The sequence below is a fragment of the Allobosea sp. FBZP-16 genome, from assembly GCF_002831785.1.
In the GTDB taxonomy this organism is placed as follows: domain Bacteria; phylum Pseudomonadota; class Alphaproteobacteria; order Rhizobiales; family Beijerinckiaceae; genus Allobosea; species Allobosea lupini.
The window spans coordinates 1-56122 of record NZ_LNCQ01000043.1; the positions used below are offsets into that span (position 1 = coordinate 1).

A 56122-nucleotide genomic window follows, 5' to 3' on the forward strand; every position below is an offset into this window, starting at 1 on the left:
CGTCGCCGGCGCCGCCGAGCCCGGACCCGCGGTGTCGCCTCCAGCCCGCTCGCGTTGCCGGCGCTGTCCCTGTCCTTGGCCCTGACCCGGCTCCCGCGTGCCGCGCCGGCCCGGCATGGCGGCTGGTGGCTGGGCCGCTTCCTCCGGCGTCGAGACGCGCACTCTCGCCTTGTCGGTCAAGCGCGCGAAGCCGGTGGTGACCAGCTTCGCCGGCGGCTCGATACCCGCGGTGATGACCGCCGTCGTCTCGTCCTGCTGGCCCACGGTGACAGCCACCTGCCGCACCGTCTCGTCCTCGTTGACGGCGAAGACATAGGCACCGTTCGGGCCGCGCTGGATCGCGGCGGTCGGCGCGACCACGACATGCCTGAGCACGTCGACGAAGACGCGGACATTGACGAACTGGCCGGGCCAGAGCTGGAGCCGCTCGTTCGGGAAGCGCGCCTTGACCTTGATCGTGCCGGTGGTCTGGTCGACGACGTTGTCGATGACCTCGATGGTGCCCTTGTCGATGATCGTCGTGCCATCCGAGTCCAGCGCGTCGACCTCGACCGGGCCGCGCGCCACTGCGGCGCTCACCGCGCGCAATTGCTGCTGCGGCAGGTTGAAGATCATGGCGATCGGCCTGAGCTGGGTGATGACCACGAGGCCGTTCGAATCGGAGGCGCGGACGATGTTGCCCTGGTCGACCTGCCGGATGCCGAGCCGGCCGTCGATCGGCGCGCGGATCGTGGTGTAGTCGAGATAGGCCTTGGCGTTGTCGATCGCGCCCTGGTCGGAGCGGACCAACGCCTCGAGCTGCGCCACCGTGGCGCGCTGGGTGTCGGCCTGCTGGCGCGAGCCGTAATCGGTCTGGGCGAGCTTGGCGTAGCGCTCGAGGTCGGCGCGGGCATTGGCGAGCTGCGCCTCGTCCTGCGCCTTCTTGGCCATCGCCTGGTCGTATTGCGCCTGATAGGTCGTGGGATCGATCTTGGCCAGAACATCGCCCTTGCGGACATCCTGCCCGTCCTTGAAGGCGATCTCGATCAGCCTTCCATCGACCTGCGTGCGCACGGCCACGGTGTTCAGCGCCTGGATCGTCCCGACCGCATCGGCCGTGACCGGCACGTCGCCATAGCGCGCCGGGGTCGCGATCACCGGGATCGGCCCTTCATTGTTGCCGAAGCGGGCGCGCCGGCCACCGCGACCGGCCCCTTGCTGGCCGGCCGCGACGCTGTCCTCGCCGCCGGGCATCCAGCCGCCATTGTAGCTGTGCCAGCCCCAGGCCGCGGCGCCGAGCAGCACGAGAAGGATCAGAAGACGCTTCATTCCGCCGCCTCGGTCGCGATGATGGCAGTGCGGCGGTCGGCCTCGGTCCAGCCGCCGCCCAGCGCCTTGAACAGGTCGACATAGGCACTCAGCTTCTGGAGCCTGGTCTGCGAAAGCTGGTCCTGCGCCTGGAACAGCGTCTGCTGCGTGTTCAGCAGCGTCACGATGTCGATCGTGCCTTCGCGCAGCCGCTGCTCGGTGATGGCATAGGCACGCCTTGCAGACGCCACGACTTCCCCCTGCAGCCGCTCGTGACGGGTGTTTTCCTGGATCGCGATCAGCGCGTTCTCGACATCCGCGAAGGCGCTGACGATGGTCTTGCGATAGGTCGCGATCAGTTCGTCGGCCGTGCCGCGTTCGAGCTCGACCCGGGCGCGCAGATTGCCGCCGTCGAGAATGGGCTGGACGAGGCCCGCTGCCGCAGAAGCGAAAGCCGCATCGGGCCGCAGCAGGTTCTTCAATAGCGCGCTTTCGAGCCCGCCTTGGCCGGTCAGCTGGATGCTCGGATACAGCGCCGCGCGGGCGGCATGCAGCGTCGCTTCCTGTGAGGTCAGGCGCGCCTCGGCCTCGGCGATGTCGGGCCGGCGCTGCAGCAATTGCGAAGGCAGACCGGCCCGCACCATCGGCACGGTGAGCGCGTTCAGGCTGCCGCCCTTGATCGTGACTGCGGCCGGCGTCTCGCCGATGAGCACGGCGAGCGTGACCCTGGCCTGGCGCAGTGAGAGTTCGAGGGCGGGCACGGAGGCCTTCTGTTGCGCCACCACGCTTTCCTGCTGCGCGATGTCGAGCTGGGTGGCGGTGCCGACGGAAAGGCGGGCCTGGATCACCTTGAGGGTCCGCTCGGCCACCGCGATGTTCTCGCGGGCGATACGCAGGCGGTCCTGTGCCGCCAGTACCTGGAAATAGGTGGTGGTCACGCTGGCGACGGCGGTGAGCGCCACGACGTCGCGGTCGAAGCGCGTCGCCTCGGCGGCGAAGCGTCCGGCGTCGGCGGTCGCTCGGTTCTTGCCCCAGAAATCGAGCTCGTAGCTCGCCGACAGGCCGAGGCTGAACTGGTTGCCGACGCTCTCGCTGAACGGTCCGCGTTTGGAGCCGAGCGTACCCGGCCGGAGGCTGCGCGAGGCGTCGGCCGAGCCGCTGAGCGTCGGATAGAGCGTCGCCGCCCCGATGCGCGACTGCGCATCGGCCTGCCGGATGCGTGTCATGGCGATGGCGATGTCGAAATTCGCGCCGGATGCCCGTTCGACCAGGCGATTGAGTTCGCTCGAGCGGAACAGGCGCGGCCAATCGGGCGAGACGGCAGACGCGCTGCTGCGGTCGCCAGCGGCATAGCTGCGTGTCACCGCGACGCCGAGCTCGGGGCGCAGGTCGGCCGGCAGGCAACCGGCGAGACCAAGGGTGATGGCCGCCGCGGATGAGAGACGGAAGAGCGAATGTGCGACCGCGTGTCCCGCAAGATCACGCCTGTAGCCCGGCATCATGCCGCTCTTCTCCAGCCTCGATTCGAAGGACCGCGGAACACGACGCGACAGACCCGCTTCTAGAGCGGCCGGTGGAGGAGAGAAAGTGAATTTCTGTCCATGAATCGGGACGCCCCGGAGCGCAGTCGGCTTCGTTGGCGGCAGCGGACACTCTCGACTCGCCTGAGTTTATCCGCTCGGCCGGGGCCTGTGGGCCCCTCTGGCACGATTCCTGATTGAGGAGCGCCTGATCATAACACAGGGAACGTCTGCAAGGCATGGTGCCCAATCTGCGGATCCTCATCGTCGATGCGAACCAGGTCAGGGCCGCGATCATCGAGGAAGGCCTGCGGGAAGCGGGCTATCAGCAGCTCGTCCGCCTCTCCGCGACGACCGGCCTCGTCGCCGCCATCGAGACTCACGATCCCGATGTCGTGGTGATCGATCTCGAGGATCCGAGCCGCGACGCCCTGGCCGACATGTTCCTGGTCAGCCGGCACGTCCGCCGGCCGATCACCATGTTCGTCGACCAGTCCGACTCGGCCTCGATCGAGGCGGCGGTCGAGGCCGGCGTCTCCGCCTATATCGTCGACGGGCTGAAGAAGGAGCGGATGCAGCCGATCCTGCAGACCTGCATCAGCCGCTTCAATGCGTTCCGCAAGCTGCGCGAGGAGCTCGACGAAGCCCGCTCGCAGCTGGAGGACCGTAAGACGATCGATCGTGCCAAGGGCATCGTCATGCGGCTGAAGGGCCTCTCCGAGGACGAGGCCTACGCGCTCATGCGCCGCACCGCGATGAACGAGAAACGCAAGCTCGTCGACATCGCCCGCTCCCTCATCACTGCCGCGGAGATGCTGAAATGACGACGCTGCACCTGCGAGTCGGCTTCATGCCGCTGGTCGATTGCGCGCTCGTCGTCCTGGCCAAGGACGAGGGTTTTGCCGAGGCCGAGGGGCTGAATCTCGAACTGGTCCGCGAGGTTTCGTGGTCGAATCTGCGCGACAAGCTGAACGTGCGCCTGTTCGATGCCGCCCATATGCTCGGCCCGGCCGCCATCGCCGCGACCCTCGGGATCGGTGGCGTCAAGGCCCCGATGGCAGCGCCGCTGGCGCTCAATCGCGATGGCGCCGCGATCACCCTCTCGTTGCGGCGCTTCGAGGAGCTCGCACGCCTGGCCGACGGGGATCTGGCCGACACGACGGTCTCAGGCCATGCGCTCGCCGCCATGGTCGCGCGCCGCAAGGCGGCCGGCCTGCCGCCGCTCACTTTGGCTGCGGTCTTCGGCTTCTCGACGCATGTCTACCTGCTTGGGGAATGGCTCGAGAAGGGTGGACTCAGGCTTGGCGAGGACATCCGGCTGGAGATCGTACCCCCTCCGCAGACCGTCGAGGCGCTCGCCAGCGGGCGGATCGACGGCTTCTGCGCGGGGGCGCCCTGGAATTCGGCGGCGGTGGCGGCCGGCGTCGGCGCAATGGTCCATGCCAGCGTCGATCTCAGGCGCAACTGCCACGACAAGGTTCTGGCCTGGCGCGCCGACGACGTGCAGAAGCGCCCGGCGGCCGTCTCCAAGCTCGGCGCCGCGATCCTGAAGGCCAGCGCCTGGGCCTGCCGCCCCGAGAATGTCTCGCGCACGGCGCATCACCTGTCTGCGCCGGACCGGCTCGCGCTGCCGGTTGAGCTGATCGAGCGCATTCTGCAAGGCGAGCTGATCCAGGGCGCCGGCCGGCCGGCGCGCCGGATCGAGCACTTCATCCGTTTCGACCAGGAGGCCCTGCGCCCTGACCCTGGTGATGCCGACTGGGTTCTCGCCGGCATGGCGCGCGCCGGGCAGGTCATGGCGACACCACAGATGCGCGACGCCGCATGCGACGTCCTTCTGCCTGCCGCTTTTGACAGCATCCTAGGGGCAGTCAAAATTTAGCCTATTATTTAAGCAGATGCGTGGCGATTGTGCGCCGCAACAAATCCGCCTTCGCGCGGCACCTGCGCCTCACCACCGGTAAACGATAGCAATTCGAGGCTAGGCCCGCCGCGAAGCGGTTGGCTCGATCCTTGTATGAAGGAAGGCGATGCGGCCAACGCTGCCCGCGCCATCCCCGATCCGGAAGACACAGCAACGTCGCTGTCGAAATGCGCCCGTCCAGGCGTCTTTCGCGCGGCGTTTTTTGCGTTTCGGGGCTGGTTTCAAGCGGGCGACAGCTCAGCAACCGAGAGGCGATCGATGACGCACAGCTCCAAGACCCCGGCCAGGACGGCGGTAGCTCCGCAGACAGGCACGAGCCGCCGCGACTTCCTGAATCTGTCCGGCACGGCCGCGCTGCTCGCGGCGGCGAAAACCGCCCTGCCTTCAGGCGCTTTCGCGCAAGGCGCCGGTCCCGAGGTCAAGGGAACCCGCCTCGGCTACATCGCCCTGACCGACGCCTCGCCGCTGATCATCGCCAAGGAGAAGGGCCTCTTCGCCAAGCATGGCCTGCCCGACATGGACATCGCCAAGCAGGCCTCCTGGGGCGCGACGCGCGACAACATGGCGCTCGGCTTCAAGAACAGCGGCATCGACGGCGGCCACATCCTGCGGCCGAAGACGCATCTCTACTCGACCGGCAAGGTCATGCAGAACGGCCAGCCGCTGCCGATGTACACGCTGCTCAACCTCAACGAGGACGGGCAGGCGATCTCGGTCTCCAACGAGTACAAGGACCTCAATGTCCAGAAGGACGCCTCGCCGCTGAAGCAGGCCTTCGAGCGCAAGAAGGCTGCCGGCAAGGAACTGACCGCCGCCATGACCTTCCCGGGCGGCACGCACGACCTCTGGATCCGCTACTGGCTCGCCGCCGGCGGCATCGACCCCGATACCGACATCAAGGTCATCGTCGTGCCGCCGCCGCAGATGGTGGCGAACATGAAGGTCGGCACCATGGACTGCTTCTGCGTCGGCGAGCCCTGGAACGAGCAGCTCGTCAACCAGAACATCGGCTACAGCGCGCTGACCACCGGCGAGCTCTGGTTCCGTCACCCCGAGAAGATCCTCGGCATGCGCGCCGATTTCGTCGATGCCAATCCTAAGGCGACCCAGGCCATCCTGATGGCCGTGATGGAAGCCCAGATCTGGGCCGACAAGATGGAGAACCGCCAGGAGCTCGCCGAGATCGTCGGCAAGCGGCAATGGTTCAACGTCCCCACCGGCGACATCAACAAGCGCCTGCTCGGCGACATCAATTACGGCAATGGCCGCGAGGCGAAGGGCACCAATCTCTACATGAAGTTCTGGGGGGAAGGCGGCTCGACCTCCTATCCCTGGAAGAGCCTCGACACCTGGTTCGTCACCGAGAACATCCGCTGGGGCAAGTTCGAACCGACCATCGACATCAAAGCCCTCGTCGACAAGACCAACCGCGCCGATCTCTGGCGCGAGGCGGCGAAGACGCTCGGCGTCGCCGGCGCGCCGACTGCCGACTCGCGGGGCGTCGAGACCTTCTTCGACGGTATGAAGTTCGATCCTGCGGCGCCGCTGGACTATCTCAAGGCCCTGAAGATCAAGCGGGTCGCCTGACGCATGGCCGAGCCCCTGATCATCGTCGGCAATGGCATGGCCGCGACGCGGCTGGCTGACGAGCTCAGCCGGCAGGCGCTCGGACGCTATGCGGTCGCGGTCATCGGGGACGAGCCGCGGCTGGCTTACAATCGGGTGCTGCTCTCGCCGCTGCTGGCGGGCGAGATCGGCGAGCCGGAGATCGAGCTGAAGCCCGCCGCCTGGTGGCAAGCGCGCGGCGTCTCGATGGTCTACGGCAAGCCGGTCACGGGCATCGACCGGGCGACGAAGAGCGTGACCTTGGCCGACGGCCTCGTCCTGCCTTACGGCAAGCTCGTGCTCGCGACCGGCTCGCGCCCGCTGATGCCGCCGGTGCCTGGGCTGGAACTGCCTGGCGTCGCCAGCTTCCGCGATGTCGCCGATGTCGCGCTGTTCCGCAGCGTGGCCGCGACCGGCGCGCGCGTCGTGGTGATCGGCGGCGGCCTGCTTGGGCTGGAAGCGGCCTACGGGCTCGCCAGGATCGGCGGCAAGGTCACGGTCCTGCATCTCGCTGACCGGTTGATGGAACGCCAGCTCGACCGCGAGGGAGCAGGCCTGCTTGCCGGTGAGATCGCGGCTCGTGACATCGACATCCGCCTGAACTGCACAGCTGAGCGCTTTGTCGGCAAGGAGCGGGTTGAGGCGGTCGAGCTGACCGATGGCAGCGTAATCCCGGCTGACCTCGTTGTCGTCGCCATCGGGGTGCGCCCGCGTGTCGATCTCGCCGTCGCCGCAGGGCTCGACGTCAATCGCGGCATCGATGTCGACGACGGCCTTGCCAGCAGCGATCCCTGCATCTTCGCGATCGGCGAATGTGCCGAGCATCGCGGCCTGGTCTATGGTCTGGTCGAGCCCGCCTATGAACAGGCGCGTGTGCTGGCCGCGCGACTTGCCGGTGCGAGCGACCGCTATAACGGTTCGCTGCTGGCGACCAATCTCAAGGTCAGTGGGGTCAGCGTTTTCTCGGCAGGCTCGGTCGAGCCGGGAGAGGACGACGAAGTTCTGCTGCTGCGCGATCCGGCCGCCGGCATCTACCGCAAGTTCGTGCTGCGCGCGGGCAGGCTAGCCGGCTGCGTCCTCGTCGGCGACACCAGTGGCGCGCTGTTCTATCTCGGGCTGATCCGCTCGGGCCAGGACATCAGCGCGATCCGTGCCGACCTGCCCTTCGGCGAGGGCTATTGCATCGGGATGGCTGCGTGATGCGCCACGACGCTCCCCTCGCTCCGGCCGTGACCTGCACGACCTGCCCGTATTGCGGAGTCGGCTGTGGCGTGAAGGCGACGCCGGACGGGCTGGGCGGCGCCTCCATTACCGGAGACGCGGATCATCCGGCCAATCGCGGGCGGCTCTGCTCCAAGGGCTCCGCGCTCGGCGAGACGCTCGGGCTCGGCAGCCGTGTGCTGTACCCGCTGAAGCGCAACGCCGCCGGCAGCTATGACAGGGTCAGCTGGGACGAGGCGCTCGATGCCGTTGCGGCCGGTCTGCAGGCCATCGCGGCCGGGCATGGTCCCGAGGCGATTGCCTTCTATCTCTCCGGCCAGCTTCTGACCGAGGACTACTACGTCGCCAACAAGCTGGCGAAGGGCTTCATCGGCTCGCCCCATGTCGACACCAATTCGCGGCTCTGCATGTCGTCGACGGTCGCGGCCCAGCGCCGGGTCTTCGGCTCGGACACGGTGCCCGGCGCCTATGAGGATTTCGACAGCGCCGATCTGATCGTCCTCGTCGGCTCGAACACGGCCTGGTGCCATCCGGTCCTGTTCCGGCGGATGCAGGACAATCGCCGGGAACGCGCCGCGCGCATTGTGGTCCTCGATCCGCGGGTCACCGCGACCGCGGAAGACGCCAATATGGTGCTGGCGCTGAAGCCCGGCTCCGACGCCGCGTTGTTCGCAGGTCTGCTAGTCCACCTCGCCGATCGCGGCCTCGTCGACCGGACCTATGTCGCGCGCCATGTCGACGGCTTTGACGCGGCGCTCGCCAATGCGCGGGACATTGCGCCAGATATCACCGCGGTGTCCGTCGCCACCGGCCTGAAGCCTGAGGATATCGCAGCCTTCTACGAGCTCTGGGCGAGCACGCCGCATGTCGTGACGGCCTGGAGCCAGGGCGTCAACCAGTCGGCGCAAGGGACCGACAAGGTCGCCGCTATCCTGAATTGTCATCTGGCTACCGGCCGGATCGGGCGGCCCGGCTGCGGCCCGTTCTCCCTGACCGGCCAGCCCAACGCCATGGGCGGGCGCGAGGTCGGCGGCCTCGCCAACATGCTCGCCGCCCATATGGGGTATGGCGCAGACGAGATCGATCGCGTCCGGCGCTTCTGGCGGGCGCCCCACATCGTCCGCCACGAGGGCCTCAAAGCCGTCCAGATGCTCGATGCGGTCGCCGAGCGCCGCATCCGCGCGATGTGGGTGATGGCGACCAACCCCGCCGTCTCTCTTCCGAATGCGGACAAGGTACGCGCCGCGCTCGCCGGGCTCGATCTGTTCGTCGTCTCTGAGAACGTGCTCTCCAACGACACGCTCGCGGCCAGGCCGCATTACATCCTGCCGGCCGCCGCCTGGGGCGAGAAGGACGGTACCGTCACCAACTCCGAACGCCGCATCTCGCGCCAGCGCGCCTTCCTGTCGCTGCCGGGCGAGGTGAGGCCCGACTGGTGGATCATCTGCGAAGTCGCCAGGCGCCTCGGTTTCGGCGAGGCCTTCACCTATGCCGGACCGCACGAGATCTACGCCGAGCACGCCGCGCTCTCTGCCTTCGAGAACGACGGCACCCGAGATTTCGACATCGGCGGCCATGCCGGTCTCGGCAAGGCCGGCTACGACGGGCTGACGCCGGTGCAATGGCCGGTCCCCGCCCATCGGCCACAGGGCATTGCACGGCTCTTCGGAGACGGAAGCTTCTTTGGACCCGGGCGCCGCGCGCAGATGCGCCCCCTCGCCGCACCGAAGCTCGCCTCCGAGGCCGACGAAGCCTTCCCGCTGCTGCTCAACACCGGCCGCGTGCGCGATCATTGGCATACGATGACCCGGACCGGCCTCAGCCCCCGGCTCAGCGCGCATATCGCCGAGCCCTCAATCTCTCTGCACTCCTCCGAGATCACGCGCTTCGGGCTGGTCGAGGGCGGTTTCGCCCGCCTCGCCAGCGCCCAGGGCAGCGCCGTGCTCAAGGTCGTTGCCGATGACGGCGTTTCTCCCGGGGACCTGTTCGCGCCGATCCACTGGTCGGACGAGACGGCCTCGGCGGCGCGGATCGGAGCTCTGACGCAGCCGCTTTGCGATCCCTTCTCCGGGCAACCTGAAATGAAGGCGACGCCCGTCGCCATCAGGCCCGTCGCCTATCGCTTCGAAGGCTTCGTCCTCTCGCGGCAGCCTTTTGCCCTGCCAGCCGGCAGCTGGTGGTCGCGGCTTGCGGTGCAAGGCGGCGAGGGCCGGCTCTTCGCCACCGACGCTTCGGTCGATGCGATCGCGGCCCTGATGCGCGAGCGTTTCGGCGCCGAGGAGTTGACCGAACTGATCGACCGTGACGGCGGTGGCTATCGCTGCGCCGTCCTCCGGGAAGGCCGGCTGCTGGCCGTGATCTTCCTTGCTCCCGCGGGTCGTGCGCCGCTCTGGGACACGGTCAAGACCGTCTTCGCCGATCCGGCAGCGGCCGTGCCAAGCCGGCTTGCCCTCCTGGCGGGGCGCAATCCCGGCGGGTCCGATCCCGGACCGACCATCTGCGCCTGCTTCGGCGTCGGCCTGAACGCGATCCGGGCCGCCTTCGTGGCCGGTGCCGCGACGGCCGAGGAGATCGGCCTTCAACTCAAGGCGGGAACCAATTGCGGCTCCTGCCTCCCCGAAATCCGCCGCATCGGCGCGCAGGCACGCGCGATCGAAGCGGCATGACTGACAGCTCGGTCAGAGGAGAGACTGGAACATGGGTCAGCCTGTCTTGAAAGACGCGATCGCCGGCGCGGCGATCGTTTCCCTCAAGGGAAAGCCGTCAGAGGTCCTGCCCCTGCCGGCCGGCCCCTCGAAGTCCGTCGCGGCCAGACTCGCGCCCCTGGCGAAGGGTGCGCTCGTCAACATGGTGCCGCCGCTGATCACCATCGCGCTGATCCTGCTGTTCTGGCAGATCGCCGCGTCCGGTCCGCAATCCTCGCTGCCGCCGCCGACCAGGATCTGGGAAGAGGCCAAGGACCTGATCACCGAGCCGTTCTACTGGGCGGGCTCGCAAGATATCGGGCTGGGCTGGCGCATCCTGGTCTCGCTTCAGCGCGTCGCGATCGGCTTCAGCCTGGCGGCGATCGTCGGCGTGCTGCTCGGCACTCTGGTCGGCCAGTCGGTCTGGGCGACGCGTGGGCTCGACCCGGTCTTCCAGGTGCTGCGCACGGTGCCGCCGCTCGCCTGGCTGCCGCTCTCGCTCGCCGCCTTCCGCGACAGCCAGCCCTCGGCGATCTTCGTGATCTTCATCACCGCGATCTGGCCGGTCATCATCAACACGGCCGTCGGCATCCGCAACATCCCGCAGGACTATCGCAACGTCGCCAAGGTGCTGCGGCTGAACCAGGTCGAGTTCTTCTACAAGATCATGGTGCCCTCGGCGGCGCCCTACATCTTCACCGGCCTGCGCATCGGCGTCGGCCTGTCATGGCTCGCCATCGTCGCCGCCGAGATGCTGACCGGCGGCGTCGGCATCGGCTTCTTCATCTGGGATGCGTGGAACTCGTCCCGCCTCTCCGACATCATCGTGGCGCTGGTCTATATCGGCGTGGTCGGCTTCCTGCTCGATCGCCTCGTCGCCCTCATCGGCCATGTCGTCACCCGCGGCACCGCGACCAACTGAGGGGCGAAACGATGAGCTATCTGAAGATCGACCACGTCGACAAACGCTTCCAGCGTGGCGCCGCCACTACGGAAGTGCTCAAGGACATCAGCCTCGTCATCGACAAGGGCGAGTTCGTCTCGATCATCGGCCATTCCGGCTGCGGCAAGTCGACCCTGCTCAACATCATCGCCGGGCTCACCCCCGCGACGAGCGGCGGCATCCTGCTCGAAGGCAAGGAGGTCAACGCGCCGGGGCCGGATCGGGCCGTGGTCTTCCAGAACCACTCGCTGCTGCCCTGGCTCACCGTCTACGACAATGTCGCGCTCGCCGTGAACAAGGTCTTTGGCGGCAAGAAGAGCAAGGCCGAGCGGCATGACTGGATCATGCACAATCTCGACCTCGTCCAGATGGGCCATGCCAAGGACAAGCGGCCGGGCGAGATCTCGGGCGGCATGAAACAGCGCGTCGGTATCGCCCGCGGCCTGGCGATGGAACCCAAGATCCTGCTGCTCGACGAGCCCTTTGGTGCGCTCGACGCGCTGACCCGCGCCCATCTGCAGGACTCGGTGATGCAGATCCATGCCGCGCTCGGCAACACCATGATCATGATCACCCACGACGTCGACGAGGCCGTGCTGCTCTCCGACCGGATCGTGATGCTGACCAACGGCCCCTCGGCCCGCATCGGCGAGGTGCTCGACGTGCGGCTCACCCGCCCGCGCAAGCGGCTGGAGCTGGTCACCGACCGCACCTACATCGCCGCGCGCGAGTCGGTGCTGAAATTCCTCTACGAGCGGCATCGCTTCGTCGAGGCGGCGTGACGGCCCCGGTCATGAGCGACGATTTCACCCCCGATCAGAAGCGCTACCTCGAAGGCTTCGTCAGCGGCATGCAGTCGGCCCGCACGGCGCGCGGCCTCGGCCCGCTCGGCGGCGCGCCGGGCGGCGCTCCGGCCAAGCCCGCTGGTCCCGACAGGGAGCATATCGAGGCGCAGGCCAGGACGGTCGCCGCCGGCGGCAAGCTCGTCGATCAGGAGAAGTGGAAAGCCGCCGAGCATCCGTTCGACGCCTATGCCCGTTTCAAGGATCAGGCCGCGTCGGGCACCTATCCCAAGCCGGAGGACAATTTCCGCTGGCGCTATCACGGCCTGTTCTATGTGGCACCGGCGCAGAACAGCTATATGTGCCGGCTGCGCATTCCCAACGGCATCCTCAAGGCCTGGCAGTTCGAAGGGGTCGCCGACATCGCCGAACGCCTCGGCGGCGGCTACAGCCACGTCACCACCCGCGCGAACCTCCAGATCCGCGAGATCACCGCCGAAAACGCCCCGCAGCTGCTCGAGGGCCTGGCCGATCTCGGCCTGACGGCGAAAGGCTCCGGCGCCGACAATATCCGCAATGTCACGGGATCGGCGACCGCCGGCATCGATCCGCTCGAACTCCTCGACACCCGCCCGCATGCCCGTGCCTGGCACCACCACATCCTGAACGACCGCTCGCTCTATGGGCTGCCGCGCAAGTTCAACGTCGCCTTCGACGGCGCCGGCTCGATCGCGACGCTGGAGGACACCAACGATATCGGCTTCCAGGCCATCGAGGTCATCGAGGGAGCAGCGTTCGAAGGGCAGCCGGTCGAGCCCGGCATCTGGTATCGTCTCGCGCTCGGCGGCATCACCGGCCACAAGGATCTCGCTCGCGATACCGGCGTGATCGTCGCTCCGTCCGACGCGATCGCGGTCGCCGATGCGATCGTTCGGGTCTTCATCGCCAATGGCGACCGCACCGATCGCAACAAGTCGCGGCTCAAATACGTGCTCGATGCCTGGGGCTTCGACAAGTTCCTCGCCGCCGTCGAGGAGAAGCTCCGCCGGCGGCTGGCCCGGCTCGACGGCGCCTTCGTCAGGCCGCGGCCGGTCTATGATCGCCTCGCCCATATCGGCGTGCACAGGCAGGTTCAGCCGGGCCTCAACTGGATCGGCGTGGCGCTGCCGGTCGGCAAGCTCACAGTCGCGCAGATGCGGACCATCGCGGAGATCGCGCAGCAATGCGGCGACGGCGATATCCGCTTGACCGTCTGGCAGAACCTGCTCATCTCCGGCGTGCCGGATGCAGGGATCGACGATGTCATTGCCAACCTGAAGGCGACCGGCCTCTCGGCCGAAACCTCGATACTGCGCGCCGGACTGATCGCCTGCACCGGCGCGACCGGCTGCAAGTTCGCCGCCGCCCACACCAAGGAGGATGCGCTCGCCATCGCCGCCCATTGCGAGCCGCGCATCACCCTGGACCAGCCGGTCAACATCCACCTCACCGGCTGCCATCATTCCTGCGCCCAGCACTATATCGGCGATCTCGGCCTGATCGGCGCCAAGGTGCCGGTCAACGAGGAGGGCGACACCGTCCCCGGCTACGACCTGCTGGTCGGCGGCGGCTACGGTGTCGATGGCGGCATGGCCCGGCCGTTCCGCGAGAAGGTCAAGGCGGAAGAAGCGCCGGCTCTGGTCGAGGCGGTCCTGCGCACCTGGCAGGTCCATCGCGCCGCGCCCGACGAGAGCTTCGTCGCCTTCGCCCGCCGCCACGAGATCGCGGCGCTGCAGGCATTGGTCGCTGAGACGGGGGAAGCGGCATGACCGTGCAGACGCCGAACCCGATCGTCCAGGTCCTGCCGGAGACCGCGCCGTTCAGCGAGGAGCAGCGCTCCTGGCTGAATGGCTTCTTTGCCGGTCTGCTCTCGCTCGACAATGCCGGAGTGACCGCTTTGTCTCCGGCGGAGAACGCCGCGGTGATGGGCGAGGCCGACGACGGCGCCCCCTGGCACGATCCCGCCATGGCGATCGCCGACCGCATGCAGCTCGCCGAAGGCAAGCCGCTGCCCCGCAAGCTCTTCGCCGCCATGGCGCAGCAGGATTGCGGGCAATGCGGCTATGTCTGCGAGACCTATTCCGCCGCCATCGCCTCAGGCACCGAGGGACGGCTCAATCTCTGCGCGCCCGGGGGCAAGGACACCCTGCGCCAGCTCAAGGCGCTGATGGAAGCACCGGGCGCCACCGCCCCCGCTGCGCCCGCCGAGGCCGCGCCCGCCGTCGATCTCGGCCCACTTGGCCGCTGCCGCGAGAACCCTGCGCTCGCGACCTTCCTGTCGCGGCGCAAACTCAATGGCGAGGGTTCCGAGAAGGAGACCTGGCATGTCGAGTTCGACCTCGCCGAATGCGGTCTCGATTATGTCGTCGGCGACGCCTTCGGTATCGTCGCGCAGAACGACCCACGCCTGGTCGATGCGGTGATCGCGCTGCTCGGCGCGCGGCCCGACGCCGAGATCGGCGGCAAGAGCCTACGCGACAAGCTCCTGGCCGACTGCGCGCTCGGGCCAGCGCCGGATGCCCTGTTCCAGCTGATCTCCTATGTGACCGGCGGCGAGACACGGCAGAAGGCCAGGCGCCTTGCCGCCGGCGAGGATCCCGACGGCGACCTCGACCGACTCGACGTGCTCGGCGCGCTGCACAAATTCTCCTCGGCGCGGCTCTCGCCCGAGGCTTTCGTCGAGGCGCTCGACCCGCTGCAGCCGCGGCTCTATTCGATCTCGTCCTCCTTCAATGCCACGCCGGGACGCATCTCGCTGACGGTCGACACGGTCCGCTACAAGATCGGCAGCCGCCCACGCTGGGGCGTCGCCTCGACCTTTCTCGCCGAGCGTGTCGCCCCCGGCGACAAGGTGGCGGTCTATGTCCAGCGCGCCCATGGCTTCGGGCTGCCGGCCGATCCCCAGACGCCGATCATCATGTGCGGCCCCGGCACCGGGATCGCGCCCTTCCGCGCCTTCCTGCACGATCGGCAGGCGACGAGGGCAACTGGCCGCAACTGGCTGTTCTTCGGCCATCAGCGCCGGGCCTGCGACTTCTTCTACGAGGACGAGCTGCAGGCGATGAAGGAGTCCGGCTTCCTCACCAACCTGACGCTCGCCTGGTCGCGCGACGGCGACAAGGTCTATGTCCAGGACCGGATGCGCGAACGCGGCGGCGAACTCTGGGCCTGGCTCGAGCAGGGTGCGCATTTCTACATCTGCGGCGATGCCAAGCGGATGGCCAGGGATGTCGAGCGCGCGCTCGTCGATATCGTCACCGAACATGGCGGGCGATCCAGCGAGGAGGCAATCGCCTATGTCGCCGCTTTGCGTAAGGCAGGGCGCTATCAAGCGGATGTCTACTAGAGTCGTTTCGAGTGAGGGCGGCCAGACCCGCGAGAAGCAGGACGATGGGGCCTCCGAGGTCCTAGAGGTCGGATCGAAGCGGATCGAGCCCCGCTCGGGAAGCCTGCGGCGGTCCGTCAAGCGCGGTTTCCGCGACGCTCACCGCACGCGCTCCTGCTCGCCACCCGGCGGCTTCGCATGGGCGGCGATCTGGGAGCCAGCCGCGCTCAGGATCTGGCGCGGCAGCGTCTCGTCGTTGACCGTCCGCGACAGCAGGACGGCTACGAGCGTCATCGACAGCTTCGCCAGAAGAGCATCACGATCTTCTTCCGTGGACGGACTTGCGGTCATCTCGAGGTTCGCGCAGATGAGACGAGTTCCACTTCGCTGCAACGGCCCAGAACCGCAGGAATTTCCCGCCGAACGGACCTCAGATCAGGCCAGCATGAGCGGCCGGGCTTCGATCGGCCAAATCCGCTAAGCCGCGGCGGCGCTCAGATGGCCGACTTTTCATCGATATCGGCCAGCAGCGGATGCTATCCCTTCCTTGAAAGCGGCCTCCAGGAGCGCCCGAAGCGTCTGGGCTCACAGGGGCGAGGCCGGTGACGCCAGGCTGCTTTTCGCTCGGGCGATTTTTGAGGCGAGCAACGAAATCTTTTGCATCGAAGCATGCCATGGTTTTAGGTGATTAACATCTCGTTAACCGTAGGGGCGTAATCTTTCCATCACGAAGCATTAATTCGCCAATCCTGTATGAGGAATTGGGCCATGGCAAGAATAAGCCTCTTGTCTGTGCTTTTGATATGTACATTCGCCTCTGTCGGCGCCAAGGCGGCGACTGCTACCGGGAATTTCCAAGTTCAGATCAATATCCAAGCGAATTGCATTGTTGCTAGCGCTTCGGATCTGAATTTCGGCAATGTCGGCATCTTGTCCGCGAATATTGATTCGACAAGCACGGTCAGCGTGCAATGCACCACGTCGACTCCCTACACGATCGGCTTCAACCAGGGTGTCAACGGAGGCTCGGTCACGACCCGGCAGATGGCGGGGGCAGGCGGGCTGATCAACTACTCGCTTTTCCGCGACGCCGGCCGCACCCAGAACTGGGGCTCGACGGCGGGCAGCGACACCATTGCGGGCGTCGGCAACGGGGCGGTCCAGAATTACACGGTCTACGGCCGAGTGCCTGCACAGACCACGCCCGCGCCCGCACTCTACACCGACACCATCACGGTGACTGTTACCTACTGACGATGGCCAGAGCACTGGCCTGCTGACGATCGCCTCATGAGGCAACCGAGAGGTTTGACGACGCTGCTTGCGCGGCGCCGATCGCCTCCGCTTTGCCAGGACCGGAAGGAGGGCGGGATGAGAAGCGCGGCAATCGGCACGGCCCTCGCGGCCCTGGTCACCGGAATGGCGGATGCGGCGTCGCTGCAGGTGACCCCCGTGCTGCTGGACCTTGCGGTCCCGGCGAAGGTAGCAACGATCACCTTGCGCAATACCGATGCCGAACCGATTACGGCGCAGATCCGGGTTTTTCGCTGGACCCAGCGAGGCGGAGCAGAACGGCTCGAGCCGACGGACGAGGTCGTCGCCAGCCCGCCCGTCGTGCAGTTGCGCGCCCGCCAGGACTACATGGTGCGTGTCGTCCGGGTGACCGGCGGCCCGGTCGGTGGCGAGGCGGCCTTTCGGCTGGTCGTGGACGAGTTGCCCAAACCGAACCGAACGCCAGGAACCGTTGCGCTGGTCCTGCGCCATGTCATCCCCGTCTTCTTCACGGACCGCTCCGCATCGCCGGCATCGGTGACGTGGTCGGCGAGCCAACACGGAAAAAGCCTGGCGATCGGCGCGGCGAACAGCGGGGGGCGTCGGGTCAGGCTTGCCGCCGTGACGGTTCGCGACGGCGCCGGGAAAGTGGTCGCGGCCAACAAGGGGCTGCTCGGCTATTCCCTCGGCCACTCCGCGATGCAGTGGGTTCTCCCCTCCCAACCGGGAGCGAAACCAGGCGCTCACTTGACGATCTCCGGGCTGACGGAGGCGGGTTCATTCAATGCAACGCTGCCGATGTCAGCGGGCCGGTAAGGTCATGGTGCTGGCGCTGGCGCTTGGATCAGCGTGGTGGACGGCTGTGCCGGTCCGTGGAGAAGACGCTCGGGGCCGCAGCTTGCACCTGGACGTTCTTCTCAACGGTCAGTCGATCGGGCTGATCGGCACATTCCGGCAGAACCAGCACGGCGAGATCCTGGCGGCCCGCAAGGAGCTCGAGGAGCTCGGGATCAGGGTTCCGGCGAGCTTCAAGGTCGAGGACGAGGTTGCGCTCGGCGCGATCCCGGGCGTGAGCTTCAATTACGACGAACCCGCGCAACGCATCGACATCAAGCTGCCGCCCGATGGCCGCCTGCCCAAGACCTACGACATGCAGCCCCGCACCATACCCGGACCGGCACCGGAACGCAGCAGCATCGGCGCAGTGCTCAATTACACCCTGTTCGGAACGTCGGAGGACAAGCAATTCCGCAGCTTCTGGCGCTATCCCACGCTGTCGGCGACGCTCGATGCCCGGTTCTTCAGCCCTGTCGGCGTTTTCTCGCAGACCGGCATGCTCAGCGACCAATCGCTGGCCGGCGGCGGGACGGAAGCGCTTCGCCTCGAGACAAGCTGGACGTATTCGGACCCCGACAACCTGGTGAGCTACCGCACTGGCGATCTGATCTCGAGCGGTCTCGCCTGGACCCGGCCGGTTCGCCTCGGCGGCTTGCAGGTGCAACGCAATTTCGGGCTGCGTCCGGATCTGATCACGCTTCCGCTTCCCGGCGTCACCGGCTCGGCGGCGGTTCCCTCGACGGTCGACATCTTCGTGAACGGAACGAAGACGATCTCGCAGGACGTTGGCAGCGGGCCGTTCCGCCTCACCAACATTCCGATTCTCACGGGCAACGGCAATGCCAGCGTCGTGGTTCGGGACGCCTCGGGCCGCCAGAGCGAGTCGAGCCTGCCCTTCGTGGTGTCCAGCAATCTGCTGCGGCCCGGCCTCTTCGACTTCTCTGCGGAAATCGGCCTGCCGCGCCTGCAATACGGGCTGCGCTCCAGCATCTACGACGAGGGTATCGCGGGCTCGGCGAGCGGGCGCTACGGCATCACCGACACGATGACGGTCGTGGCTCATACCGAAGGGGCACGCGGCCTTGGCATGGGGAGCCTCGGTGGGGTCTTCGGGCTCGGTCGATATGGCGTGCTGACAGCGGCCGGCGCGGGGAGCTGGCGGGACGGGCAACTCGGCGGCCAATCCTATGTCTCTTTCGAGACCCAGCTCTGGGGTGTCTCCCTGATGGCCGCATCCCAAAGAACCTTCGGAGCCTACAGGGATCTCGCCTCCGTCAGCGGGGCTCAGTTCGCCAACGGCTATGGCAACGACGCCGCCTCGGCAGCCTCCACGGCAGAGACCGCGACGAACTGGGAGCGGCGGCTCCTGCCACCGCGCGCCCTCGACAGGGCGTCGGTCAGCCTGCCGATACCGGCACTGGGAGGGGCCATCAGCCTCGGCGTTGCCCATGTGAAGCCGGCGCTCGGCCGTGCCAACCGGATCGTCAATGTCAGCTATACGCGCCCGCTTTGGGCCGGAGGATCCTTCTACGCGACCGCCTATACGGATTTGGCGGATCGCGGCTCCGCAGGCGTGTTTGCCGGGCTGTCATTTCCGTTCGGCACCAACATCACCTCCTCCGCCGGCGCCAATCGCGTCGGATCGGCATGGTCCCTGGCGGGCGACGTCTACAGGCCCGTCGATCAGGAGATCGGCAGCGTGGGCTGGCGCATACGCAACGTCGAGGGGCAGGACGGACAGAGGCGCCGCTCGGCTTCGATCGCCTATCGCGGAAGCGCCGGGCTGCTCGAGGCGGGCGTCGCACAAGGCGTGTCGGGGTTCTCGGGCACGGTGCAACTCGACGGGGCGATCGCGATGGCCGGAGGTAGCATCTTCGCCGCCAACCGGATCGACGACGCCTTCGCCGTGGCGAAGGTCGGCGCGCCCGATGTGGATGTGCTCTTCGAGAGCAGGGTGGTCGCGCGCACCAACGCATCCGGCAACGCGCTCGTTCCTGGCTTGCGATCCTACCAGCCGAACAAGCTCTCGATCGATCCGCGCGGCCTCCCGATCGACGCCCTCTCGGAAACCACGGTCGAGGTGCGGGCGCCCTCCGATCGTGCCGCTGTGGTCGTCGACTTCGGTGTCAGGTCGACCGGCAACTCGGCCATCGTCATCCTTCAGGATGCGGCTGGCCGGCCAATCCGGGTCGGGGCAACCGGTGCCCTTCAGCCGGGGCTCAAAGGCACCAGCGCGGCAGGCCCGGAATTCGTCGTCGGCTATGACGGCCGTGCGTTCATCGAGAATCTTGCGGCCGACAACGAGGTCCTCGTCAAGCTGGAGGCGGGGAGCTGCAAGGCCCGCTTCTCCTTTGTCCCGCGTGCCGATACGCAAGTCTCGATCGGACCGGTGCAATGCCTATAGGCTCCCGCATTCTGGCGCTCTGCCTGTGGGGCGTGCTGATCGCGGCTGGCAGCCTGCTGGCGAGCCCGCCGGCCGCCGCGCAATCCTGCTCGCTGAGCATCACGCCCCTGGTTTTCGGTGATGTCGATGTCACCGCCAATGCCCAGGTGAACGGAACGGCCACTGCGACGGTCTCGTGCACGGGGTCGGCGCTCCTGCCCGTCGGAATCTGCATCGAGCTCGGGCCCGGGAGCGGCGGCGGCGCCAGCGCAGCGAACCGGACCCTGACGAACGGCGCCAACCAGTTGCACTACGGCCTGTTCTCCGATGCGGCAGCCAGCGTCCCGTGGGGATCGGGAGCCTGGCCTGCGGGCGGGGCTTCGGCGGTCGGCTTCAACCTGACCTTGTCCGTGTCCGGCACCGGCAGCCGGAGCGTCACCATCTATGGCCGTGTCTACAGCGGCCAGGCGACCGCGGCACCCGTAACGTACACCAGCAGCTTCGCCGGCGCCGACGCCCGGATCCGCTACGGGCTCCTGTCCTTCCTGCTTGGCTGCGACCTCCTCACCGTGATCCAGTCGACGAGCTTTACGGTCAGCGCGAACGTGCCGGCGACCTGCCGGGTGACGACAAGCGATCTCAATTTCGGCTCGGTCGGCGTGCTGGCTGCGCCGCAGGATGCGTTCACGACCCTGGCGCCGACCTGCACGAATGGCACCGCCTATCAGATCGGCCTGGACGGCGGCTTGTCGGGCGCGACGAATCCGACCGCGAGGCGCATGACGAAGGGAGCGGAGACGATCACCTACGGGCTCTATCGGGATGTCGCGCGGAGCCAGCCCTTCGGCAGCACGCTCGGCCTCGATACATTGACGGGCATTGGCTCAGGTCTGGCGCAGACGAGCCATGTCTACGGACGGGTCCCGGCTCAGGCTACGCCGTCGCCGGGACCATACGCCGACACGATTCAGGCGACGGTCACGTACTGAAACTTGCGGCGGCTTTGCGCTGACCCGTCTCGGACGCTGATTGGCCCGCCGAGTAACCGTCAGGGTCCGAATGCGCCTGTCACGAGCAGACATCGAATGGGCGCCGGGGGAGGGGACATTTGCCCAGCTCAGCGGTCAGGCTAAGATGCATTGGGTCCAACTGGCGGAGGCCAAGCTTCGCTGCGCGCGAGCATTGCGTCGACCTCGTACCGCGTGCTGTCAGGACGTATTCGACATGGCGCACGCGTTCGCTCGAATCGCGACGCTCGACATAACCGGCGGCCTCGAGCGCCTTCAATCTTGCGGACAAGAGGCGAGCGGAGATCCCGCACCGCGCTCCTTGCCGCCATCGCCCGGCTCGCATTGGAGCGACGGCGCCACGGCGCCTTCGCGTGGGGTGTCAGCGAGGACGTTGCCGATCCAGAGCGCATCGTCGAATGGTTCATGGTCGAATCCTGGGCCGAGCATCTGCGCCGGCACAAGCGCGTCTCGCAGGCCGACGCCGATAGCGCAGCTCACCGGCGCTGGCCCAGGGCGACCAGGCTGACGTCGATCGTGCCGGCTCGGAAACCGGCCTCGCAGTAACAGAGATAGAACTCCCAAAGCCTACGGAATGGCTCGTCGAAGCCTTGCGGAGCGATCTGCGGCCAATGGTCGAGGAAGCGCTGCCGCCATTCCTTCAGGGTCAATGCGTAGCTTTCCCCGAATGCGAGGCGCTCGATCTCGGCGAGCCCCGCAGCCTTCGCTGCGCCGACCAGCGCGGGAACCGACGGCAGAGACCCGCCGGGGAAGATGAAGCGCTGGATGAAGTCCGTGCCTTGCTGGTACGGCTCGAACAGCGCCTCGTCGATGGTGATCGACTGCAGCACCGCATGACCATCGGCCGTCAGCGAGCGACTCAAGGCGGCAAAATAGGTCGGCCAATAGTCGCGCCCCACGGCCTCGATCATCTCGATCGAGACGATGCGATCGAACTGGCCGACAATGTCGCGATAGTCCTGCAAGCGCAGGTCGACCTTGTCCGCCAGCCCGGCTTCGGCGATCCGCCTTTGCGCGTAGGCGAGCTGCGCCGGGGACAGCGTGATGGCGGTGACATGGCAGCCCTCGCGGGCCAGGCGCTCGGCCAGAGCGCCCCAGCCGCAGCCGATCTCCAGGACCCGCTCGCCACCCGAGAGCGCGAGCATCTCGACGATCCTGTCGAGCTTACGCTGTTGCGCTGCCTCCAGCGTGTCCGTCGGCGCCTCGTAGAGCGCGGACGAGTAGGTCATGCTCTCATCCAGCCAATGACGGTAGAAGTCGTTGCCGAGGTCGTAGTGCGCGGTGATGTTGCGGCTGCTACCGGTCCGGCTGTTGGCGTTGCGCCAGTGGCGGAAGCGGTTGAGCAGGCGCGCCGGCCAGGTACCGGAGACAAGGTGGCGCAGCGTCGCGTCGTTGCGCGCTCCGAGTTCGATCAGTGCCGTCAGGTCTGGTGTTGTGAAATCGCCGTCGCGATACGCCTCCGCCAGACCGATATCGCCGTCGAGCATCAGGCGACGCATTGCGCGCCAGCTCTTCAGGACGATCGCCGCCTGCGGACCGGGACCGGCGGACCCACTCCAAAGCTGTTCGCCTTCAGGCGTGACGATGCTCAGCCGGCCGATGACGATCTGCGAGAGAAGCCGGCGCAGGAACCAGCGGTAAAGGCCGATGCCGCCCGGCAGCGAGAGCGACGATTCGGGCATCTCTGCCTGGCGTTTGGTGTCGGGAAGCCTCATGGCTGGGTCGATCCCTTCGGATGAGGAGTCGCCGCCCGGCCGGTGCTGAACCGATGCTCGGGCGGCACAGGATGCGTCCACCAGCGCACGCGCTTCGCCAGGAGACGCAGCGCGTGCCAATGGATGGCGGCGGTGACCTTCAAGGTAAGCAAAGGGTGGCTCGCCAGCAGGCGCAGAAGGGCGCCGTCGTCGAGCGTGCGGCGTTCGCCGCTGAGGGAGGCGGCGATCAGCCTGCCCTCGGCATCGTGCCCGTCGATCACGATCGAGACGCGCTCGCCCGGCGGCTCGACCCGAAAGGCATAGCGCATGGCAAGGCTCATGAAGGGCGAGACATGGAAGCGCTTTTCCGCCTCCTGCCGCACGGGACGCGCCTGCGCACCGACGGGCGCTACGTAGCTATGGATCTCGCCGAAGGTGTTGTGGACTTCGTAGACGGTCGCTCGCAGTGCGCCGTCTCGGCCGTAGCAGAAATAGGTGCTGATCGGATTGAAGGCGTAGCCGAGGATGCGCGGCATCGTCAGCAGCCTCACCGCGCCCTCGTCCCAGTCGATGCCGGCGGTCGCCAGCGCTTCCGCGACCTGCTCCTTCAACGGCCTGCCGCTGCGGTCGCCATAGTCGGCATCCCGGAAGGCGTAGAGATTGAAGCGGTTGCGGGAGAACAGGTGCGACTGCTTCGCCAGGGCGTCGATCTCGTCGAGATCGAGCAGCATCCAGAACACGCGATAGGCCAGTGCATGCGGCCTCGGCCGGAAACGGCTGTGGCGAACGCGCCCGACATAGAGAGCCGAATGCCGGTTCATGCCGCTTGCTCGCGTCGGACCGGGAGCGGGATGCGGCCGGATTCGTCGGCGACGGTCCACGGACGCCGCACATTGCCGAGCGCCTCGGCGACGGCGAGCCCCGATTGCAACCCGTCCTCATGGAACCCCGAGCCGAAATAGGCGCCGCAGAACCAGCTGCGCCTTGCTCCCTGCAGCGCCCAGAGATGCTGCTGAGCCGCGAGCGCGGCCTGGTCGAAGAGCGGATGCTCGTAGAACTCCTCGCGCAGGATCGTCTCGGCCCGCAGCGTATCCGGCGGATTCAGCGTGACGAAGAAGGGGCGCCGCCCAGGCAGGTTCTGCAGGAGGTTCATCCAGTAGGTGACCGCGCAGGCGGCATCCGGCCGGGCGCGCTCGCCGATGTGGTTCCAGCTCGCCCAGGCGCGGCGGCGGCGAGGCATGAGCGCCTCGTCGCCATGCAATACGGCACGGTTCCGGCTGTAGCGAAAGGCGCCGAGCGCGCTCGCTTCGAGCGGATCGGGATCGGCGAGCATGGCCAGCGTCTGGTCGGCATGACCAGCGAAGACGACCTGGTCGAAGCGCTCGCTCCAGCCGTCGCCCGCAACCACGACCTCGTTCGGCGATCGCCTGACCTGGCGTACTGTCGCGCCCAGCCGCACGCTGCCGCCGAATTGCTCGCGCAACCGCGCGACATAACGGGCGCTGCCGCCGGTGACGGTGCGCCAGAGCGGGCGGTCGGTCAGCTGCAACAGCCCGTGATTGTGATGGAAGCTCAGGAAGGCCTGGACGGGGTAGGACAGGATCTCCGAGCACGGAGCCGACCAGATCGCCGCGGCCATCGGCAGGAGGTGGTCATCCCGGAATGCACTGCCATAGCCGCCGGCAGCCAGATATTCGCCGAGCGTCGCCGCGCCGGCGCTTCCTGCCCGGGCGTCGCGTGTGGCATCCCGATAAAAGCGGACGAGGCCCTGGAGCATGGCCCAGAAGCGCGGGCTCGCGAGGTTGCGCCGCTGCGCAAATAGGCCGGTCAGCCCGGCGCCGCTGTATTCGAGGCGGCCGCCATCGAGCGAGACGGCGAACGACATCTCGGTCGGCTGCGTCGCAACGCCGAGGTGATCGAGCAGCGCGACGAAGTTCGGATAGGTTTTCTCATTGTAGACGATGAAGCCGGTATCGACGGGAATTTCGCTGCCGTCGTCCCCGGGCACCAGGACAGTGTTTGCATGACCGCCAAGCCGCGGGGCGGCCTCGATCAGCACGACGTCATGGGCCTGTCCCAGCAGCCATGCCGCCGACAGGCCGGAGATGCCGGCGCCGATGACGGCGATCCTCTGCGGGCGTCCCTGAACCTGTGGCATGGCCATTCCTTGCTTTTCGGAAAGGCTATACGCGGGGGGCTGCGCTTTGGATTTGTCGCCCGGTCCCGGAAATCTCTGCCGGGATGTGGGCCGATCGCTATTGCCGGACGTAAACAGACCGAGGCAACCGGAGGTCTGGCCATGCCCGCCAAGGGGTTGAGGCGTCTGTTCGCGGCATTGAATGCCCATCTCGCCCATCCAGGGGCACGGGAGGCGATCGCCAATACGGTCGCCCTGGTGATCGTCTCGAACCAGCCCTTCTACCCGCTCTATCTCTACTGGGCCGTATCGCCCGTGATCTTCCCGTCCTTTCTGACCTTCCTGTCGACGCCGCTGTTCGCGCTGGTTCCGAGCGTGATGCGCCGCAATGCGAGGCTTGGGCGCTGCCTCCTGCTTTGCGCCGGGATCGGCAATACGCTGCTTTGCCGCTTTGCCTTCGGCAGCGCGTCAGGCGTCGAAGTCTTTCTGTTCCCGTGCCTGATGCTCGCGGCTCTGCTTTTTCGTCGCGACGAGCGTCTTTATGCCGCCGGCTTTCTGGCATTGAGCTTCGGGGCCTATCTGCTCCCCGTCGATGCCATCGCGGCACCGCTGCATCACTACCAGCCGCAGGAATACGTTGCGTTGCAGCGCCTGAACTTCCTGAGCGCGGCGTCGCTGACCGCGCTGATAGGGTGGCTTTTCGCCCAGCGGCATGCCGGCGTCTCGCCGAACAGTGAAACCGGATCGGATCGCCGAGCGTAGAAGGGACACATCTCGCGGAAAGGACATCGCATGAGACGTCTTCTGCTCGCCCTGATCATCGCCTCTCCATCCGCCGCGAGCGCGGCTTCGACCGCGCTCGATGGCACCTGGCTGCGCGATGACGGCAACGCTCGGGTCCGTATTGCTCCTTGTGGTGACAAGGTCTGTGCCACCAACCTCTGGATCGGCGATACCAGCAAAGGTGAAGCGGTTGGGGACAAGCTCGTGATGACATTGTCGCGAGAGGCGGACGGCTCCTTTTCAGGCACCGCCTACGATGCCAAGCGGGACTGGACCTATTCGATGACGATCAAGACCGCTCCGGGCGAACTCACCACGCGCGGATGTATCCTCGGGCGCCTGGTCTGCCGAGACGTTGGCTGGAAGTCGGCCGACTAGCGCGTGCCGTTAGCGCAGTGATCCGTCGCCGCGGCACCACCGTATCTGCGTTATGGTTGCCGCATTCGCCCTGACTGTCGAAGACATGCGCGAGGCGTCAGCCGCAGCGCCGGGAGGTCGGTTCTTCGCCTTGTTCGACGCCAATGCCTTGATTGCCGCGGTTGCGCGCTCGGGTGACCGGGCCGCGTTCGCCGAGCTCTTCGACCATTTCGCGCCACGCGTGAAAGGATTGCTGATGCGCGGCGGGACCTCCGCGGAGCTGGCGGAGGAGATCGCGCAGGAGACGTTGCTCACGGTCTGGCGGAAAGCCGCGCTGTTCGATCCGGCGAAGGCAAATGCCTCGACCTGGATCGCAACGATCGCGCGCAACCGCCGCATCGACATCGCCCGCCGGGAGACTCGCTCGCGGCTTTCGCAAGTTTATGAGATTCTGGATGAAGACGGACCCGAACAGCCTGACGAGACTATCTCGGGAGCCGAGCGCGACGCGCGGATCAGGGCAGCGATGACCGGATTGTCCGCCGACCAGTACCGGGTCGTCGAGCTCGCCTTCCTGGAGGAGTTCAGCCACCAGGACGTGGCTCAGCGTCTGGCGATCCCGCTCGGTACTGTGAAGTCGCGGCTGCGACTCGCGCTGTCGCATCTGCGGGGCAAGCTGGAGGATCTGCGATGAGCATGGCCCATCGCCCATCCGACGAGACCCTTGCCGCTTTCGCTGGCGGCCATCTCGACGAGGGGCTTGCCTTGGTGGTCGCCGCCCATCTCGAGCTGGACGGCGAAAGCCGGCGCCGCATGCGCGAGTTCATGGCGATTCAGGGGGAACTGCTCGATCGCATCGAGCCGATTCCCATGGCTGCGCGATACCCGGCGGAGGAGCTCGAGCCGCATTCGGCGATCGCTACCCCGGCCGAATCTCCTGCCATCGCGGCAGACTTGCCGGCCGTCCTGCGCCCCTATGCTCTTGGACCGTGGCGCCCGATCGGGCTTCGGATTGCAATGCGAAGGGTCGAGGTGCCGGGCGCGGACAGTCGGGTTTTCATGTTGAGAGCCGGTCCTGGAATCGCCCTGCCACCCCACAAGCATACCGGCTTCGAGTGGACGACGATCCTTGCCGGCGCTTACGAACACCAATACGGCCGGTATGTCGTCGGCGACTTTGATGAAGCCGATACTGAGCATGATCACACGCCGGCCGTCGATCCGGTCGAAGGGTGCACCTGTCTTGTCGCCATGACTGGCAAGGTGCTCCTGCAGGGCTGGCTTGGCCGACTGTTGCAGCCACTGGTGCGGTTTTGACGTTCGCCTCTTTTCTAGCGGCCTTGCTTTTCGTCGCCGTCGCGATGTCGACAACCATGCAGTTGGCAACGCGGATCGAGCGCCGCACCGGCAATTCCGGCTGGATCGACGTCGTCTGGACGTTCGGCCTCGGCGCAACCGGCGTGATCGGCGCGCTCCTGCCTTTTGGTGATGGTCCGCTGGGCCGCCGCCTTTTCGTCGCTGTGCTTGTGGCGGCATGGGCGCTGCGCCTCGGCTTGCACATCGCCGGCCGCACCAAGGGGATCTCCGATGACCCGCGCTATGCCCGGATGAAGCGCGACTGGGGCCCGGAGGCTCCCGTCAGATTGGCTCGCCTGCTGCAATTCCAGGCGCTCGCAAGCACCCCGCTCGCCATCGGCATGATCCTCGCGGCTCATAACCCGGCCGCGCTTGGCCAGGCACAGGATGCGCTGGGCCTCGCGATCTTCCTCGTCGGCATCGTCGGAGGCGCGATCGCCGACCGGCAGCTTCGTGCCTTCGCAAGTTCGGGACGAGGAGGGGTCTGCGACACGGGTCTCTGGGCCTTGTCGCGCCATCCCAACTACTTTTTCGAAGCCGTGCTTTGGTGTGCCTATGCGGTGATAGCCTCCGCCATGGACTACCCGATCGGCTGGCTGGCCTGGCTCGCGCCCGCTTCGATCACCCTGCTGCTCGTCCGCGTCTCCGGCATTCCGCCGCTGGAGGAGCATATGCTCGCCAAGCACGGAGCGGCGTATCGCGACTATCAGAGCCGGACCAGCGCCTTCATCCCGCTGCCGCCCAAAGGAGCCATGCCATGACGATCATGCAGAGGTTGTCGAGCTGGGGCGAGGCCTTGCCTGTGCCCGATGCGGTCAGCCGGATGGTCATCGCCTCGCTGGTCGGGCGAACGGAGCGTACGCTCACGACCCAGCCAGGCAACGCGGCCAGCTTCGCGCAGGAGATGATGGATCGCCCGATCGCGGTGCATACGGATGCCGCCAATGCGCAGCATTACGAAGTGCCGGCGGCGTTCTTCGACCAGGTCCTGGGGCCGAGGCGGAAATACTCCTGCTGCTTTTACGCTGGCCCTGCCGACAGCCTCGCAACGGCCGAGGAGGCAGCCCTGGCGCTGACCGCCGACCATGCCGGCCTCGCGGACGGACAGGAGATCCTCGAGCTCGGCTGCGGCTGGGGCTCGCTCTCGCTGTGGATGGCGCAAGCCTACCCGCAGGCACGGATCGTCTCAGTCTCGAACTCGGCATCGCAACGCGCCTTCATTGAAGAGCGTGCGCGCGAACGCGGCTTCGGCAATCTGCGCGTCATCACCGCGGACATGAACGACTTCGCCATCGAGGAGCGCTTCGACCGCGTCGTCTCGGTCGAGATGTTCGAGCACATGGCGAACTGGCGTGCGCTGCTCGGGCGGGTGCATGGCTGGCTGAAGCCGGATGGGCGCCTGTTCATTCACGTCTTCGCCCACGCGCACGGCTGCTATCGTTTCGATGTCGGGGAGAGTGCAGATTGGATCGCCCAGCACTTCTTCACCGGCGGGATTATGCCGAGCGCTGCGCTGGCGCACCAGTTTCCCGACCTCTTCGCCGTCGAGGAGGAATGGCGTTGGAGCGGCGAGCATTATCGGCGCACGGCCGAGGACTGGCTGGCGAATTTCGACCGCAACCTGCCGGCGATCGAACCCATCCTGCGCCAAGCCTATGGCGACGACGCGCCGTTATGGCGCCGACGCTGGCGCCTGTTCTTCCTGGCGACGAGCGGGCTGTTCGGGCACTCGGGCGGCGCAGCCTGGGGCGTCAACCACTACCGGCTGAGGCCCGTCTGACGCCGTGCGCGGTGCCGGTGGCGATCAGAGCCAGCCCCAGCCGATCGCCCGCCGCACGACCTCGTACGCCACCCAGCTGCAGAAGCCGACGGCGACGGTGCCATAGACGATGTCGGCGAGCGTGATCGTCAGCGTCCACGGCCGCAACGTGGCGTAATTGGTCAGATCATAGGTCGCATAGGCAAGCAGTCCGATCAGTGCCCCGTTGACGAGAGCGGCGCCGGCGTTCCCGTCGCGCAAGGCCGGCATCACCGCGAAATGCAGCACGCCCAGCGGAAAGCCGAAATAGAACAGAGCAGCCGGCACATAGCGAACCTGCTCGACGATCAGGTCGCCGAGCGCCGGACGATAGAGCCTGGCGGTCATGGTGCCGAGCCAGATTGCATCGCAGATGCCGAAGGCGACGAGAAAGGCGACGTAGCCGGCGACGAAGCGCATGACGACCTCCAGGTTTGGTACCTGCAGATACGCAGCGCGCGCCCATTCGGATTACCTTGCCGCGCGGCTTGCTCAGCCCAGCGATCCAGCACGCCTTGTCCGACGTACATTCGCTGAGCTCGGCAATGCAAAGGCGCCCATGACGATATCCAGTTCCAGGCGGGCCGTTATGGCGGCGCTGTCCAGCATGGCGCTCGCCGGCTGCGCCGTTCTGCGGCCGGGCGCGCTGAACGAAGGCGCTCGCGATATCGCCTACGGCCGCCATCCGCGCCAGATGATGGACATCTATGTCCCGCCCGGCGGCGGCACGGGAAGGCCGGTCGTCTTCTTCATCTATGGCGGCTCATGGGCCAACGGAGCCAAGGAGAGCTATGCCTTCGTCGGTGACGCGCTGGCTGCGCGCGGCTTCGTCACCGTGATCGCCGACTACCGGCTCGTGCCGGAGGTGCGCTTCCCCGTCTTCATCGAGGACGGCGCCGCTGCGCTGCGCTTCGTCCATGACAACGTCGCGCGTTACGGCGGTGATCCGCGCAGTATCCACGTCATGGGGCATTCGGCGGGTGCCTACAATGCAATGATGCTGACGCTGGACAGGAGCTATCTCGCGCGGGTTGGACTGCCGTCGAATGCCATTCGTTCGGCCGTAGGCCTCTCCGGCCCCTATGACTTCCTGCCGCTGGATATCGACGTGACCAAAGCCGCCTTCGGCAATGCCCGGAATCTGGAGCGTACGCAGCCGATCCATTTCGCCCGCAAGGACGCGCCGCCGATCCTGCTGGCGACAGGCACCGACGACACCACGGTTCTGCCCCGTAACAGCGAGCGGCTCGCCGCTGCACTGCGCCGCGCCGGTGCGCGCTCCGTCACGCTCAAGGCCTATGCCGGCCTCGGCCACGCCGGAACGGCGGCGTCGCTCGCGCGCGCCATGAGCTGGCGAGCGCCCGTTCTTGATGATGTCGTCAAGTTTTGGGGGGAAGCCAGACCAGCTCTTCGCGAGTGATATGTCGTTGAGTTTCAATCTGGGGCAGGAGCAGCCGGAAGTCCCTTTGGAGATGTCCGCTTCGAGGCAGCGGAGCAATATCTGCTGGTGGCGCAAGGTTTCGGTTCCTCCCTTGCGAGGACACCTGCACGAAATCGACAGTCGGGCTCCATTGAGAACGGCAACTCCACTTAAGGGGTGGGTTTGGACGACGACCCCGCCAATTCGACATTCCTGGCGTGAGGCTGCGCCAACGGGTCCTCGCCGAGCCGGCGCAACCAGGAGAAAACCGGCGGAGCCACGTCGGCGATCGATTCGACGACGATATCGATGAAGCCCGGGCCGTCGAACGCCAGCGCTCCGTCCAGGGCCACGGTCAGCTCGGCAGCGTCCGTCACCCGCCAGGCTTTGAGACCGAACGCTTCGGCGATGCGCGCTGCGTCCAGCGAGAGAAAATCGACCGAGTAGGTCGCGTTGTGACCGTGAAGTCGCTGCAGTGCCTTGATCCAGCCGAAGCAGCCATTGTTGAAATGGATAAGGATAGCCGGCACGCCGAGCCGTACCAGCGTCTCGAGCTCGCCGCAGTTCATCCCGAACGAGCCGTCGCCGAACAGCGCGAGGGGTCGCGCTTGCGGGCGTGCCAGCCAGGCACCGACCACCGCCGGCAGTGCGTAGCCGAGCCCACCGTAGGCGCGGGGAATGATGAAATCTGTATGGGGATCGTCGAGCCGCAGCAGGCGCGTCATATGCGGCGTTGGGGTGCCTGGGTCGGACAGGATGCTGAAGGCGCCGTCCAGCCGCTTGTTCAGCGCCTGGACCACGCGCTGTGGCTTCAGCGGCAAGCTGTCGTCGCGCAGCTCGTCCTGCGCGTCCCGCCAGAACTGCGCTCTCCAGCCATTCAATCTTTCGAGCCATTGCGGGTCGACTGCGAGCGTGTCGGGCAGAGCCGCAGCCAGGCCTTCCGCGACCGCGCGGACATCGCCGTTTATGCTGAGCGCATTGGCCGAGTTGTTGCCGATGATCTCGGGATCGATATCGATCTGGACGATGCGCCGTTCGTGATCCGGCGGCGGAAATGTCCAGCCGACGGACACGACCGAGCCGAGACGGCACCCCCAGTAGATGAGGAGATCGGCTTCTGCGACGGCACGGTTGGCATGCGGATGAAAGCCGTTGTCGCCAGTCACGCCGATGGCGAGCCGATGACCGTCGGGCAACGAACTCTGGCCCGTGATGGTGTTGACGATCGGCATGCCCAGGCGTTCGGCCAGAGCGAGCAGCGCTGCGCCGGCCTGCGACCGCTTCGCACCGCCGCCGAAGACGAAGAGCGGACGCCGCGCCTGGCCGATCATGGCGATCAGGCTGTCGAGCTCGGCCGCTTCTGCCGACGGCCGGTAGGCCGGAAAACTGCGGTGATGGCTCTCGACATGCAGCGAGACGGTGGCCGGTTCGACCTCTTCGTGAAGCACGTCCTCGGGCACGGCGAGATGAACGACGCCCGGTTTGCCGCCCGTCGCGACGCGGAAGGCGCGGCGCACCGTATCCGGCAGTCTCTTGGCGGATTTGACGAGCCATGACGCCTTCGCCACCGGCTCGAACAGGCGGGCGCAATCGAGTTCGGTGATGACCCCGCGCCCCTCGCTGGCGACCGGCGTGTCGCTCGTGATGACGATGAGCGGGACCGAGGAGCCGTTGGCCTCGGCGACGCAGGGCAGGACATAGGTCGCCCCGGCACCGCTCGGGACCTCGACAATCCCCGGCCGGTTGGTCAGGCGCGCATAGGCATCCGCCATGTAGCCGGCCGACCGCTCGTCACGGGCCATGACATGGCGCAACTGTCCTTGCGCCTGGCGCAGTGCGTCATAGAGCGGAACGTTGGTATCGCCGGGGACGCCGAAGATGACGTCGACCCCATAGGCGGTCAGCATGTGAACGAGAAGATCGGCGCCGCGCATGTCAGAGATTCCCAGTGGAACCCCAAGTTATGCCAGGGCACTGTCGGCAGCATCGGCGGAGCGTCGGAAGCATTGCGAGGTGATCGACAGAATGCCGGAATTCAATCTCCGCGCGTGAACTTCTTTGCCAGGACGATCAGCGTCATGCAGCGCTCCACCGCTTCCAGGCTTGTAATCTCGTCGATGACGGCATCGAGGTCCTCGCTGAGCGGAGCTTCGACGACGAGCATCAGATCGAACTCGCCGCTGACCGAGGCGCAGCTGCGGACTTCCGGCAGGCTCTCAAGCCGGCGGACCACCTCCGACTGCCGACGCTGCCTGATCGAGAGCAGAAGCGTCGCTTCGAGCCGCTGCGCAATTGCCGGGCTGGCGAAGACGGCGCGGTAGCCTGTGATCGTGCCGTTGCGCTCCAGTTTCTCGATCCGCTCATGCACCGTCGTGCGCGGCAGGCCGAGCTTTTTTGCGATCGCCACGGTGGGCTGGCGGGCATTGGCGGCCAGCACCGCCATGATCCTGCGGTCGTTGTCGTCTTCCCGGTTGGCGCGTGTCATGGCAGCGGGCGTCCCGCGACGAACCAGTCGGCCGGCTGGCTCTCGTTGAAGCAGATGTCGATATCTGCCGGCGGCACCCCAAAGCGCGCCAAGGCCGCGATGCAGGCCAGCGCGAGGCTCTGCTTCAGCTCCGGGGAGCGTCCCGCGAGCATGGCGATCTCGACCAGGCAATAGCACGCACCCCGGTCTGCCGGGGCGATCATCCGCCCGGCGGCATAAGGTTGCCAAAGCAAGGTCAGCGCCGCCGGCCCGAGCGACCATGCCGCCATTGTGGCGTCACGCAGCGCTTCGAGTGCGGCATCCGGTGTGGCGCACCAGTCATGCGCGGTGTGAACGGCGATCACGGGCATGATCTAGCTCGCATCCGCAGAAACGACCGTAGCCGCCATCGGCCCCGGCTGCTCCGACAGGATTGCCGCGCTGATCTTCTCGGCGATCATGATCGTCGGGATGTTGGTGTTGGCGCTCGGCACGGACGGCATCACCGAGGCGTCGGCGATGCGCAGGCCGGGGACGCCGATGACACGGCCATCAGCCGTCACCACGGCATCGGGGTCGCCGTGCGCGCCCATGCGACAGGAGCCGGAGGCGTGCCATACGCCATGGACCGCGCTGCGCACGAAATGCTCCAGAACCTCCTCATCGGCGAGCATCGTCTCCAGCGGGGCCCCTTCGGTGACGACATGGCGCAGGAGCTTGCGCCTGAACCAGGCTGGACCGTCGAGACCGAAGGCGAGGATAGAGGTCAGGATCCGATTCTTGGTCGAGACGATCCCGAGGTCGCGGACGCGCTCGCTGTAGCTCGTCGGGAACGGATCATCCGTCACGGCGCGGAGTGCCGGCTGATCGAAGATGCCGGCGGCCAGCCGCAGCCCCGACATCAGGCGGTCGAGATCCCGCCGGTCGGACAACAGAGCGAACTCGACACGCGGCTCCACGGCCGCCGAGGCGGAGGTCAGGACGACCTTGCCCCGCGAGAACGGCCTGTTCACCCAGGTGACCAGCGAGCCGAGCTGCAAGCCGACAGGATGCCACCCGGTCTTGCTCAGGGCGACCATGTACATGTCACCCTGCGGAGCCCCGGCCTGGCCGGAAGAGTAGCGCAAGCCGAGATGGGTGTGGCGGCGAAGCGCCGGCTGGAGCCGCGCCTCGCGGCGGATATAGGCCGAGACCGAGAGCGCCGGATGCTCCTGCAGATTGCGCCCGACGCCACGTCGGTCGGCGAGGACGGGAATGCCAAGTGCTCTCAGCTCCGCCGCCGGACCAATGCCGTTGCGCAGCAGCATGGCAGGTGAATGGAGGGCGCCGGCGCAAAGGATGGTCTCGGCCCCGGAGATGGCGAGCGGCCCGTCCGGTGCTCGCGCCGTGACGCCGGTGACGCGTCCGTCCGAGATCATCAGCGCCTCGACCCGGCAATCGGCGATGATCGTCAGGTTGCTGCGGCGCCTGGTGGAATTGTCGAGATAGGCGATCGCCGTCGAGACGCGACGATCATAGGCGTTCGAGATGGCGATCGGAAAGCAGCCGTCGCCGAACTCCGCGTTCTGATCCTGCATCGGGGAGAAGCCGGCCTCGACCATGGCTGCGGCCGCGGCGCGCGAGAAGCCCGGCCAGACCTCGGGCTGGATTCGCCGGATCGGGATCGGCCCGGTGTCGCCGTGGAGCGGGCCGCCGAAGTCCATGTCGCGCTCGAGCTTGCGAAAGAACGGCAGGACGCCTTGCCAGTCCCAGCCTTCGGCGCCATTCGCAGCCCAGTCGTCGTAGTCGCTCGGCAGGCCGCGATTGGCCTGCATGTCGTTGAGGCTGGAGCCGCCGCCCATGATCCGCGCCTGCTCGTAGCGCTTTGCCTTCGGCTGGCCCGCCGGATCGTTATGCGGGACAGGCTCGAGGAAGACCTTGAGGTCCGCCCAGATGTTCGCGGGGTTGAAGTAGGCGACACGCGGGTAGCTGTCGAGGATCGCCGGCTCCTCCCGGTCCGGGGGCTGGTCGCGCCCGGCCTCGATCAGGACGACCCGATGCCGGCCAGAAGCGGAAAGGCGGTTCGCCAGGACGCAGCCGGCGGAACCGCCGCCGACGATGATGAAATCGGCTTCCAGTGTTTGCATCGCCGCCACCGTCAGGCTTCGTGCACGAAGCGGGTCAGGAGATAGGGCTCAAGCCCTTCGGGCCCGCCCTCATGGCCCCAGCCGCTGGCGCTGGACCCGCCGAACGGCACCTCCGGCAACGCGACCGTGAAGGTGTTGACTCCGATGGCGCCGGCATTCAGCCCTTGCGCCAGTCGCCGGGCCGTCGGGGCGTGATCGGTCACGACATAGCCAGCCAGGGCAAAGGCGCTTTCGTTGGCGAGCGCGAGGGCTTCGTCGAGATCGTCGAAGGCCGCGACGGGCGCGATCGGACCGAACGGCTCGGTACGCATGATCGCGGCCGACGCCGGTACCTCGGCCAGCACCGTCGGCGGAAAATAGAAGCCGGGACGCTCGAGGCGGGCGCCACCGGTAACGACCCTGGCATTCGCCTGGACGGCATCGGAAACCAGGAGCGACATTGCATCGACGCGGCGCGCGTTCGACAGCGGTCCCATCCCGGAGGCCTCGTCGCTGCCCGGCCCGACGATGATCGCGCGCGCCCGCTCGGCCAGCCGGGCGACGAAGCGATCGTAGCGGGAACGATGGACATAGAAGCGGCTGGCGACATTGCAGCTCTGTCCGGCATTCCGGAACTTGGCAGCGGCGATGAGGTCGGCGGCAGCTTCGGGGTCGGCGTCGGCGCAGATGATCGCCGCCGCATGCCCGCCGAGCTCCATGGTGCAGCGCTTCAGCGCCGCCCCGGCCTGTTGGGCGAGCTGGCGGCCAACCGCGGTTGAACCCGTGAAGGAGACCTTGCGGACGACCGGCGAGGCGATCAGGGCGGACGAGATCTCGGCCGGATCCCCGAAGAGCAGGTTCAGCGTGCCCGGCGGCAGCCCGGCCTGCCCCAGATGATCGGCGATCGCGAGCGCGGTCGCCGGCGTCTCCTCGGCCGGCTTGGCGATGACCGCGCAGCCGGCGGCAAGAGCAGGCGCCAGCTTGCGCACCAGATTGATCGCCGGGAAATTCCAGGGCGAGAACGCGGCGACGACACCGACGGGCTCGCGTGAGGTCGCCATGCGCGCGCCGGGGCTACGGGCCGGGATCGTCCGCCCATAGCTGCGCCTTGCCTCGGCCGCATAGAAATCGAAGGTGTCGGCAGCAGCGTCGATCTCGGCGAGCGCCTCGCGCATCGGCTTGCCGTTTTCCTGCACGATCAGCGCGGCCATCCTGCTGCGGTCGGCGCGCATCGCCTGCGCCGTCAGGCGCAGGACACGCTCGCGCTCGATGGCCGGCGTCGCGCGCCAGATCCGATAACCGTGCGCAGCCGCCGCCTCCGCGCGCCCGATATCCTCGGCAGACGCGCCGGTGAACTCGGCGAGAGCGCCGCCGGTGGATGGGTCGAGCACGGTGACGGTGGCGCCGGAGCCTTGGCAGGCCGCTCCGGCAATCCAGAGCGAAGGACGGAAATAGGGCATCGAACGTCGCCATTTTCAAAACATATGTTTGAAACATATATTCGAAATCGCGACCCTGACAAGAGGCGCCCGGCTCGGGCTTATCCGGGCGGCGCTTCAAGGCCGGCAGAGACGAAACGGACGAGGCGGCGGACCGTCTTCTCGTGATCGGCTCGCTCACGATCGGTCTCGGCGACCGCGAGCGCCGAGGCGGGCGCGAGGTGCACGAGCGTCTGCAGGACGGCGCCGCGCGCACAGTCGTAGCGCAGCGCGATCTCCGTGCGTGACAGGTCGGGCAGCAGCTTCTGCAGCAGGTCGACGAAGCGCTCGTGGACGGGGCCGAACTGCTCTTCGACGATGCGCTTCGTCAGCGGCAGCTGGCCGGTGCGGACCTGCATCAGGATCGTCATGACATCGCGATACTCGCCGGCGCCGAGTTCGACGAGCGGCCTGACTAGCGCTTCGGCAACGGCTGAAATCTTCGGCAGCGCCGGCGCCGACTGCCGGATGCAGGCCTCGAGCGCGCCGCTCCTGGCCCGGATGATCGGCTTCAGCCCGGCCTCGAAGACCTGGCGGATCAGCTCGTCCTTGGAGCGAAAATAATAGTTGATCGCCGCCGTGTTGACGCGGGCTGCCTCGGTGATGTCGCGCACGGTGCCGGCTTCGAAGCCACGCTCGGCGAAGACGGTGAGCGCCGCGGCCAGAATCCTCTCCCGCGTGTCGGGTTCGCTCGCCGCCTGCGCCACTCGCTTCATCGCATCGTCCCTCCATGAGTCCGCGCGCCTGCACGGCCGAGTTGTCGCTCTATCGCTAGCGGTGCCGGATCGCGAGCGAAAGCCGCTTGACAACAGTTTTTTACAAACAGATGATTAAAACAATTGTTTTCAACAGGCATCGTGAGGGCGAGCCTGGAAAACCCGGAGGGGAACCCGACCATGCTGACGAAACTGACGTCGACAGCGTTGCTGCTCGCGAGCCTGTTCACCGCTTCGGCGGCCGTGGCCCAGGATTCGCGCACGATCCGCATCGGCCTCGTCGTGCCGCCGAACCAGCAATGGACGCTGAGCGCCCAGGCTTTCGGAGAGGAGCTCAAGGCTGCGACGAACGGACGGCTCTCCGTTGCGGTTTTCCCGTCCAGCCAGCTCGGCTCGGAAGCCCAGATGATCCAGCAGCTCCAGACCGGGGCGCTCGACATGGGCTGGCTGACCACCGCCGAACTGTCGAACCGCGTGCCGGAACTGGCTGCGCTGCATGCTCCATTTCTCGTCAAGGACATGGATCAGGCCCGGGCCGTTCTGGAAAGTCCGGTAGCCGAGAAAATTCTCGAGCGCTTCCCGGCCAGCATCGGCGCCATCGGCCTCGGATACGGCATGACTGGCCTGCGCCAGATCCTGACCCGCGACAAGTCGACGGGCATTGCCGACATCAAGGGCAAGAAGATCCGCGTCATACCGTCCGCGCCGGCGCGTGACTTTTACGAGCTGCTCGGTGCGGCGCCCACGCCGGTGCCGTTCGCCGGTGTCTACGATGCGCTCGCCAATGGTCAGGTCGATGGCATCGACATGGATTTCGAGGCGACGTTCTACAACAAGTACAACCAGCTCGCCAAAACCATGCTGGTGACCAATCACGTCATGGCACCGATGGCCGCGGCCTTCTCGGCAAGGGTGTGGCGCGATCTGAGCGAGGCTGATCAGAAGCTGATCCGCGATCTCGTCGCCAAGCAGATGAAGCTCATCCGCAACGAGTTCGTCGCCAACGAGGAAGCTTTCCGCAAGCGCCTGGCTGAAGCCGGCTTCGAGATGAGGCCGGTCGCGCGCGAGACGTTCGCGGAGGTCGTCAAGGCCTGGGATGCGCGCTGGGAAGCCAAGGCGCCCGATCTCAAGGCGCTGCGAACCTTCACTCGCTGACGCCGGCCGGTCGCGCCAACAGGAGAATGTCGCCATGGATCTGACCGCGCGAGACGCGGCCCTCCTGCGCTGTCGCCGCAGGACTGTCGCGGAGGCGACGCAGGCCGTGAGCCGTGTCGTCGCCGCTGGCGAAAAGGTGCTGGTGACCGCCTTTGTCGCCGCGATCTTCGCGCTGATCCTGCTGAACATCGCAACCCGAGCTGCCGGCCGGCCGCTGATCTGGGTCGACGAACTCGCGATCTATCTGATGGTAGCCACCTGTTTCGTCGGCACCTCGCTGACGGTGCGACAGCGGCTCGACTTCGCCGTGACGCTCGTCATCGACACGCTTGGGCAAGCCAAGCGCAGGGTCGTCGATGCGACGCTCACCGTGATCGGCCTCGCTTACGGGCTGTTCCTGATCGTGCTGTGCTGGCGGCTCTTCGACCCGGTGCAGCTGGCATGGTCGGGCTTCGACATCGCGGCTTACACCGCGGCGTCGCTGAACTTCCTCTATACCGATCCGACCCAGACGCTGGGGATTCCCAAATGGGTCGTCCTGCTCGTGCTGCCGCTCTACGCGATCGGCGTCAGCATTCATTGCCTCGCCAATCTCGTCGAGGACCTGGGCTGGGCGGAGCGCGAACGGATCGCCGCCGACAGCGCCGCGACCCTGGAGGCCGGCTGACATGATCACTGGTGCAGCTTTCACCGCGTTCCTGCTGGGCGGCCTGCCGATCGGGCTCGTGCTCTGCCTTGCGACGTTGTCCTATGTCGTCGCGACGCGAAACTGGCAGCTCTTCGATTCCTATCTGATCCAGCTCTTCGGCGGCATCGATTCCTACGGCCTGCTCGCCCTGCCACTGTTCATCCTGGTCGGCGAGTTCATGAACGCAGGCGGGATCACGACGCGGCTGCTCGAGATGACAATGGCCATCACCGGCCGGATCCGCGGCAGCCTCGCCTATGTCAACGTCTTCGCCAACGGGCTGATCTCGTCGATCCTGGGATCGTCGACGACCCAGATCGCAATCATGGCGCAGACGCTCGTGCCGGAAATGGTGCGCAAAGGCTACGACAAGAACTTTGCCGTCGCCACCACCGTCTCGGCGGGATTGCTCGGGCCTATCATCCCGCCCTCGCTGATCTTCGTGATCTACGGCGTGATGGTGCAGGCACCGATCGGCGACATGTTCGTCGCGGGAATCATTCCCGGCCTGCTGATCATCGCGACCTTCTGCCTAGTGATCTGGCTGATGGGCTTCTGGCTCGCCTATCCCATCGAGCCCCACGCTTCGGTCCGCGAGCGCATCGGCCGGTTCATGCGCGGCCTGCCCACCATGCTGATCCCGATCGTCATCCTGGTCAGCATCATGACCGGACTGGCGAGCCCGACGGAATCGGCGGCGCTGGCCTGCGTCGCAGCGCTGTTTCTCGGCTTGGGCTATCGCGAGATCGATCTGCGCCAGCTGCCACAGATGTTCCTGCGGACCGGGCTCAACACGGCGATCGTGCTTTACCTTGTCGCCGCGGCCAACGTCTTCACCTGGGTGCTGATCCACGGCCAGGTGCCGCAGGTCGTCGCCAACTGGATGACCTCGGTGGCGAGCGGACCGGTCAGCTTCATGCTCTGGCTCAACCTGATCCTGCTGGTCATCGGCACGGTGATCGACGGCGTCGCCGGGCTGATCCTGATCGTGCCGATCCTCTATCCGATCGCGACCGGCCTCTACGGCATCGATCCGATCCATTTCGGGGTGGTGGTCTCGATCAATCTGACTCTCGGGTTGGTTTCGCCGCCGGTCGGGGCTGCGCTATTCGTCGGCGCGTCGTTGACGAATACCAAACCGAGCGACGTCTTCGCCATGTCACTCCCCTTCTGCCTCGCAACCTGCGTGGTCCTGGTCGTTCTCAGCATCTGGCCATGGTTCACGCTGGCGCTGATCAGATGACTCCACGCGCAAACAGGACAATCGCGATGAATCAGTCGAGCACGGCACCTGGCGGCGTCGCCCGCATCTGGCGAGGTCGGACCAGCAGCACCCTGGCGGACGAGTACACCCGTTATCTCTACGACCACGGCGTGAAGAAGCTCGAGTCGCTCGGCGCGCGCGGCGTCCAGATGCTCCGCGAGGACCAGGCGGATTCCAGCTTCTTCATGGTCACGTCGTTCTGGGACAGCATGGAGGCGATGACCCGCTGGGCGGGAGCCGACCCGACCCGGGTCAGGCATCTGGACAAGGACCCTGAATATCTTCTCGAACTGCCCAGCAGCATTCAGATCCTGAGCGTCGTCTCCTGCAACTGGATGCTGGCAGATACGATGCGCATTTAGACCGTATTGGCTCTGCCTGCCGGGCTAGCTGGCCCTGCAAGGCCGCTTCCGGGCTAGGTGGCCTGCTGCCGGCTTCGCGGGCACGGTGAGTGAGTGTTTCGTGAGGCCGGAGGGTCTGCGGCGCTTCAAAGCGCGTCCAAATGCGAGGCTCTCCAGACCCACTCCGATGCATGCGTGCAGCGGGCTCGCTCGACAGAAGCCACCAGACTACGAAGATAAGCGTAACCCGCGTGAACGAGACCGCGGCACAGAGGTGCAATCCGCGCTTGACCCAACTGCCCGACTAGTGAGGCAGACCTTCGATGTACGTCAGCAAGCGAACTGTGAGCACGTGAGCTTCGACACGCGCAATGCGGCGACTTTCCGAGCGGGATCGTCGACTTAGTCTGCAGCCAGCCGGCTCATGACGAAGCGCGTCGTTTCTTCCGCGAGTTCCTCGGGCAGTCGTCGATAACCGCCGAGAAAGGCGCGGCAGATCAGCGGGCCTGTCAGGAGATCGCAAATCCATTCGGCATCGATCTCTCCTGTTAGTTCGCCACGCGCCCGTGCGCGCCCGAGAGCTCGCGATGTGGATGCCCTGCGCGGTGCCACGAATCCGTGCCACCAACTGCTGGCGAGCTCCGGTTCGGCACTGATATCGGCGAGCAGGCCGGGGAACAGCCCGGCGATGACGGGGTCGTTCCAGAACCGGATCTGAGAGCGCTGCAATTCCAACAGGTCGCCTGCAAGGGATCCGGTGTCAGGCGTTGGGTCGATACCATAGCCCTCGATCAGGGCACCGAGAACGAGGAGCACCTTGTTGGCGCCCCGAAGGTAGATGGTCGGCCGCGTGGCGCCGGTCCGTTGCGCAACCATGTCATAGGACAAGCGCTGGTAGCCGACCTCCGCCAGCAGATCGAGCACGGCGCGGGTGATGGCAGCATCGGTTGCACTCCGCCGGGGCCGCCCTCGCGTACGAGGCTTGCCGGCAAAGACCCCGGAAGGCTCGGGCGTCGGCTTGGCCGAGTTTGTCCTAGGCATCGCTACATCTCTTGACAGGGCCATTCGAACTAATTCATATACAGGTCGTATCGTAAATATAAGACCTCAAGGTCGTTTACACGATTTTCCCCGGGGAGGGAACCATGAAGCGCTTGTCCTATCTGTCGCGACGTCACTTTCTGGCCGGCATCGCTGCCCTGTCCACCGCCGCCGCGTCCCCGCTGGCGGTCGCGCAGACCGGCGCTGGCAAGCTGCGCGAATTGAAGCTCGGCGTCTTCCCGATCGTCGATGCCGCAGTCCTTTTGCTGGCGCGCGACCGGGGCATCTTCGAGAAGCATGGGCTCAAGGTCACAATCAGCACGTTGTCGACAGCCTCGATCGTGCAATCGACGATGAGCGGACAGGTCGATGTCGCGCTCAACTCCTTGCAACATACCGCCTCCGCCAGCGCGGCCGGATTGCCGATCGGGGTCGTGAGCGGCCTCAGCCGCTGGGCGAAGGGAAGCTCCGGAGCCGACCCCGATGGCCTGATCGTCCGCAAGGGGGATGTCCGCTCGGGCGCCGACCTCAACGGCAAGACGATTGCGGTCGTGGCGCTGAACAGCGCCGACGAACTCGCCGCCCGCGTGACGGTCGACCGCTTCGGCGGCGATGCGCACAGCCTTAAATTTACCGTGCTGCCGCCGCCCGCGATGAAGGGTGCCGTTCAGAACGGCGACGTACAGGCGGCCGTGGTCCACGACCCCTTCTACTCCTCCTTCATGGCGAGCGGAGCGTTCGCGGCTCCCTTCGGCAATCCGAACTTCCTCGCCTTCGCCGATCTGCCGCGCCTCGTCCTGATCGCCTCGCGCGACTACGCCAAGGCCAATGCGGATACGATGCGAGCGCTGCGCGCGGCCGTGGCAGAGGCGATCGCGTATGCCGAGAGCCACCCGCAGGATGTGCCGGAGGCCCTGATGAAAGGTTTCAACACGCCTGAAGCCGACGCCAAGGCCTCGGCGCTGCCGAAGCTCTCGGCCGAAGTCACGGTCGCCCAGGTGGCGCAGGTGAAGAAGCTGTTCGAGGATTACAGCTTCGCGAAGGGCACGGTCGATCCGTCCGCTCTGGTGCTGGCGCCGTGAGCGGTCTCGTCTCCCTTCCCTCGGCCGGTACGCCGGCGCGCCGATCGCCGCCGCGGCCGATCGGCCCCTGGCTCGGCAAGGCAGCCTTCCTGCTGCTCCCGCTGGCGGCGTGGCATCTCCTCGTGCTCAGCGGCAAGGTCGGGCCCGACGTGTTGCCCCGGCTCGACGCGACGCTGCTGCGCCTGGCCGCGCTGATCGCCGCCGGCGACGTTCCGGCCCGCATCGGCGAGACCCTTACCGGCTGGGCGATCTCGCTGCTGATCGCGACGTCGATCGCCGTTCCGCTCGGCATCCTTCTCGGATCGAGCGCCTTCGCGCGGCAGAGCAGCCGGCTGCTGGTCGATGCGCTGCGGAGCGTCCCGCCGCTGGGGCTAATCCCGCTGGCGCTGCTGCTGTTCGGCGCGCGCCGGCAGACCGAGCTTATGGTGACCGTACCGACCATGCTGTGGCCGATCATGCTGCAGGTCAGCCATGGCGTGCGCGACATCGACCCGATGTTGGTCGAGACCGGCCGAGCCTTTCGCCTGCCGAAGGCCACGCTGCTCCGGCATGTGCTGATGCCGGCTGTGACGCCCTATCTCATCACCGGACTGCGGCTTGCCGCCGTCATGGGTCTTCTGCTCTGCATCGGCATCGAGGTACTCACTTATGTGCCAGGCGTCGGCGCGGCGATTGCGGTCGCCCAGAGCGTCGGCGCGGTCCTCGACGTCTATGCCTATACGCTGGTCGCGATCGGGCTGGGCGTCGCGATGACGCTCGCGACCTATCTCGCCGAGGGGTCGCTCGTGCCCTGGAGCCCGGCGCGCAGGAGGCGGCCGTGAGCGCCCTGCGTTGGCGCGGCCTCGCGCTCGAACTTTGGCTACCGGCCCTGCTGGTGCTGCTCTGGTGGCTGAGTTCGCGCGGAAGCACGTCGCTCTATTTCCCGCCATTGGCGCAAATTCTCGATCGGTTCGCCTCGGACTGGCTCTTTGCCAGGGTCGGCAGCGACCTTTTGCCGAGCCTGCGCAATCTCGCCGCCGGCTTTGCGATCGGAGCCGGCCTGGGTGTGGCCCTCGGCGTCGCTCTCGGTCTGTCCCCGCTGGCGCGGCTCGCCCTGCCGCTGCTGGAAGTGATGCGCGCCGTGCCGGTGATCGCGCTGATCCCGCTCGTGATCATGCTGATGGGTACGGGGGACGGAGAGAAGATCGCGATCATCGCCTTCGGTACGCTGTGGCCCGTCCTGCTCAACACCACAGAGGGCGTCAGGATGATCGACCCGACGCTGCGGGACGCGACCGCGACGATGGGGCTTCGCAAGCGCGACACCCTCATGCGCGTCGTCCTGCCGGCGGCGAGCCCGCAAATCTTCGCGGGCCTGCGGCTGGCCGTGTCGATCGCACTGGTGGCGACCGTGGGCAGCGAGCTCTTCGCCTCCACCCGTGGCATCGGCTACGTCATCCTGTCGGCGACGCAAGGCTGGGACATGCCGCAGATGTGGGCCGCGCTGATCATGCTCGGCATCATCGGCTACGCCCTCAACGGCCTGATGAGCCTGGCCGAGAGGCGTGCGCTCGGCTGGCATCACAGCCACGCCGCCTCCGGCTTCGACAGCTCTCATCGCAGGGAACGCTGACATGCTAGAGATCAATGATCTGTCGATGAGCTACGGCTCCGGCACGCAGGCGAAAGTCATCTTCCGGAACCTGAATTGCACCGTCGAGCGGGGCGAAATCGCCTGCCTCGTCGGCCCCTCAGGTGTCGGCAAGTCGACGCTGATGCGCTGCATCGCCGGGCTGTCGCGGCCCGTCGCCGGCACCGTGACCCTCGATGGCGCAGTGATCGACCGGCCGCACAAGGATATCGCGGTGGTCTTCCAGGACTACGGCCGCTCGCTGATGCCCTGGCTCAGCGTGCTGGGGAATATCACGCTGCCCCTGCGCCATCGGATCGCCGATGCCGGCAGGCGCGACAGCGCTGCGGAAGCTGCCATCGAGGCTGTCGGCCTCAAGGGACACGAGCGGAAATATCCCTGGCAACTGTCCGGCGGCATGCAGCAGCGCGTCGCGATCGCCCGGGCGATCGCCTGCGAGCCGCGACTGCTGCTGATGGACGAGCCCTTCGCCTCCGTCGATGCCCAGACACGCGCTGAGCTGGAGGACCTGACGCTGGGCCTGCGCGAACGGCTCGGCATGTCGGTCGTCGTCGTGACGCATGACATCGACGAGTCGATCTACCTCTCGGATCGGGTCGTGGTGCTGCGCGGCTCGCCGGCCGAGGTGGTCGACACGCTCGCCGTGCCGTTGCCGACGCCACGCGACCAGATCGCCACCAAATCGGAGCCGCTTTTCGCCGAACTTAGGGCGCGCGTGCTGCACGAAATCCGTGGCGAACGCGGAGCGGCGCCGGCGCGACTGAGCCTGGTCGGCGAAGGACCCCTTCAGCGGACCTCGATCGCCGGGAGAACCGCGTGATGGCCACGGCACAACAAGACGCGGTGGGCGTCGGGACTCCGCCGGAACTCGCAGGCCGGCCGCCGCGGTTGGCCGGAAAGGTCGCGATCGTCACCGGAGCCGGCTCGGTCGGCGACGGCTGGGGCAATGGCCGCGCGACCGCCGCCGTCTTCGCCCGCGAGGGCGCCGAGATCTTCGCGGTGGACCGCAATGTCGAAGCGGTCGAGGCTACGCGCGCCGCGATCCTGGAGCGTGGCGGTATATGCGAAACCCACGTCGCCGACGTGACGGACGCCGAAGCGGTCGGCCGGTTGGCCGAGGCCTGCCTGGAACGCTACGGCCGCATCGACGTGCTGCACAACAATGTCGGCATTGCCCATGTCGGCGGCCCGCTGGACACGGCCGAGGCCGACTGGGACCGGCTGATGGCCGCCAACATCAAGAGCATGTTCCTGACCTGCAAGGCGGTCATCCCGATCATGCTGGCGCAGTTCGAGCGCGAGGGGCGCGGCGGCGCGATCGTGAATATGGGCGCGATCGCCGGCATCCGCTGGACCGGCGTGCCGCTCCTCGCCTACGCCGCCTCGAAGGGCGCGATCGTGCCGTTTTCCAAGCAGATCGCGCTGCAATATGCGCGGCAGCGAATTCGCTGCAACGCGGTCACCGCCGGTTTCCTCGAAACGCCGATGATTACCGTGCTGCGTGACGCCTATGGCGCTGCGGATTTCGACGAGATGATGCGCAAGCGCGACCGCCAGATCCCCCGCGGCAAGATGGGCACGGGCTGGGACGTCGCCCATGCCGCCCTCTTCCTCGCCTCGGACGAGGCCGACTTCATCACCGGGCAATCGCTCGTCGTCGACGGCGGCGTCACCTCCCAGACCTGGCTCGATTCCAATGACAACTGACGGGCTTACCATCGCGGCGCCCCGCATGCCGGAGAACGCTCCATGAAGAAGATGATCATCGACGTGCGCATGAACGAGTACGCCATGCGCGACGAGAACCCGAATGTGCCGTGGTCACCGGCCGAGATCGCCGAGGACGCCGCCGAATGCTATGAGGCCGGTGCAACCTGCGTGCATTTCCACGGCCGCGACGGTGTGACAGGCGAGCCGGAGAACAGCTTCGAGACCTATGCCGAGACGATCGAGCGCATCCGCGAGAAGGCGCCCGACGTGCTTGTGCATTCGACGCTCGGCTACGTCACGCTCACCCCGTCGGAACGACGCGTCGAGCACATCCTCAAGCTCGCGCGCAACCCGAAGACAAGGCCCGACATCGCGCCCGTCGACATGGCCTCGATGAACGTCGATGTCTACGCGAAGGACAAGAAGGAGTTCGTCACCGACGACCTCGTCTTCCACAACCCGACCAAGCTGCTGAAATACTTCACTCGCGAGATTCAGGCGGCTGGCGTCAAGACGGTCCACACCTGCTGGAACATCGGCTGTACGCGCACCGTCGACGCCTTCATTGAGATGGGGCTGATCCGGGGACCTGCCTATATCGGCTTGCTGATGTCGGAGAGCGGGCTTTTCGCGGGCCACCCCGGTACTTATCGCGGCCTCTCGGCCCATCTCGACTTCCTGCCGCGCAACGGGCCGAGCGAGTGGCTGGCACTGGTCTATCCCGGCAGCGTGCAGCCGATCGCCAGCATCGCCATCGCCGAGGGCGGACATCTCTCCTTCGGGCTCGGCGACCATCCCTATCTCGAACTCGGCGGCAAACCGCGCAATGCCGATATCGTCCGCCATATTGCGGCCCTGGCCCGCAGCATGGGGCGCGACATCGCGACACCGCAGGAGGCGAGGGAGATTCTCGGCATCGCCGAGCCCCGGTGCGCGGCCGCCTGAGCGCGATAGTCGGAGGAGTGGGAATGAAAAAGCTGATCAACGATCCGCGCGATGTGGTCGGGCAGATGCTGGAGGGGCTCGTCGGCCTCGACGAGCGCCTGGCGCTGCTCGCGGGCGAGAACGTCGTGCTGCGGCGCGACGCCGCCGAGCTCGCGGCGAGGGGCGGGGTCGCGCTGATCTCCGGCGGAGGCGCCGGCCACGAGCCAGCCCATGCCGGCTATGTCGGCGAGGGCCTGCTGACGGCCGCGGTCTCCGGCGACGTCTTCACCTCGCCGAGCACGGATGCGGTCCTTGCCGCGATCCGCGCAGTCGGCGGCCAAGCCGGCGTGCTGCTGATCGTCAAGAACTACACCGGAGACCGGCTCAATTTCGGCCTCGCCGCCGATATCGCCCGCACGGAAGGCATTCCCGTCGAGATGGTGATCGTCGATGACGACGTCGCACTCGGCACGGGCGGCGGTGCGGGCCGGCGCGGCATCGCCGGCACGGTTCTGGTTCACAAGGTTGCAGGGGCCTGCGCTGCTGCAGGCCTCCCGCTTGCCGAGATCAAAGCCGAGGTCGAGGCCGCCATCGCCGCGACCGGCACCATGGGCGTCGCCCTGTCGGGCTGCACGGTGCCCGGCGCCGATTCAGCGGGCTTCGATCTCGCCGCCAACGAGATCGAGCTCGGGCTCGGCATCCATGGCGAGGCCGGGATCGAACGAGCCCATCTCGATGGCGCCGATGCGCTCGTCGAGACGCTTATCGATCGGATCGTCGCCGATCGGGGCTTCGGCGCGAACGATCAGACGGCCCTCCTCGTCAACGGGCTCGGCGGCACGCCGCCGATGGAACTGGCCATCGTCGCCCGGGCGGCCCTCGCCGCGTTGCGCAAACGCGGCATCACCGTGCGTCGTAGCTGGTGCGGCAGCAATCTGACCGCGCTCGACATGCAGGGCTGCTCGCTCTCGCTGATGAGGCTCGATGCAGGCCGCTTGGCGCGTCTCGATGCTCCGGCATTCTCGGCGAGCTGGCAGGCGGGAGCGACGCCGCCGGTGGAGCCCAATCGAGTGCAGATGGCTGCCGGCGCAGAGTCCGTCGAGGCGACCGCGGTAGAGCTCGGGCCGAAGGCGCGGCGCTTCCGCCATGTCCTGGGCGCGATTTCGCATGCCATCCGGGTGCAGGAGGCCCGCCTCACAACGCTCGACCAGGCCGTGGGAGACGGCGATCTCGGCTTCAGCCTCCGCCGTGGTGCCGACGCACTGGACAAGGCCTTCGCTGGCAATCTGCCTGCTGACGAGGCGAGCCTGCTCAGGCTCGTATCGCAGACGCTCCGGCGCAGCATCGGCGGCACCTCAGGCCCGCTCTATGCCATCGCCGCGTTGCGGGCGTCGGAAGTCCTGCGCAAGACGAATGACCCGTCCGCGCACGCCTGGGCCGAAGCGCTCACGGCTTCCTGCACCGGTATCTCCGAACTAGGAGGCGCCGCCCGCGGCGATCGCACCATGCTCGACGCGCTGATCCCAGCGGCCGAGGCGTTTTCCGGAGCTGTGGGGAGCGGAGCGCCCGTATCCACCGCTCTGGCGCAGGCTGTTGCCGCAGCACGGGAAGGCGCAGCCGCCACGGCCGGCATGACGCCGCGCAAGGGCCGTTCGAGCTATCTCGGCGACCGGGTCGCGGGCCATCCCGACCCCGGCGCGGAGGCGGTCGCGATCTGGCTGGCCGCGCTCGCCCACGAATTCTCCGAAGCCGGAGCGGAGGCGAAGCCATGAGCCGGAAGGTCATCGTCACCGTGGCGCCGACGGGCGGATTCGCGACCCGGGCCCAGAACCCGCATCTGCCGACGCAGCCGGACGAGATCGCAGAGGACGTCGCGCGCTGTCATGCGGCGGGCGCCTCCGTCGCGGCGCTGCATGCCCGCCTTCCCAATGACGAACCGACCTGCGACGCGGCGATCTATGGCCGGATCAATACTTTGATCCGCGAGCGCTGCGACATCGTCATCAACAATTCCGGCGGCGGTGGCGTCACCGGCGCGATGGGCCGCAGACTCAGCGACGATCTCTGGGAGGTCGATCTCGACGAGCGCATGAAGGCGGCCGACGCCGGCGCGGAGATCGTCACGCTGAACGCCATGACGGTTCTCGCCACGCTCGCCGGCCGCGAGACTCTGCTGACGGCCTCGCCGCGACGCGCCCGCATTTTCGCGCAGCGCCTGCGCGACAGGGCCATCAAGCCGGAATGGGAGGCGTTCAGCCCGGCCCATCTGATGCAGGACATGCGCACGCTCACCGCAGAGGGGCTCGAGCCGGCCCCGCACATCGTCAATCTCTGTCTCGGCTTCGATCATGTCTTCCAGGGCGCCATGCCCTATTCACCCAAGATTCTCCAGATGATGGTAGAATTGCTGCCGGCAGGCTCGGTGTTCTCCGTGGCGGCGGCCGGCGCGGCGCAGCTTCCTGCAACCACCCACGCGCTGCTGCTCGGCGGCCATGTCCGCGTCGGGCTCGAGGACAACCTGGACTATCTGCCCGGCGAGCCGACGACCAACTCGCGCCTGGTCGAGCGGATGGTGCGCATCATCCGCGAACTCGGCATGGAGCCGGCGACGCCCGGCGAGGCCCGCGAAATCCTCGGCCTGGGGCCCTCAAAGTCGCAAGCACGCGCGGAGCAAGCAGCATGAGCATCCTCGATCGTTTCCGCATGGACGGCGAAGTCGCCATCGTCACCGGCGGGGCCAGCGGCATCGGCGCGGCGGTCGTCGAGGCCCTGCGCGAGGCCGGCGCCAGCGTGATCGTCGCCGACCGCAATGGCGAACCGTCGCTCGACGTCGCCGACGAACGGGCGGTCGATGCCTTCTTCGCCGATGTCGTGCGGCGGCACGGGCGCCTCGACGTGCTGGTCAACAATGCCGGCATCGCCATCCGCCATCCCACGCTCGAACTGTCGAGCGCCGACTGGAACAGCGTTGTCGCGGTGAACATGACCGGCATGTTCCTCTGTGCCCGCGCCGCCGCTCGCCACATGCTGCCGGCGGGCGAAGGCAGGATCGTCAATACCGCTTCGGTGATGGGGCTGTCCGGCGGGCTCTACCCCAACGTGTCGTACCAGACGACCAAGGGCGCGATCGTCAACATGACCCGGGCCTTGGCGATCGAATGGGCGCGTACCGGCATTCGTGTGAACGCCGTCGCTCCCTGGTTCGTGCGCACGGCTCTCACTGCGGGCCTGCTCGACCGGCCGGGCATGCAGGCCGAAATCGAGGCCGCGACCCCCATGGGGCGCCTCGCCGAGCCCGAAGAGATTGCCGGCGCCTTCCTCTATCTCGCCAGCCGGGCCTCCGGAATGGTCACCGGCCATACGCTGCCCGTCGACGGCGGCTTCCTGGCGCGCTGATGGAAGACACGAGCGATGAGCGAGCAAGCCAAGCCCCGCCTGCGCAGCCAGCTCTGGTGGAGCAACCCGGACGATCCCGGCATGACCGCGCTCTATATGGAGCGCTATCTCAATTACGGCCTGACGCGGGCGGAGCTGCAAACGGGCAAGCCGATCATCGGCATCGCCCAGACCGGCAGCGACCTCGCGCCCTGCAATCGCCACCACCTGGCACTTGCGCAGCGCGTGCGCGAGGGCATCCTGCAGGCTGGCGGCATTCCCTTCGAGTTCCCTGTCCATCCGATCCAGGAAACCGGCAAGCGCCCGACGGCCGCGCTCGATCGCAATCTCGCCTATCTCGGCCTTGTCGAGATCCTGTTCGGCTATCCGCTTGACGGCGTCGTGCTGACCACTGGCTGCGACAAGACCACGCCGGCCTGCCTGATGGCGGCGGCGACCGTCGATATACCCGCGATCGTGCTCTCCGGCGGACCGATGCTGGACGGGCACGCAGACGGCAGGCTCGTCGGCTCCGGCACGGTAATCTGGGACGCGCGCAGGCGCCTCGCTGCTGGCGAGATCGACACCGACGCCTTCATGGACATCGTCTCGACCTCGGCGCCGAGCATCGGCCACTGCAACACGATGGGCACGGCGAGCTCGATGAACGCGCTGGCCGAAGCGCTCGGCATGAGCCTGCCCGGCTCGGCCGCGATACCGGCGCCATATCGCGAACGCGCGCAGGTCGCTCACGCGACCGGCGCCCGGATCGTCGGGATGGTATGGGAGGATCTGAAGCCGTCCCGCATCATGACCCGCGCGGCCTTCGAGAACGCGATCGTCTGCGCATCCGCCATCGGCGCATCGACGAATTGTCCGCCCCATCTCAACGCCATCGCGCGGCATATGGGCGTTCCGCTCGACAACGCGGACTGGGACAGGATCGGCTACGACGTGCCGCTGCTCGTCGACATGATGCCGGCCGGGCGGCATCTCGGCGAAGCCTATTACCGTGCCGGTGGTCTGCCGGCAGTCATTGCCGAGTTGCGCAAGGCAGGGCGGATGCACGAAGGCACCCTGACCGTGACGGGGCGCACGCTGGGCGAGGACAACGCCGGAGCACGCATCCTCGACGAAGAGGTCATCCGGCCGATCGCACGCCCGCTGCGCGACGCCGCTGGCTTTGCCGTCCTGTCCGGCAATCTCTTCGACAGCGCGATCATGAAGACCTCGGTGATCTCGGAGGAATTCCGGCGTCGCTATCTCCGCCGTCCAGGAGACGAGGACGCTTTCGAAGGACGGGCCGTCGTATTCGAAGGTCCGGAGGACTACCACGCCCGGATCAACGATCCGGCGCTCGGCATCGACGAGGACTCGATACTCGTCATCCGCCATGTCGGTCCGCTCGGCTATCCCGGCGGAGCGGAGGTGGTGAACATGCTGCCGCCGGACGCTCTGGTCCGTCGCGGTATCGAAGAACTGCCTTGCATCGGCGACGGGCGCCAGAGCGGAACCTCCGGCAGCCCCTCGATCCTGAACGCTTCACCGGAAGCGGCAGCGGGCGGCGGCCTGGCGCTGCTGCGGACCGGCGACCGCATTCGGATCGACCTGAACAAGCGCAGCGCCGACATGCTCGTCGGCAACGACGAACTGGCGCGGCGGCGGAAGGACCTGGTGCTGCCGGGCCTGATCGACCAGACACCCTGGCAAACCCTGTTCCGCCGGCATGTCGGCCAACTCGATGGCGGCATGGTTCTGGAAGAGGCGCTCCGCCACCAGCGCATCGCGGCGATCCACGGCGTTCCGCGCGGCAATCACTGAACGCGACGCCGGGGGCGCTTTGCCTGAATGGAGAGCGGCATGACGAGGTTGGCAGGCAAATACGCGCTCATCACCGGGGGAACGAGCGGCATCGGCCTGGAGACGGCCCGGCAGTTCCTTGCCGAGGGCGCGACGGTGGCGATCACCGGCCGTTCGGCGGCTGGGCTGGAGAAAGCCCGGCGCGAGCTCGGCGGGACGGTGCTGGCGATCCGCAGCGACGCGGGCGACAGCGCCGGGCAGGCGATCGTGGCCACCGACCTGGCGGGGGCATGGCCGCAGCTCGACATCCTCTATGTCAACGCCGGTGAGGTCACCCATCGTCCGTTGGCCGAATGGGACGAGGCGACGTTCGATGCGTTGATGGCGACGAATCTGAAAGGTCCGTTCTTCCTGATCCGCGCGCTGCTGCCGCTGTTCGCCAATCCTGCATCGATCATCCTGTGCGGTTCGGTGTCCGCACATATCGGCCTGCCGCAGTCGAGCGCCTATGCCGCGAGCAAAGCCGGGCTTCTATCTCTCGCGCACACGCTGTCGGGGGAGCTCAAGGATCGCGGCATCCGCGTGAACGGGCTGAGCCCGGGTCCGACCGAGACACCCGCGCTCGGCAAGCTGGGCCTGGAGGTGCAGGCCGAGGCCGCACTGCGAGACGATATCCGGCGGCTGGTCCCGATCGGCCGCATGGGCACGCCGCTCGAACTTGCCAAGGCCGCCGTGTTCCTGGCCTCGGATGAATCCGCCTTCGTTGTCGGCACCGAGCTCCTCGTCGACGGCGGTGTCAGCGGTATTTAACGATGCAGATGACTTGGCGGGTCGCGCCACTTGCGGACATTGGAACCTGCCCGCAAGCGGACATTCGTAGCCCGGCTGGCGGCCAAGCTTACGCGCATCGTTTACGAGCGCATTCTATCAATTCGGAAATTCGCGCTGTAGCCTTGAGACCGGAGCCGGTTGGAACGAGGACCGCGGTTTCCCCCGGTAAGATATCGCCATTCGCCTGCAATGCCGGAACGCACCGATGACACCTGCGGAAGTTGGCTCGATGTATAGGCCAGCCTCAGCACTCTGCCATAGGGCCTTCTCGATCGCCTCCTCAGAAAGCGCAACGGTTCCGCCGCGGGAGCGCCACAGCGCCTGTAGGACCTCGCGTAGTCGTACCGGCTGTGCGATCGCTGTGCCCTCTGCAATGGTCGGACCGGTTTCGATCGGAACGGCGCACTCGCTTTGGGCATGAAAGCTTGCATGGATCGGAGCGCAGCGTGCTGGCTGAATGCCGAAAAGCCGAGGCAGCTTCGCGATCTGGCCAGCACGCAGCAACTCGCCAAAGCCAATGTCACAGCCGAGCACGTTGCTGCGGCGCCCATCGGCATAATGATGTTGTCGGGAGCGCGGAAGCGAGGTCCTCCCATAGTTCGTAGGCGAGCGTCTTGGTGCCCTCCAGGAAGAAGGCCTGCCAATTATAGCTAGCATAAAAGAGCTGGTCGGATTGTCGGATTGCCTCGTCGGCCGTCGCTTGGCGCGGGCCATCGATGAGCTCGACCTTGGCGCAGTGAGCGCGCATCTGCACTGTCTTGCCGGGCTGGGTCGACGCCGGGACCAGGATCTTGGCCCGCATGCCACCTGCGGCAGCATAGGTCGCGACAGCGGCGCCGCCATTGCAGGATGAATCCTCCAGCACCGCCGTCAGCACCGCCGTGACGCCTTGTTGGCGCAGGACCGACAGCATGACCGAAACCGGCATTGTAGCCGATCTCGGTTCCCGCGATCAAAGGGTTCTCGGGCGATTGCAGACTGGCCCAGTCTGCATCGGCCTCAGCGGTCAGCCATCCGTGCCGCTGGCGTTACCTCGCAGCTTCCTCGATGAGACCAGCAACGGCCTGTGGCTGGGACACCATCACCACGTGAGACGCGCCTTCTGCGACGACCGTGCGCTTCGAGCCTGCCCGCTCAGCCATGAAGCCTAGCGCTTTGGCGGGGATGTTTTTGTCACCATCGCCGTAGATGAAGTAGGAGGGAAGCACTTTCCAAGCCGGTTTGCCTGACTTTTCTGTCAGTGCCGCCGCGGTGATCGGCCGCTGGCCGGCTGCCATCAGCGCAGCGTCAGCGGCGCCCACGTCATGGGCAAATTGATCTCGGAACTTGACCTGATCGATGGAGAGCTCAGTCCCACCATCGGCCAGCTTAACAGGAGCGGCAAGTGCCTTGCCGAGGGTGCCACCGGGGAACTTACCTGCCAAATCGGCTGCTGCTTCGCCTTCATCCGGAGCAAATGCCGCCACATAGACCAACGACTTGACGTTGTTCCTGCCATTCGCGGCGGTGGTGATCACTTGGCCGCCATACGAGTGGCCTACTAGAACGACAGGGCCGTCGATGCTTGCAACTATATCGGAGACATAGGCTGCGTCGGACGAGACGCTGCGCAACGGATTTGCGGCGGCGATCACACGGTAGCCTTTGCTTTGCAGTAACTTCGTAACACCATTCCAACTCGAAGAATCGGCAAAGGCGCCGTGAACAAGTACGATGGTAGGCCTCGCAGGCTGGGCAACTGCGTTACCCGAAAGCAGAGCACCGGCAACGGCAAGGCTTGCAGCAAATTTGGACATGGGTACTTCCTTTCAATTAGAAACCAAGATGGCATTTATAATTTGCAAGTCTAGATCTTTTTTGCGATTTGAAGAACATTTCAAGCGGTATATCCGATAGCTTATTATAATAGTTTTCTCCGAGAGCATGATCTTAGATATTACGGAGAGTAATGGCTGAAGACGAAATCATTTTTACGATCGAGTTTTTGGTGACAGGCGAAACAGGATTTTGTCAGTGGGATGCTCTGATTTGCAATCCCGTTCTCAAATTGCCCATAACCCCAGCCGTCGCTGTCAGCATACTTTTTCGAGTCTTTGACGCTGATCTGCACGTTGGTCGGATTGCCAGCAATGTACGACTGTGGCGCCGGGAATACAGCGTCATTCCGTGGTGATGACTTAAACTCGTAAGCAAGTCGGACAATTATCGCTCCGTCAGGGAAGGGCAGCGTGCCAGCGCGGAACGCTTCGTAGGCGACGTCGTTCCCAATAACCGCACGGATGTCGTTGTTCTGGCCTGCCTCGTGAGCGACGGTTATGACTCGCCAATCTCGATAACCCTCTGGAAGGCCTACGCCATACACAGGTGAGACATTTTCGCCGGCAGTGCCGATTGTGGCTGCGTATATGAATATTGCCGAAGCAGCAGACAACACCGAGCCTAGTGACAAAAATTCCTTCAAATTAGCCCCCTAAAGCATGTGAAATTCCATGCCCAAAATCGCGGCATACAATTTCTATAGGATCCTATATATCGTGACGAGAGTTCCTGCAAGAAGCTTTCCCACGCTGGAGAGGGTCGACTTCATGTCTGCGCCGTTGACACTGCCCGACCTCTTAAGCGCGGCAGTCGGTGTCCCGCGGCGGCGATTTTCCTGTTTAAATATCGAAAAGAGGAGTTCGGCGATCGAACGCTACGAACTCAGCAATTTCGAGTAGAACACGATCGAGCCGCATCTTCCCATACAAGCCGTGCGGTGTGCCCCGTTTCGATGACCGCCGGGTTCTAAGCGGCATCTTCTGTGTGCGTCGCTCCGGCGCCGCTGGACGGATGCGCCAGTCCTCTACGGTCACCAACGACGCTATACATCGCTTCAAAACTTGCGCAAAGCCGGCTTCTGCAATCGGCTCAATCACGTAGAAAAGTCTTACGACGACGTCCTGATAATCGACACCTCGGTCGCGCCGGTCCATCCACAAGCGGCGGCCGGAAAGCGTATGGTCTGATCAAACCGATCCGTGTTTCTGTTGCTCAATCAAGCATACAAATGTTATGACCAATTACTAGCGTTCAAAATTTGCGAGCATCCGCTTCAATAAATTGATTACTTGTTCGATCTCCTGC

General features: G+C 66.4%; 55 protein-coding genes and 1 pseudogene (1 of these 56 cut by a window edge). 36 read left to right on the forward strand and 20 right to left on the reverse strand.

Annotation, left to right across the window (positions count from 1 at the left end; genetic code table 11):
• A partial coding sequence (locus tag CXY91_RS21315; protein ID WP_100963165.1) for an efflux RND transporter periplasmic adaptor subunit occupies positions 1–1308 on the reverse strand: 1308 nt, incomplete at its 3' end.
• Positions 1305–2789, reverse strand: a complete 1485-nt coding sequence (locus CXY91_RS21320) for an efflux transporter outer membrane subunit (protein ID WP_248307586.1) — start codon at positions 2787–2789, stop codon at positions 1305–1307. The genes CXY91_RS21315 and CXY91_RS21320, both read right to left, overlap by 4 nt.
• Positions 2790–3046: 257 nt before the next feature.
• On the opposite strand from CXY91_RS21320, the gene CXY91_RS21325 reads away from it, so the two are divergent.
• The 9 genes from CXY91_RS21325 to CXY91_RS21365 all read left to right on the forward strand — a co-directional run bounded on the left by CXY91_RS21325 (position 3047) and on the right by CXY91_RS21365 (position 15351).
• Positions 3047–3631 carry an ANTAR domain-containing response regulator gene (locus tag CXY91_RS21325; RefSeq protein WP_091833229.1) on the forward strand — a complete coding sequence of 195 codons (585 nt, stop codon included), beginning with the start codon at positions 3047–3049 and terminating at the stop codon, positions 3629–3631.
• Entirely contained in the window at positions 3628–4689 is a 1062-nt protein-coding gene (locus tag CXY91_RS21330; RefSeq protein WP_100963166.1) for a CmpA/NrtA family ABC transporter substrate-binding protein, read from the forward strand. Before CXY91_RS21325 ends, CXY91_RS21330 begins: the two co-directional genes overlap by 4 nt.
• Positions 4690–4989: 300 nt before the next feature.
• Positions 4990–6318: a CmpA/NrtA family ABC transporter substrate-binding protein gene (locus CXY91_RS21335; RefSeq protein WP_100963167.1), complete on the forward strand. Its 1329-nt coding sequence runs from the start codon at positions 4990–4992 to the stop codon at positions 6316–6318.
• A 3-nt stretch (positions 6319–6321) separates the two neighbouring features.
• Entirely contained in the window at positions 6322–7536 is a 1215-nt protein-coding gene (locus tag CXY91_RS21340) for an NAD(P)/FAD-dependent oxidoreductase (protein WP_100963168.1), read from the forward strand.
• Positions 7536–10223: a nitrate reductase gene (locus tag CXY91_RS21345; protein ID WP_100963169.1), complete on the forward strand. Its 2688-nt coding sequence runs from the start codon at positions 7536–7538 to the stop codon at positions 10221–10223. The genes CXY91_RS21340 and CXY91_RS21345 overlap by 1 nt, the downstream gene beginning before the upstream one ends.
• Positions 10224–10254: 31 nt before the next feature.
• Positions 10255–11163 (forward strand): nitrate ABC transporter permease, encoded by a 909-nt coding sequence (ntrB, locus tag CXY91_RS21350; protein WP_100963170.1) that lies wholly within the window; start codon positions 10255–10257, stop codon positions 11161–11163.
• Between the two features lie 11 nt (positions 11164–11174).
• Entirely contained in the window at positions 11175–11966 is a 792-nt protein-coding gene (locus CXY91_RS21355) for an ABC transporter ATP-binding protein (RefSeq protein ID WP_100963171.1), read from the forward strand.
• 11 nt (positions 11967–11977) lie between these two features.
• The gene (locus CXY91_RS21360; protein WP_100963173.1) at positions 11978–13774 is read left to right on the forward strand and encodes a NirA family protein; all 1797 of its coding nucleotides are present in this window, start codon (positions 11978–11980) and stop codon (positions 13772–13774) included.
• Positions 13771–15351, forward strand: coding sequence for a sulfite reductase subunit alpha (locus tag CXY91_RS21365; protein WP_100963175.1), 1581 nt, complete (start codon positions 13771–13773; stop codon positions 15349–15351). Before CXY91_RS21360 ends, CXY91_RS21365 begins: the two co-directional genes overlap by 4 nt.
• A 138-nt stretch (positions 15352–15489) precedes the next feature.
• On the opposite strand, the gene CXY91_RS31155 is transcribed toward CXY91_RS21365, so the two are convergent.
• Positions 15490–15624, reverse strand: a complete 135-nt coding sequence (locus tag CXY91_RS31155) for a hypothetical protein (protein ID WP_282569389.1) — start codon at positions 15622–15624, stop codon at positions 15490–15492.
• A 459-nt stretch (positions 15625–16083) separates the two neighbouring features.
• On the opposite strand from CXY91_RS31155, the gene CXY91_RS21375 reads away from it, so the two are divergent.
• The 4 genes from CXY91_RS21375 (at position 16084) to CXY91_RS21390 (ending at position 20811) form a co-directional block, all read left to right on the forward strand.
• Complete coding sequence (locus tag CXY91_RS21375) at positions 16084–16584, forward strand: Csu type fimbrial protein (RefSeq protein WP_425285429.1); 501 nt, start codon at positions 16084–16086, stop codon at positions 16582–16584.
• Positions 16585–16701: 117 nt separating this feature from the next.
• On the forward strand, positions 16702–17418 hold the full coding sequence (locus tag CXY91_RS21380; RefSeq protein WP_199777527.1) for a fimbrial biogenesis chaperone: 717 nt from the start codon (positions 16702–16704) through the stop codon (positions 17416–17418).
• 82 nt (positions 17419–17500) lie between these two features.
• Positions 17501–19843: a fimbria/pilus outer membrane usher protein gene (locus tag CXY91_RS21385; protein ID WP_158673535.1), complete on the forward strand. Its 2343-nt coding sequence runs from the start codon at positions 17501–17503 to the stop codon at positions 19841–19843.
• Positions 19834–20811 (forward strand): Csu type fimbrial protein, encoded by a 978-nt coding sequence (locus CXY91_RS21390; RefSeq protein WP_100963181.1) that lies wholly within the window; start codon positions 19834–19836, stop codon positions 20809–20811. Before CXY91_RS21385 ends, CXY91_RS21390 begins: the two co-directional genes overlap by 10 nt.
• A gap of 79 nt (positions 20812–20890) precedes the next feature.
• Here the strand turns inward: CXY91_RS21390 and CXY91_RS31015 are convergent, their stop codons facing one another.
• Positions 20891–21175, reverse strand: coding sequence for a winged helix-turn-helix transcriptional regulator (locus CXY91_RS31015; RefSeq protein WP_248307587.1), 285 nt, complete (start codon positions 21173–21175; stop codon positions 20891–20893).
• Here CXY91_RS31015 and CXY91_RS31020 point away from each other — a divergent pair.
• A pseudogene (locus CXY91_RS31020) lies at positions 21169–21318 on the forward strand (MFS transporter); the annotation flags it as partial. The gene CXY91_RS31015 and the pseudogene CXY91_RS31020 sit on opposite strands and share 7 nt — an antisense overlap.
• Before the next feature lie 8 nt (positions 21319–21326).
• Here CXY91_RS31020 and CXY91_RS21400 read toward each other — a convergent pair.
• From CXY91_RS21400 to CXY91_RS21410, 3 genes are read right to left on the reverse strand one after another with little or no spacing between them, the layout of a single operon-like run.
• Positions 21327–22565, reverse strand: a complete 1239-nt coding sequence (locus tag CXY91_RS21400; protein ID WP_248307588.1) for an SAM-dependent methyltransferase — start codon at positions 22563–22565, stop codon at positions 21327–21329.
• Complete coding sequence (locus tag CXY91_RS21405) at positions 22562–23365, reverse strand: DUF1365 domain-containing protein (RefSeq protein ID WP_100963185.1); 804 nt, start codon at positions 23363–23365, stop codon at positions 22562–22564. The genes CXY91_RS21400 and CXY91_RS21405 overlap by 4 nt, the downstream gene beginning before the upstream one ends.
• A complete protein-coding gene (locus CXY91_RS21410) occupies positions 23362–24702 on the reverse strand; it encodes an NAD(P)/FAD-dependent oxidoreductase (RefSeq protein WP_199777528.1) in 1341 nt (446 codons plus the stop codon). Before CXY91_RS21410 ends, CXY91_RS21405 begins: the two co-directional genes overlap by 4 nt.
• Positions 24703–24711: 9 nt before the next feature.
• Here CXY91_RS21410 and CXY91_RS21415 point away from each other — a divergent pair, with 9 nt between their 5' ends.
• From CXY91_RS21415 to CXY91_RS21440, 6 genes are all read left to right on the forward strand, one after another.
• Positions 24712–25443, forward strand: a complete 732-nt coding sequence (locus tag CXY91_RS21415; RefSeq protein ID WP_248307589.1) for a hypothetical protein — start codon at positions 24712–24714, stop codon at positions 25441–25443.
• Positions 25444–25473: 30 nt separating this feature from the next.
• A complete protein-coding gene (locus CXY91_RS21420) occupies positions 25474–25842 on the forward strand; it encodes a DUF2147 domain-containing protein (protein WP_100963191.1) in 369 nt (122 codons plus the stop codon).
• Positions 25843–25972: 130 nt separating this feature from the next.
• Complete coding sequence (locus tag CXY91_RS21425; protein ID WP_244543800.1) at positions 25973–26515, forward strand: sigma-70 family RNA polymerase sigma factor; 543 nt, start codon at positions 25973–25975, stop codon at positions 26513–26515.
• Positions 26512–27138 carry a ChrR family anti-sigma-E factor gene (locus CXY91_RS21430; RefSeq protein WP_100963193.1) on the forward strand — a complete coding sequence of 209 codons (627 nt, stop codon included), beginning with the start codon at positions 26512–26514 and terminating at the stop codon, positions 27136–27138. The genes CXY91_RS21425 and CXY91_RS21430 overlap by 4 nt, the downstream gene beginning before the upstream one ends.
• Before the next feature lie 56 nt (positions 27139–27194).
• Entirely contained in the window at positions 27195–27938 is a 744-nt protein-coding gene (locus tag CXY91_RS21435; RefSeq protein ID WP_248307590.1) for a DUF1295 domain-containing protein, read from the forward strand.
• Positions 27935–28957, forward strand: a complete 1023-nt coding sequence (locus CXY91_RS21440) for an SAM-dependent methyltransferase (protein ID WP_100963197.1) — start codon at positions 27935–27937, stop codon at positions 28955–28957. The genes CXY91_RS21435 and CXY91_RS21440 overlap by 4 nt, the downstream gene beginning before the upstream one ends.
• A gap of 24 nt (positions 28958–28981) precedes the next feature.
• Here CXY91_RS21440 and CXY91_RS21445 read toward each other — a convergent pair whose 3' ends face one another.
• Positions 28982–29395 (reverse strand): DUF2177 family protein, encoded by a 414-nt coding sequence (locus CXY91_RS21445; protein ID WP_091833295.1) that lies wholly within the window; start codon positions 29393–29395, stop codon positions 28982–28984.
• Between the two features lie 169 nt (positions 29396–29564).
• Between CXY91_RS21445 and CXY91_RS21450 the strand changes: the two genes are divergently transcribed.
• On the forward strand, positions 29565–30395 hold the full coding sequence (locus tag CXY91_RS21450) for an alpha/beta hydrolase (protein WP_100963199.1): 831 nt from the start codon (positions 29565–29567) through the stop codon (positions 30393–30395).
• Between the two features lie 170 nt (positions 30396–30565).
• Here the strand turns inward: CXY91_RS21450 and CXY91_RS21455 are convergent, their stop codons facing one another.
• From CXY91_RS21455 to CXY91_RS21480, 6 genes are all read right to left on the reverse strand, one after another.
• Positions 30566–32329 carry a thiamine pyrophosphate-binding protein gene (locus tag CXY91_RS21455; RefSeq protein ID WP_100963201.1) on the reverse strand — a complete coding sequence of 588 codons (1764 nt, stop codon included), beginning with the start codon at positions 32327–32329 and terminating at the stop codon, positions 30566–30568.
• A 101-nt stretch (positions 32330–32430) separates the two neighbouring features.
• A complete protein-coding gene (locus CXY91_RS21460) occupies positions 32431–32880 on the reverse strand; it encodes an Lrp/AsnC family transcriptional regulator (protein WP_100963203.1) in 450 nt (149 codons plus the stop codon).
• Positions 32877–33230, reverse strand: coding sequence for a tautomerase family protein (locus CXY91_RS21465; protein ID WP_100963205.1), 354 nt, complete (start codon positions 33228–33230; stop codon positions 32877–32879). The genes CXY91_RS21460 and CXY91_RS21465 overlap by 4 nt, the downstream gene beginning before the upstream one ends.
• Before the next feature lie 3 nt (positions 33231–33233).
• The gene (locus CXY91_RS21470) at positions 33234–34985 is read right to left on the reverse strand and encodes a GMC family oxidoreductase (protein WP_100963321.1); all 1752 of its coding nucleotides are present in this window, start codon (positions 34983–34985) and stop codon (positions 33234–33236) included.
• Between the two features lie 11 nt (positions 34986–34996).
• Positions 34997–36424: an NAD-dependent succinate-semialdehyde dehydrogenase gene (locus CXY91_RS21475; protein WP_100963207.1), complete on the reverse strand. Its 1428-nt coding sequence runs from the start codon at positions 36422–36424 to the stop codon at positions 34997–34999.
• An 80-nt stretch (positions 36425–36504) separates the two neighbouring features.
• The gene (locus CXY91_RS21480) at positions 36505–37158 is read right to left on the reverse strand and encodes a TetR/AcrR family transcriptional regulator (protein ID WP_100963209.1); all 654 of its coding nucleotides are present in this window, start codon (positions 37156–37158) and stop codon (positions 36505–36507) included.
• Positions 37159–37338: 180 nt separating this feature from the next.
• Here CXY91_RS21480 and CXY91_RS21485 point away from each other — a divergent pair, with 180 nt between their 5' ends.
• The 4 genes from CXY91_RS21485 to CXY91_RS21500 are packed head-to-tail and all read left to right on the forward strand — an operon-like array spanning position 37339 to position 40627.
• Positions 37339–38313, forward strand: a complete 975-nt coding sequence (locus tag CXY91_RS21485; RefSeq protein WP_091833318.1) for a TRAP transporter substrate-binding protein — start codon at positions 37339–37341, stop codon at positions 38311–38313.
• Between the two features lie 34 nt (positions 38314–38347).
• A complete protein-coding gene (locus CXY91_RS21490) occupies positions 38348–38980 on the forward strand; it encodes a TRAP transporter small permease (protein WP_158673536.1) in 633 nt (210 codons plus the stop codon).
• 1 nt (position 38981) lies between these two features.
• A complete protein-coding gene (locus tag CXY91_RS21495; RefSeq protein WP_100963213.1) occupies positions 38982–40244 on the forward strand; it encodes a TRAP transporter large permease in 1263 nt (420 codons plus the stop codon).
• Positions 40245–40270: 26 nt separating this feature from the next.
• On the forward strand, positions 40271–40627 hold the full coding sequence (locus tag CXY91_RS21500; RefSeq protein WP_100963215.1) for a hypothetical protein: 357 nt from the start codon (positions 40271–40273) through the stop codon (positions 40625–40627).
• A gap of 381 nt (positions 40628–41008) precedes the next feature.
• On the opposite strand, the gene CXY91_RS21505 is transcribed toward CXY91_RS21500, so the two are convergent.
• Positions 41009–41530, reverse strand: coding sequence for a TetR-like C-terminal domain-containing protein (locus CXY91_RS21505; RefSeq protein WP_158673537.1), 522 nt, complete (start codon positions 41528–41530; stop codon positions 41009–41011).
• A 221-nt stretch (positions 41531–41751) separates the two neighbouring features.
• Here CXY91_RS21505 and CXY91_RS21510 point away from each other — a divergent pair, with 221 nt between their 5' ends.
• The 11 genes from CXY91_RS21510 to CXY91_RS21560 are packed head-to-tail and all read left to right on the forward strand — an operon-like array spanning position 41752 to position 52978.
• Positions 41752–42729: an ABC transporter substrate-binding protein gene (locus CXY91_RS21510; protein WP_100963219.1), complete on the forward strand. Its 978-nt coding sequence runs from the start codon at positions 41752–41754 to the stop codon at positions 42727–42729.
• Positions 42726–43550: an ABC transporter permease gene (locus tag CXY91_RS21515; protein ID WP_100963221.1), complete on the forward strand. Its 825-nt coding sequence runs from the start codon at positions 42726–42728 to the stop codon at positions 43548–43550. Before CXY91_RS21510 ends, CXY91_RS21515 begins: the two co-directional genes overlap by 4 nt.
• A complete protein-coding gene (locus CXY91_RS21520; RefSeq protein ID WP_158673538.1) occupies positions 43547–44341 on the forward strand; it encodes an ABC transporter permease in 795 nt (264 codons plus the stop codon). Before CXY91_RS21515 ends, CXY91_RS21520 begins: the two co-directional genes overlap by 4 nt.
• Before the next feature lies 1 nt (position 44342).
• Complete coding sequence (locus tag CXY91_RS21525; protein WP_100963223.1) at positions 44343–45179, forward strand: ABC transporter ATP-binding protein; 837 nt, start codon at positions 44343–44345, stop codon at positions 45177–45179.
• On the forward strand, positions 45179–46066 hold the full coding sequence (locus CXY91_RS21530) for an SDR family NAD(P)-dependent oxidoreductase (protein ID WP_100963225.1): 888 nt from the start codon (positions 45179–45181) through the stop codon (positions 46064–46066). The genes CXY91_RS21525 and CXY91_RS21530 overlap by 1 nt, the downstream gene beginning before the upstream one ends.
• 42 nt (positions 46067–46108) lie before the next feature.
• The gene (locus CXY91_RS21535; protein ID WP_100963228.1) at positions 46109–47014 is read left to right on the forward strand and encodes a beta-keto acid cleavage family enzyme; all 906 of its coding nucleotides are present in this window, start codon (positions 46109–46111) and stop codon (positions 47012–47014) included.
• A gap of 23 nt (positions 47015–47037) precedes the next feature.
• A complete protein-coding gene (gene dhaL / locus CXY91_RS21540) occupies positions 47038–48765 on the forward strand; it encodes a dihydroxyacetone kinase subunit DhaL (protein WP_100963230.1) in 1728 nt (575 codons plus the stop codon).
• On the forward strand, positions 48762–49676 hold the full coding sequence (locus CXY91_RS21545; RefSeq protein WP_100963232.1) for a beta-keto acid cleavage family enzyme: 915 nt from the start codon (positions 48762–48764) through the stop codon (positions 49674–49676). Before dhaL ends, CXY91_RS21545 begins: the two co-directional genes overlap by 4 nt.
• On the forward strand, positions 49673–50389 hold the full coding sequence (locus CXY91_RS21550) for an SDR family NAD(P)-dependent oxidoreductase (RefSeq protein WP_100963234.1): 717 nt from the start codon (positions 49673–49675) through the stop codon (positions 50387–50389). Before CXY91_RS21545 ends, CXY91_RS21550 begins: the two co-directional genes overlap by 4 nt.
• A 15-nt stretch (positions 50390–50404) precedes the next feature.
• The gene (locus CXY91_RS21555; RefSeq protein ID WP_100963236.1) at positions 50405–52189 is read left to right on the forward strand and encodes an IlvD/Edd family dehydratase; all 1785 of its coding nucleotides are present in this window, start codon (positions 50405–50407) and stop codon (positions 52187–52189) included.
• Positions 52190–52228: 39 nt separating this feature from the next.
• Positions 52229–52978, forward strand: a complete 750-nt coding sequence (locus CXY91_RS21560) for an SDR family oxidoreductase (protein ID WP_100963238.1) — start codon at positions 52229–52231, stop codon at positions 52976–52978.
• 117 nt (positions 52979–53095) lie between these two features.
• On the opposite strand, the gene CXY91_RS31160 is transcribed toward CXY91_RS21560, so the two are convergent.
• The 5 genes from CXY91_RS31160 to CXY91_RS21580 all read right to left on the reverse strand — a co-directional run.
• A complete protein-coding gene (locus tag CXY91_RS31160; protein WP_282569390.1) occupies positions 53096–53533 on the reverse strand; it encodes a pyridoxal-phosphate dependent enzyme in 438 nt (145 codons plus the stop codon).
• The gene (locus CXY91_RS31165) at positions 53520–53927 is read right to left on the reverse strand and encodes a pyridoxal-phosphate dependent enzyme (RefSeq protein WP_282569391.1); all 408 of its coding nucleotides are present in this window, start codon (positions 53925–53927) and stop codon (positions 53520–53522) included. Before CXY91_RS31165 ends, CXY91_RS31160 begins: the two co-directional genes overlap by 14 nt.
• A gap of 100 nt (positions 53928–54027) precedes the next feature.
• Positions 54028–54795, reverse strand: a complete 768-nt coding sequence (locus CXY91_RS21570) for an alpha/beta fold hydrolase (protein ID WP_100963240.1) — start codon at positions 54793–54795, stop codon at positions 54028–54030.
• Between the two features lie 140 nt (positions 54796–54935).
• Complete coding sequence (locus CXY91_RS21575) at positions 54936–55460, reverse strand: cytochrome P460 family protein (protein WP_100963242.1); 525 nt, start codon at positions 55458–55460, stop codon at positions 54936–54938.
• Between the two features lie 601 nt (positions 55461–56061).
• Positions 56062–56122, reverse strand: partial view of a MarR family winged helix-turn-helix transcriptional regulator gene (locus CXY91_RS21580; protein ID WP_158673539.1) — the 3' portion only. It continues 311 nt past the right edge of the window; 61 of the gene's 372 nt are visible here — the last part of the coding sequence; its start codon lies off the right edge, out of view; it ends in the stop codon at positions 56062–56064.

Bases quoted from the DNA above. Each gene is read 5' to 3' on its own strand.
- CXY91_RS21550 (WP_100963234.1), top strand. From the start codon at position 49,673: ATGAGCATCCTCGATCGTTTCCGCATGGACGGCGAAGTCGCCATCGTC.
- CXY91_RS21460 (WP_100963203.1), bottom strand. From the start codon at position 32,880: ATGACACGCGCCAACCGGGAAGACGACAACGACCGCAGGATCATGGCG.
- CXY91_RS21475 (WP_100963207.1), bottom strand. From the start codon at position 36,424: ATGCCCTATTTCCGTCCTTCGCTCTGGATTGCCGGAGCGGCCTGCCAA.
- CXY91_RS21355 (WP_100963171.1), top strand. From the start codon at position 11,175: ATGAGCTATCTGAAGATCGACCACGTCGACAAACGCTTCCAGCGTGGC.
- ntrB (WP_100963170.1), top strand. From the start codon at position 10,255: ATGGGTCAGCCTGTCTTGAAAGACGCGATCGCCGGCGCGGCGATCGTT.
- CXY91_RS21335 (WP_100963167.1), top strand. From the start codon at position 4,990: ATGACGCACAGCTCCAAGACCCCGGCCAGGACGGCGGTAGCTCCGCAG.
- CXY91_RS21410 (WP_199777528.1), bottom strand. From the start codon at position 24,702: ATGCCACAGGTTCAGGGACGCCCGCAGAGGATCGCCGTCATCGGCGCC.
- CXY91_RS21365 (WP_100963175.1), top strand. From the start codon at position 13,771: ATGACCGTGCAGACGCCGAACCCGATCGTCCAGGTCCTGCCGGAGACC.
- CXY91_RS21340 (WP_100963168.1), top strand. From the start codon at position 6,322: ATGGCCGAGCCCCTGATCATCGTCGGCAATGGCATGGCCGCGACGCGG.
- CXY91_RS21490 (WP_158673536.1), top strand. From the start codon at position 38,348: ATGGATCTGACCGCGCGAGACGCGGCCCTCCTGCGCTGTCGCCGCAGG.
- CXY91_RS21555 (WP_100963236.1), top strand. From the start codon at position 50,405: ATGAGCGAGCAAGCCAAGCCCCGCCTGCGCAGCCAGCTCTGGTGGAGC.
- CXY91_RS21440 (WP_100963197.1), top strand. From the start codon at position 27,935: ATGACGATCATGCAGAGGTTGTCGAGCTGGGGCGAGGCCTTGCCTGTG.
- CXY91_RS21495 (WP_100963213.1), top strand. From the start codon at position 38,982: ATGATCACTGGTGCAGCTTTCACCGCGTTCCTGCTGGGCGGCCTGCCG.
- CXY91_RS21500 (WP_100963215.1), top strand. From the start codon at position 40,271: ATGAATCAGTCGAGCACGGCACCTGGCGGCGTCGCCCGCATCTGGCGA.
- CXY91_RS31165 (WP_282569391.1), bottom strand. From the start codon at position 53,927: ATGCCGGTTTCGGTCATGCTGTCGGTCCTGCGCCAACAAGGCGTCACG.
- CXY91_RS21375 (WP_425285429.1), top strand. From the start codon at position 16,084: ATGAGGAATTGGGCCATGGCAAGAATAAGCCTCTTGTCTGTGCTTTTG.
- CXY91_RS21545 (WP_100963232.1), top strand. From the start codon at position 48,762: ATGAGCCGGAAGGTCATCGTCACCGTGGCGCCGACGGGCGGATTCGCG.
- CXY91_RS21325 (WP_091833229.1), top strand. From the start codon at position 3,047: ATGGTGCCCAATCTGCGGATCCTCATCGTCGATGCGAACCAGGTCAGG.
- CXY91_RS21530 (WP_100963225.1), top strand. From the start codon at position 45,179: ATGGCCACGGCACAACAAGACGCGGTGGGCGTCGGGACTCCGCCGGAA.
- CXY91_RS21450 (WP_100963199.1), top strand. From the start codon at position 29,565: ATGGCGGCGCTGTCCAGCATGGCGCTCGCCGGCTGCGCCGTTCTGCGG.
- CXY91_RS21470 (WP_100963321.1), bottom strand. From the start codon at position 34,985: ATGCAAACACTGGAAGCCGATTTCATCATCGTCGGCGGCGGTTCCGCC.
- CXY91_RS21560 (WP_100963238.1), top strand. From the start codon at position 52,229: ATGACGAGGTTGGCAGGCAAATACGCGCTCATCACCGGGGGAACGAGC.
- CXY91_RS21435 (WP_248307590.1), top strand. From the start codon at position 27,195: ATGCAGTTGGCAACGCGGATCGAGCGCCGCACCGGCAATTCCGGCTGG.
- CXY91_RS21380 (WP_199777527.1), top strand. From the start codon at position 16,702: ATGAGAAGCGCGGCAATCGGCACGGCCCTCGCGGCCCTGGTCACCGGA.
- CXY91_RS21525 (WP_100963223.1), top strand. From the start codon at position 44,343: ATGCTAGAGATCAATGATCTGTCGATGAGCTACGGCTCCGGCACGCAG.
- CXY91_RS21400 (WP_248307588.1), bottom strand. From the start codon at position 22,565: ATGAGGCTTCCCGACACCAAACGCCAGGCAGAGATGCCCGAATCGTCG.
- CXY91_RS31155 (WP_282569389.1), bottom strand. From the start codon at position 15,624: ATGACGCTCGTAGCCGTCCTGCTGTCGCGGACGGTCAACGACGAGACG.
- CXY91_RS21455 (WP_100963201.1), bottom strand. From the start codon at position 32,329: ATGCGCGGCGCCGATCTTCTCGTTCACATGCTGACCGCCTATGGGGTC.
- CXY91_RS21485 (WP_091833318.1), top strand. From the start codon at position 37,339: ATGCTGACGAAACTGACGTCGACAGCGTTGCTGCTCGCGAGCCTGTTC.
- CXY91_RS21320 (WP_248307586.1), bottom strand. From the start codon at position 2,789: ATGATGCCGGGCTACAGGCGTGATCTTGCGGGACACGCGGTCGCACAT.
- CXY91_RS21510 (WP_100963219.1), top strand. From the start codon at position 41,752: ATGAAGCGCTTGTCCTATCTGTCGCGACGTCACTTTCTGGCCGGCATC.
- CXY91_RS21430 (WP_100963193.1), top strand. From the start codon at position 26,512: ATGAGCATGGCCCATCGCCCATCCGACGAGACCCTTGCCGCTTTCGCT.
- CXY91_RS21390 (WP_100963181.1), top strand. From the start codon at position 19,834: ATGCCTATAGGCTCCCGCATTCTGGCGCTCTGCCTGTGGGGCGTGCTG.
- CXY91_RS21535 (WP_100963228.1), top strand. From the start codon at position 46,109: ATGAAGAAGATGATCATCGACGTGCGCATGAACGAGTACGCCATGCGC.
- CXY91_RS21570 (WP_100963240.1), bottom strand. From the start codon at position 54,795: ATGTCCAAATTTGCTGCAAGCCTTGCCGTTGCCGGTGCTCTGCTTTCG.
- CXY91_RS21445 (WP_091833295.1), bottom strand. From the start codon at position 29,395: ATGCGCTTCGTCGCCGGCTACGTCGCCTTTCTCGTCGCCTTCGGCATC.
- CXY91_RS21465 (WP_100963205.1), bottom strand. From the start codon at position 33,230: ATGCCCGTGATCGCCGTTCACACCGCGCATGACTGGTGCGCCACACCG.
- CXY91_RS21345 (WP_100963169.1), top strand. From the start codon at position 7,536: ATGCGCCACGACGCTCCCCTCGCTCCGGCCGTGACCTGCACGACCTGC.
- CXY91_RS21480 (WP_100963209.1), bottom strand. From the start codon at position 37,158: ATGAAGCGAGTGGCGCAGGCGGCGAGCGAACCCGACACGCGGGAGAGG.
- CXY91_RS21360 (WP_100963173.1), top strand. From the start codon at position 11,978: ATGAGCGACGATTTCACCCCCGATCAGAAGCGCTACCTCGAAGGCTTC.
- dhaL (WP_100963230.1), top strand. From the start codon at position 47,038: ATGAAAAAGCTGATCAACGATCCGCGCGATGTGGTCGGGCAGATGCTG.
- CXY91_RS31015 (WP_248307587.1), bottom strand. From the start codon at position 21,175: ATGCGAGCCGGGCGATGGCGGCAAGGAGCGCGGTGCGGGATCTCCGCT.
- CXY91_RS21420 (WP_100963191.1), top strand. From the start codon at position 25,474: ATGAGACGTCTTCTGCTCGCCCTGATCATCGCCTCTCCATCCGCCGCG.
- CXY91_RS21405 (WP_100963185.1), bottom strand. From the start codon at position 23,365: ATGAACCGGCATTCGGCTCTCTATGTCGGGCGCGTTCGCCACAGCCGT.
- CXY91_RS21330 (WP_100963166.1), top strand. From the start codon at position 3,628: ATGACGACGCTGCACCTGCGAGTCGGCTTCATGCCGCTGGTCGATTGC.